49 protein-coding genes and 1 pseudogene (1 of these 50 cut by a window edge) are annotated in these 57671 nt (G+C 38.5%); 44 read left to right on the plus strand and 6 right to left on the minus strand.

The window, feature by feature from the left end:
* Positions 1-150: 150 nt before the first annotated feature.
* The 9 genes from KHA99_RS20935 to KHA99_RS20975 all read left to right on the plus strand — a co-directional run bounded on the left by KHA99_RS20935 (position 151) and on the right by KHA99_RS20975 (position 9587).
* The gene (locus KHA99_RS20935; protein WP_213119418.1) at positions 151-468 is read left to right on the plus strand and encodes an Ada metal-binding domain-containing protein; all 318 of its coding nucleotides are present in this window, start codon (positions 151-153) and stop codon (positions 466-468) included.
* Between the two features lie 12 nt (positions 469-480).
* Positions 481-1440, plus strand: coding sequence for a winged helix-turn-helix domain-containing protein (locus KHA99_RS20940; RefSeq protein ID WP_213119419.1), 960 nt, complete (start codon positions 481-483; stop codon positions 1438-1440).
* A 73-nt stretch (positions 1441-1513) separates the two neighbouring features.
* Positions 1514-2308, plus strand: coding sequence for a hypothetical protein (locus KHA99_RS20945; RefSeq protein ID WP_249366798.1), 795 nt, complete (start codon positions 1514-1516; stop codon positions 2306-2308).
* A 32-nt stretch (positions 2309-2340) separates the two neighbouring features.
* Entirely contained in the window at positions 2341-3087 is a 747-nt protein-coding gene (locus KHA99_RS20950) for an SIR2 family NAD-dependent protein deacylase (protein WP_213119420.1), read from the plus strand.
* Between the two features lie 253 nt (positions 3088-3340).
* Positions 3341-4450: a hypothetical protein gene (locus KHA99_RS20955; RefSeq protein ID WP_213119421.1), complete on the plus strand. Its 1110-nt coding sequence runs from the start codon at positions 3341-3343 to the stop codon at positions 4448-4450.
* Positions 4451-4475: 25 nt separating this feature from the next.
* A complete protein-coding gene (locus tag KHA99_RS20960) occupies positions 4476-6410 on the plus strand; it encodes an McrB family protein (protein ID WP_249366799.1) in 1935 nt (644 codons plus the stop codon).
* The gene (locus tag KHA99_RS20965; RefSeq protein ID WP_213119423.1) at positions 6394-8235 is read left to right on the plus strand and encodes a DUF2357 domain-containing protein; all 1842 of its coding nucleotides are present in this window, start codon (positions 6394-6396) and stop codon (positions 8233-8235) included. Before KHA99_RS20960 ends, KHA99_RS20965 begins: the two co-directional genes overlap by 17 nt.
* Before the next feature lie 223 nt (positions 8236-8458).
* Positions 8459-8782 (plus strand): hypothetical protein, encoded by a 324-nt coding sequence (locus tag KHA99_RS20970; protein ID WP_213119424.1) that lies wholly within the window; start codon positions 8459-8461, stop codon positions 8780-8782.
* Between the two features lie 55 nt (positions 8783-8837).
* On the plus strand, positions 8838-9587 hold the full coding sequence (locus KHA99_RS20975; RefSeq protein ID WP_213119425.1) for a hypothetical protein: 750 nt from the start codon (positions 8838-8840) through the stop codon (positions 9585-9587).
* Positions 9588-10122: 535 nt separating this feature from the next.
* Here KHA99_RS20975 and KHA99_RS20980 read toward each other — a convergent pair.
* Positions 10123-11766, minus strand: a complete 1644-nt coding sequence (locus KHA99_RS20980; RefSeq protein ID WP_213119426.1) for an intermediate filament family protein — start codon at positions 11764-11766, stop codon at positions 10123-10125.
* A gap of 555 nt (positions 11767-12321) precedes the next feature.
* On the opposite strand from KHA99_RS20980, the gene KHA99_RS20985 reads away from it, so the two are divergent.
* From KHA99_RS20985 to KHA99_RS21000, 4 genes are all read left to right on the plus strand, one after another.
* Positions 12322-13398, plus strand: coding sequence for a hypothetical protein (locus KHA99_RS20985; protein ID WP_213119427.1), 1077 nt, complete (start codon positions 12322-12324; stop codon positions 13396-13398).
* 2 nt (positions 13399-13400) lie between these two features.
* Positions 13401-15443 carry an McrB family protein gene (locus tag KHA99_RS20990; RefSeq protein WP_213119428.1) on the plus strand — a complete coding sequence of 681 codons (2043 nt, stop codon included), beginning with the start codon at positions 13401-13403 and terminating at the stop codon, positions 15441-15443.
* Positions 15427-17232 carry a DUF2357 domain-containing protein gene (locus tag KHA99_RS20995; protein ID WP_213119429.1) on the plus strand — a complete coding sequence of 602 codons (1806 nt, stop codon included), beginning with the start codon at positions 15427-15429 and terminating at the stop codon, positions 17230-17232. The genes KHA99_RS20990 and KHA99_RS20995 overlap by 17 nt, the downstream gene beginning before the upstream one ends.
* A 281-nt stretch (positions 17233-17513) precedes the next feature.
* Complete coding sequence (locus tag KHA99_RS21000; RefSeq protein ID WP_213119430.1) at positions 17514-17984, plus strand: hypothetical protein; 471 nt, start codon at positions 17514-17516, stop codon at positions 17982-17984.
* A 327-nt stretch (positions 17985-18311) separates the two neighbouring features.
* Here KHA99_RS21000 and KHA99_RS21005 read toward each other — a convergent pair whose 3' ends face one another.
* Positions 18312-19994 (minus strand): cell division protein ZapB, encoded by a 1683-nt coding sequence (locus KHA99_RS21005; protein ID WP_213119431.1) that lies wholly within the window; start codon positions 19992-19994, stop codon positions 18312-18314.
* A 465-nt stretch (positions 19995-20459) separates the two neighbouring features.
* On the opposite strand from KHA99_RS21005, the gene KHA99_RS21010 reads away from it, so the two are divergent.
* Positions 20460-21656, plus strand: coding sequence for a class I SAM-dependent methyltransferase (locus KHA99_RS21010; protein ID WP_213119432.1), 1197 nt, complete (start codon positions 20460-20462; stop codon positions 21654-21656).
* Between the two features lie 195 nt (positions 21657-21851).
* On the opposite strand, the gene KHA99_RS21015 is transcribed toward KHA99_RS21010, so the two are convergent.
* The gene (locus KHA99_RS21015; protein WP_213119433.1) at positions 21852-22865 is read right to left on the minus strand and encodes a PDDEXK family nuclease; all 1014 of its coding nucleotides are present in this window, start codon (positions 22863-22865) and stop codon (positions 21852-21854) included.
* Positions 22866-25021: 2156 nt separating this feature from the next.
* On the opposite strand from KHA99_RS21015, the gene KHA99_RS21020 reads away from it, so the two are divergent.
* The 10 genes from KHA99_RS21020 to KHA99_RS21060 all read left to right on the plus strand — a co-directional run bounded on the left by KHA99_RS21020 (position 25022) and on the right by KHA99_RS21060 (position 31781).
* Positions 25022-25588, plus strand: coding sequence for a sigma-70 RNA polymerase sigma factor region 4 domain-containing protein (locus KHA99_RS21020; RefSeq protein ID WP_213119434.1), 567 nt, complete (start codon positions 25022-25024; stop codon positions 25586-25588).
* Between the two features lie 84 nt (positions 25589-25672).
* Positions 25673-25804, plus strand: coding sequence for a hypothetical protein (locus KHA99_RS31260; RefSeq protein WP_261363818.1), 132 nt, complete (start codon positions 25673-25675; stop codon positions 25802-25804).
* Between the two features lie 38 nt (positions 25805-25842).
* A complete protein-coding gene (locus KHA99_RS21025; protein ID WP_213119435.1) occupies positions 25843-26472 on the plus strand; it encodes a hypothetical protein in 630 nt (209 codons plus the stop codon).
* Positions 26473-26495: 23 nt separating this feature from the next.
* Positions 26496-26708, plus strand: a complete 213-nt coding sequence (locus tag KHA99_RS21030; RefSeq protein WP_213119436.1) for a hypothetical protein — start codon at positions 26496-26498, stop codon at positions 26706-26708.
* Positions 26709-27271: 563 nt separating this feature from the next.
* Positions 27272-28012, plus strand: coding sequence for a hypothetical protein (locus tag KHA99_RS21035; protein WP_213119437.1), 741 nt, complete (start codon positions 27272-27274; stop codon positions 28010-28012).
* Positions 28013-28045: 33 nt separating this feature from the next.
* Positions 28046-28573 (plus strand): terminase small subunit, encoded by a 528-nt coding sequence (locus KHA99_RS21040; protein ID WP_213119438.1) that lies wholly within the window; start codon positions 28046-28048, stop codon positions 28571-28573.
* Positions 28573-28836, plus strand: coding sequence for a hypothetical protein (locus tag KHA99_RS21045; protein ID WP_213119439.1), 264 nt, complete (start codon positions 28573-28575; stop codon positions 28834-28836). Before KHA99_RS21040 ends, KHA99_RS21045 begins: the two co-directional genes overlap by 1 nt.
* Positions 28836-29030: a hypothetical protein gene (locus tag KHA99_RS21050; protein WP_213119440.1), complete on the plus strand. Its 195-nt coding sequence runs from the start codon at positions 28836-28838 to the stop codon at positions 29028-29030. Before KHA99_RS21045 ends, KHA99_RS21050 begins: the two co-directional genes overlap by 1 nt.
* Before the next feature lie 154 nt (positions 29031-29184).
* Entirely contained in the window at positions 29185-30894 is a 1710-nt protein-coding gene (locus KHA99_RS21055; RefSeq protein ID WP_213119441.1) for a P-loop NTPase fold protein, read from the plus strand.
* Between the two features lie 26 nt (positions 30895-30920).
* Positions 30921-31781, plus strand: coding sequence for a hypothetical protein (locus KHA99_RS21060; RefSeq protein WP_213119442.1), 861 nt, complete (start codon positions 30921-30923; stop codon positions 31779-31781).
* Positions 31782-31840: 59 nt separating this feature from the next.
* Here the strand turns inward: KHA99_RS21060 and KHA99_RS21065 are convergent, their stop codons facing one another.
* Positions 31841-32731: a tyrosine-type recombinase/integrase gene (locus KHA99_RS21065; RefSeq protein WP_213119443.1), complete on the minus strand. Its 891-nt coding sequence runs from the start codon at positions 32729-32731 to the stop codon at positions 31841-31843.
* A 407-nt stretch (positions 32732-33138) separates the two neighbouring features.
* Here KHA99_RS21065 and KHA99_RS30935 point away from each other — a divergent pair, with 407 nt between their 5' ends.
* From KHA99_RS30935 to KHA99_RS21090, 6 genes and pseudogenes are all read left to right on the plus strand, one after another.
* Positions 33139-33279: a hypothetical protein gene (locus tag KHA99_RS30935; RefSeq protein WP_249366800.1), complete on the plus strand. Its 141-nt coding sequence runs from the start codon at positions 33139-33141 to the stop codon at positions 33277-33279.
* Between the two features lie 312 nt (positions 33280-33591).
* Positions 33592-33918, plus strand: a complete 327-nt coding sequence (locus tag KHA99_RS30940) for a conserved phage C-terminal domain-containing protein (protein ID WP_249366801.1) — start codon at positions 33592-33594, stop codon at positions 33916-33918.
* Positions 33911-34261 (plus strand): replicative helicase loader/inhibitor, encoded by a 351-nt coding sequence (locus KHA99_RS21075; protein ID WP_213119444.1) that lies wholly within the window; start codon positions 33911-33913, stop codon positions 34259-34261. The genes KHA99_RS30940 and KHA99_RS21075 overlap by 8 nt, the downstream gene beginning before the upstream one ends.
* On the plus strand, positions 34248-35543 hold the full coding sequence (dnaB, locus tag KHA99_RS21080; RefSeq protein WP_213119445.1) for a replicative DNA helicase: 1296 nt from the start codon (positions 34248-34250) through the stop codon (positions 35541-35543). The genes KHA99_RS21075 and dnaB overlap by 14 nt, the downstream gene beginning before the upstream one ends.
* A 68-nt stretch (positions 35544-35611) precedes the next feature.
* Positions 35612-36040: a hypothetical protein gene (locus tag KHA99_RS21085; protein WP_213119446.1), complete on the plus strand. Its 429-nt coding sequence runs from the start codon at positions 35612-35614 to the stop codon at positions 36038-36040.
* A gap of 205 nt (positions 36041-36245) precedes the next feature.
* A pseudogene (locus KHA99_RS21090) lies at positions 36246-36745 on the plus strand (thermonuclease family protein); the annotation flags it as partial.
* 226 nt (positions 36746-36971) lie between these two features.
* On the opposite strand, the gene KHA99_RS21095 reads toward KHA99_RS21090, so the two are convergent.
* Positions 36972-38414 carry an alpha/beta hydrolase domain-containing protein gene (locus KHA99_RS21095; protein WP_213119447.1) on the minus strand — a complete coding sequence of 481 codons (1443 nt, stop codon included), beginning with the start codon at positions 38412-38414 and terminating at the stop codon, positions 36972-36974.
* Positions 38415-39446: 1032 nt separating this feature from the next.
* Here KHA99_RS21095 and KHA99_RS21100 point away from each other — a divergent pair.
* The 6 genes from KHA99_RS21100 to KHA99_RS21120 all read left to right on the plus strand — a co-directional run bounded on the left by KHA99_RS21100 (position 39447) and on the right by KHA99_RS21120 (position 46895).
* The gene (locus tag KHA99_RS21100) at positions 39447-40301 is read left to right on the plus strand and encodes a malate synthase (RefSeq protein WP_213119448.1); all 855 of its coding nucleotides are present in this window, start codon (positions 39447-39449) and stop codon (positions 40299-40301) included.
* 589 nt (positions 40302-40890) lie between these two features.
* Positions 40891-41466 carry a replication protein gene (locus tag KHA99_RS21105; protein ID WP_249366802.1) on the plus strand — a complete coding sequence of 192 codons (576 nt, stop codon included), beginning with the start codon at positions 40891-40893 and terminating at the stop codon, positions 41464-41466.
* Entirely contained in the window at positions 41466-41669 is a 204-nt protein-coding gene (locus KHA99_RS30945; protein ID WP_307852138.1) for a conserved phage C-terminal domain-containing protein, read from the plus strand. The genes KHA99_RS21105 and KHA99_RS30945 overlap by 1 nt, the downstream gene beginning before the upstream one ends.
* Positions 41662-41787: a replicative helicase loader/inhibitor gene (locus KHA99_RS31265; RefSeq protein WP_213119449.1), complete on the plus strand. Its 126-nt coding sequence runs from the start codon at positions 41662-41664 to the stop codon at positions 41785-41787. Before KHA99_RS30945 ends, KHA99_RS31265 begins: the two co-directional genes overlap by 8 nt.
* Before the next feature lie 226 nt (positions 41788-42013).
* Complete coding sequence (locus KHA99_RS21115; RefSeq protein ID WP_249366803.1) at positions 42014-44413, plus strand: DUF8727 domain-containing protein; 2400 nt, start codon at positions 42014-42016, stop codon at positions 44411-44413.
* Positions 44382-46895 (plus strand): restriction endonuclease-like protein, encoded by a 2514-nt coding sequence (locus KHA99_RS21120; protein ID WP_213119450.1) that lies wholly within the window; start codon positions 44382-44384, stop codon positions 46893-46895. Before KHA99_RS21115 ends, KHA99_RS21120 begins: the two co-directional genes overlap by 32 nt.
* 246 nt (positions 46896-47141) lie before the next feature.
* On the opposite strand, the gene KHA99_RS21125 is transcribed toward KHA99_RS21120, so the two are convergent.
* Complete coding sequence (locus KHA99_RS21125; RefSeq protein ID WP_213119451.1) at positions 47142-47624, minus strand: sigma-70 family RNA polymerase sigma factor; 483 nt, start codon at positions 47622-47624, stop codon at positions 47142-47144.
* Positions 47625-49456: 1832 nt separating this feature from the next.
* Between KHA99_RS21125 and KHA99_RS21130 the strand changes: the two genes are divergently transcribed.
* The 8 genes from KHA99_RS21130 to KHA99_RS21165 form a co-directional block, all read left to right on the plus strand.
* Positions 49457-51376, plus strand: a complete 1920-nt coding sequence (locus KHA99_RS21130) for an ABC transporter permease (protein ID WP_213119452.1) — start codon at positions 49457-49459, stop codon at positions 51374-51376.
* The gene (locus KHA99_RS21135) at positions 51354-52139 is read left to right on the plus strand and encodes an ABC transporter ATP-binding protein (RefSeq protein ID WP_213119453.1); all 786 of its coding nucleotides are present in this window, start codon (positions 51354-51356) and stop codon (positions 52137-52139) included. Before KHA99_RS21130 ends, KHA99_RS21135 begins: the two co-directional genes overlap by 23 nt.
* Complete coding sequence (locus KHA99_RS21140) at positions 52126-52830, plus strand: ABC transporter ATP-binding protein (protein WP_213119454.1); 705 nt, start codon at positions 52126-52128, stop codon at positions 52828-52830. The genes KHA99_RS21135 and KHA99_RS21140 overlap by 14 nt, the downstream gene beginning before the upstream one ends.
* Positions 52831-52961: 131 nt before the next feature.
* Entirely contained in the window at positions 52962-54188 is a 1227-nt protein-coding gene (locus tag KHA99_RS21145) for an ABC transporter substrate-binding protein (RefSeq protein ID WP_213119455.1), read from the plus strand.
* A gap of 107 nt (positions 54189-54295) precedes the next feature.
* A complete protein-coding gene (locus tag KHA99_RS21150) occupies positions 54296-55111 on the plus strand; it encodes an acetoacetate decarboxylase family protein (protein WP_213119456.1) in 816 nt (271 codons plus the stop codon).
* Positions 55112-55271: 160 nt separating this feature from the next.
* Positions 55272-56045, plus strand: coding sequence for an SDR family NAD(P)-dependent oxidoreductase (locus KHA99_RS21155; protein WP_249366804.1), 774 nt, complete (start codon positions 55272-55274; stop codon positions 56043-56045).
* A 198-nt stretch (positions 56046-56243) separates the two neighbouring features.
* The gene (namA, locus tag KHA99_RS21160; protein WP_213119458.1) at positions 56244-57293 is read left to right on the plus strand and encodes an NADPH dehydrogenase NamA; all 1050 of its coding nucleotides are present in this window, start codon (positions 56244-56246) and stop codon (positions 57291-57293) included.
* A 329-nt stretch (positions 57294-57622) separates the two neighbouring features.
* Positions 57623-57671, plus strand: partial view of an EthD domain-containing protein gene (locus KHA99_RS21165; RefSeq protein ID WP_213119459.1) — the beginning only. The gene runs 644 nt beyond the window's last position; the window shows 49 of its 693 coding nt (coding positions 1-49); it begins with the start codon at positions 57623-57625; its stop codon lies off the right edge, out of view.

Here is a 57671-nt window from a genome sequence, read left to right on the forward strand (position 1 = left end):
TGTATATCTAAATTAGGTAAAATAAAAATAAAGTGACAACCCAAATGAATTAAAAAACCATAATTATATTATGTCAACTAAAACGATATTATTGAATCAAATCAAATCAAACTAGAGTTAGATATTTGTAAAGTTAAAGGGGAATCACAAATGCTAGATAACAAAGCGGAACTCCAAAAAAGCGGACAGCAAGACAAAACATATACACTTTTAGGTCCGGATAAGAAACCTTATCAGAGTAAAATTCCAGGTACATACGGCGGCCACAGGAAAACCAAAGTCTATGGACGAATGGATTGCCCGGCGGCATTACGGGCCATTGCCAAAGGGGGATATGTACAGAATCGCGTATTTTTTGCGGACGAGGAGACCGCGATTGCAGCAGGATTCAGGCCATGTGCATCATGCCTTCGAGAAAAATATACGGAATGGAAAGAAAGACAAAAGCTTCAGAACCCTAATCGATAAGGAGATCTTGCCATGAAAGCACAAATGGAGGAATTGTTAGATTTCGAGGATAATTGGCTCGACAGGGAAGGCCTGGACGAAGGTGACGGAAGGAATGTATGGCTGGAGGAAGGAATTCGGTTATACACACGATTTCTGGAACTTGATAGAAAAGAACCGAGGTATTCCATAATGCTCGCCAATCTATACCTTCAATTGGGGCGCGATGAAAAAATGCGCAGGGGCAACTATCGAAGGGCCTATGACATCTTACGAAGGGCAACCATCCATAGCCCTGACAAACCTGATGCCTTTTACCACTTATCCTTTATCTTGGCTGAAGAGGACCGGAAGTGGGAAGCCGTCTTATTTTATGGTAATGAAGCGTTGGAAAAGGGAATAGACGGCAGCAAACGAATTAAACTACTATGTAACCTGGCTCTAGCCTATACAAGAATCGGATACCCTCGAAAAGGTGCGGACCTGATTAGGGAAGCAGTTACCTTGGATGTCAAAAAAGAACAACTTTGGTTCATCGAACTATATATGGATAAGATGAAAAAGAAACATCTGGAACCCATACTTTTAAAGGAAAATGACCAAAAACGCAAGAGAATCACCCATCATGATATGGACCAAACACTCGAAGATGCTATGAACGGAAAATACGTGGTTCTCAATCTGGCAGACTCTGAAAAACTTGTTTATGGCAGCAGCGATACCATAAGGCTGGAGCCAAAGCAGGCGGAACTGCTGGGTTATTTAATCGACAATAAAGGAATCTATTGTGATAAAAGCAGAATTGAAAAGGCAATATGGAATGATCAAGTGTTGAATCCAGCCATTGTCAAACGGTACATTAACGCCATTCGAAGAAAATTAGCACAGTCATTGGGCAGGAACGATATTAAAGAGAGTGTATTAATAACAACCAAAAACGGTGAATATGTCTGGAATGCCGATATCCCGGCAAAAGTCCTCCGCAAGGTATAAAAATACCGGTTACGACCATCGTAACCGGATTTTTATATATTTAGGGTGCAAAAGATAAGGGAGGATGATAAGGATGAACTTACTAAAATTAGAAATGATGACCGCGACAGAACGGATGGCAGAGGCACTAACAATGAGAGGCTTGTTTGTTGAAACGAAAGGTGATTTTATCGTTCTGACAGAGGAAAACACCAGTGCAGATATCATGAAAACAAAAAGATTGCTCAACGACCTTGGAATACCGACGTTTTGGCAAGGGAACCAATTCCAGATATTAGTGAGCCGGTTTCCGATTGCCGCGATGAAGAAGATCATCAACGTACCAGGCAAGGAATTCCCAGTCCATATGGAAGGCTATCATTTCAAATGGAGAGCATTTGCCCAACGGCGATTCGGCATCAAAGTGAATGCCTTGGACCTCGATGCGAACATGGCCATGTTTGTCAAAACACTGAATTTAGCAGGGATTACGGCTCTTGCAGGCTGCAGCGGCCATCACCGTTACCCGCCAAACGTCCAGCTTTCAGGTGTCTATCAGGGAGCATGGTTTAAGGTAATCCAGGAGAAATATTTTAGTGGATTAAATCTCCATTATACATGGGAAGTCCATTTCGATAACGGGTCAGGCTCCTGTATCAGGGCCGTGGAAACAGGGCGCTGGGACATGAGTTTGATTTATCAGGACACGGTGCAAATGGCCGAGGTGCTCCAAAAATACGCTGCAGAGATTCGGGAACTCAAAAAATCTTCTTTTAAACGCAGCAAAGAGATGAAGGAAACAGCCGGCAAACTTCTGAAAGAAGAACATGTTGAAGCATTAGTGGAATGGATGACAGAACAAGCCGAAAAGCAGTTCAGCCTTATCTGATAAAAATTTTGATTGAAAGGATGGACAGAAACATGAAAAGCTCTCAAGATAATTCGGAACACATCGTAACGTTAGCAGAGTGGCTTCAGAAGTCTAAACACACAACAATCCTAACAGGAGCAGGAATGTCCACAGAATCAAACATCCCGGACTTTCGCTCAAAGGAGGGCTGGTGGAACAATATCGATCCCAGAACGGTTGCCACCACCGAGGCTCTCGACAACCATTATGATTTATTTCATGAATTTTATAGTATGAGAATCAATCTGCTTGAAAATTGCCTGCCGCATCGAGGGCATCATATATTGGTGGAATGGGAGCAGCAAGGCCTTATTCAAGCCATTTGTACACAGAACGTCGACGGCTTCCACAGCGCTGCCGGCGGCCAGCATGTATACGAACTTCACGGCTCCATCAACAAGTTCCACTGTGCGGACTGTTCTAAAATCCCAAGCAAGGAGCAATTCCTGAATAAAGATAGATGCAGTCAATGCGGTGGCAAGCTCCGGCCAAATGTTGTCCTTTTTGGAGAAATGCTGCCAGAGGAAAGCTGGAGCACTTCACTCTCCCATATTCGTAAGTCAGACCTTGTGGTTGTGATCGGAACAAGCCTGGAGGTATACCCTGCCAGCCAGCTGCCGCAAATGACAGAAGGAAAAACCGTCTATATTAACACGGAAACGAACGGAAAGAATCAAGACTTTAGTCTCATTATTCAAGATAAGGCAGGAGCTGTCCTTGCAAAAGTTAACGAAATCATAGAAAAAAAAGAAAAATAATTTTCTAAGTATAGTAACTTTTTCCTACGGAACCGTGCTATACTTGTTATGCAATTGTATAAATAAGGAAGAACAACAAAGAAACACGTATAGTCATTTCATTCGTAATCTATGCCAAAATCACATGTATTACTATATTAATATGAAAATACATGTTTCTATTTGACTACTTCCATTCTTTGTTTGGAGTAGTCTTTTTTAAATTCTGTTTTCAGAAATATTAGAACTTTTATACCAATTGGAGGGTTAAAAAATGGAGAAGAAAATATGGAAATGGATATTGGATACTTTCCCGGATGATGGAATTGCCAATATTGCGGATAATTTGATGATCAAAATAAAAGGTTTTCGCCAGTTAAATCCCCAGCAAGCAAATTTCAAAATGGTGAGAAACAGGATCATAAAGGAAGCGCTTAGTCAAAAGAATAGCAAAAAACTATATCATTTCTTTGATTCTATCGTCGAAGACCGTTCCGAAATCGAGTCGTTAAGAGGGAAAAGTATCGAGGAGCTTTTACAGGTGCTAGAAGAGGAAGGGCTGTATCCATCCATCTTACTTGGGGTGCTGCTGTCCAGTGAAGATGAGGAAGATCATGGGAAGGCTCAGGAAATATATATAAAACTCAAAGAGGAAGAAAAACTCGACCTGCTGGAAAAGCAAGTTGATGAAAAGCTTGCGAATGAAAGGGACGCAGATGTGCAGGAAACCTTGGACGAGCTGGAGAAGGGGCTAAAAACAGCGCTTAAGGAAATCGAGAGGCTGGAAAAGAAGCTGAAGAAACTGGAACAAAAAAACGAGGAGCTAAAGACTAAAGAAGCAAGCAGCCAAGCAAGCCTCAAAAATGAAAGGAAAGAATGGAAAACCGAGAAAAAGGCATTCCAGCAGGAAATCCAATCTCTTAAGGCAGAGATGGGCTCTGTGCGTAATGATCGGAAGAGCGCTTCAGCAGAAAAGGAAGAAATACATAAAAAGATGGCCAAGCAAACAGAAACAGTGAAGTTGAAGGATGAAGAGATTAATAGGCTACATGCACGCGTCCTCAAATTAGAAACAGATTTAGAGAATCAGAATAATCAAAACAAATCAGGAAATGACAAGATAAAGGTTACGATGATCGGTGACCCTTATTCAAGCAGATTGCTGAAGTATAACAAATTTGAACTAACCATTTTAAAAGGTTCAGAGTTTCAGGAAGAAAAAGGACAAACGGCATTGGATCATGCCGATCAAGTCTGGCTTTTGACTTACAAAATCCCAAGAAGCGTTCAAAAACGAGTAAAATCCGTCGTGAAAAACAAACAAACGAAGGAATTTACGACATTTGCCGACTTGGAAGACCATATGCTGAAGGGGATGTTTTAACGTGAACAAAACATGGAATACCAACTTGATAGGCGTCCTTGCCAGTGAGGAATCGGTACAATACGCACTGCGTAAAAAAGCCATTTTTAAAAATGTACAAGATGTACTGCAGTTTTATGTAAGGATCATCAGTAAAACGCCAAGTAGTTTCCCGACTATCAAATTGATCACCTTCTTCGGAACGGATTTGGAAAAATGGGGCTTTGAAGGAAATCATCTGGAGGAAACGGAAGGCAGAAGGGCGGTCTATCGCTTCCTCGAGGATAACCTGCTGGTATTCAAACCGCAGCAGAAAATTCGCTACGATGGACAGGAAGTTTTTGACGGAACAGACCTGATCCTCATTCCAAAATCGGAAAGGTATCATGAGGGGGTAAGTTTGACGCCAATGCCGATCTTTTCGGAAGAGGAGCATGGCATGACGCAGGTAGAATTTGAACTGCGCCTGCAAGCGGGTGAATGGTTGGGGAATATTGCTGGCATTTCCCATGAACAAAAAGACACACCGGAATATATCTTGTGGAAAACCAGCGATACAGTTTACACCGTTTATGGAGAGTTTTCCGGTCACCACTACGGGGAAGAAGGATTTTCCTTTACCAGGAACAAGCTTTTGAAATCAGCTCCCTTTGATGAAGAGTGGCTCGATGATTGTTACGAGGTTGATCATACGATGTTCGTACCGCACGAAATCTTTATGTACATCGATGGGACCATTGAAGCGGCGGAGCCTTTGGAGATTCCTTATAGAAAATCTCCCTTGATGGAGAAAACGGAGCAGCGTGTGGCGGCTGCACAAGCACAAACACTCGACCCTGTGGTAACTGTTGACCGGAGCCGTATGTCTGAAGCGGAATTGATGCAGGAATTCATCCGAACCACGATGGAACAGGGACTGCTTTATGACAAAAAGGATCTCTATAATTTTCATACAGCGATGAAATCTTCCAACCTGGTTATCTTGGCCGGGATGAGCGGAACGGGCAAATCGAAGCTGGTCCAAGCCTATGCAAGGGCACTGGGGCTTACGGACGATTATCAGATGACATTGGTACCAGTCCGGCCTGCCTGGACGGATGATGCGGATGTCATTGGATATGCGGATACACTCAATGAACAGTACCGGCCGGGAGACTCCGGTGTCATCAACGCCCTGTTGAGTGCCAAGGACAACAGCAACAAGCTACATATTATCTGTTTTGACGAGATGAACCTGGCAAGGGTGGAGCATTACTTTTCCCAATTCCTTTCGGTGCTGGAGATGGAGGCGGGACCAGGCAGGGGCTTAAGGCTATATAATGACGATTTGAAAAGCCAGCTGAAGAATTCAGCGACATATCCGCCCGTCATCCCGATCGGTGATAACGTCATCTTCGTCGGAACGGTCAACCTGGATGAATCCACCTACCATTTTTCTGACAAGGTCCTGGATCGTGCAAACGTGATTACTCTTAATGTTCTTTCGTTTGATAGTCTTATGATGTTGACGAAAGAGATGAGGGAAACAACAAAGCCTGCTGGAGGGAACGGAACCGTTACCTTGGATCTGTTCGACAGCTACCGTGACAAAACCAAGGATATTCATATGAAGGAAAGTGAATTGACCCTGCTATGGGAAATCCATACCGAACTGCAGAAGATCAATAAAAACCTGGGAGTCGGCCCAAGAATTGTCCGGCAAATCGATCAATACCTCAAGAACCTGCCTGACAGCAGCTGTTTCACGCGGGAAGAGGCATTCGATAAGCAAGTGGTGCAGCGAATCCTGACCAAGGTAAGGGGGCCGGAGGATCTCTTGAAAAGGTTCATCGGGATGTACGATACCGTCACAGAGAACATTGAAGCAAGCATCCTGGGTGACTTATTGGACAAGTATCACGAGGTGTCCGAGTTCTACGACACCCGGAATGTCCTGGTTCAAAAGGCGAAAGAGTTGAAGCACAATGGCTACACCCTCTAATGGATTTGAAGTCATCTTTAACCAAAGATTAGGGAATCTGGACAACCCCATCACAGCAGGACCATTTTTTACGAATGAACATGATTTTTTTGAAAAAAGGGACGAATCCTTCATCGAAATAAAGGAATATTTAGCCGTATCAATCACTTTTCGTTCCAATCGGACGGATGCCCAGTTCTTCCTGGATGGTTTGGAAACCTTACCTGAGCCGAATCTGAAAACCGATTCGCAAGTAGGGGAAGTATACCTTTCACCTTCTGAAAATCCTGTCATCCTGTTCGATCACAATGATGAATATTGCCCGTTGATTCCGGGCTTTTATCGGTTGATGGTGATTTATGATGGGACACGGTATTACAGCTGGGTAAAGGTTGTTCCGAAACAACTCGAGGAATCACAGTGGGAGCTGATGAAGCAGGAAGTGGAGCAGGAATTAAACGGTTTGGCGAGGGAGGTGCTTCTAAAAAAAACAGACCTAGATACCAGGATGGATGGTATCCCACTGGGGCTGCTGGAGCAATTTTTCGTGATCAACAAGCGATTTTCCTCGGTGATGGCGGCGTTGACTGACCTGTATCGAAAGGTCAATTTTCGAATCAATAAAGGCTATACCTTTGTTTCCAAGGAGAGAACTAGATTCATAGACGATAAAACCATTCGTCATGCCGCCTTCCGCCCGAATAATGACCAGACTTTCAAGGCACCAGTCAGTGAGGTTACCTATGACCTGCCGGAAAACCGTCTGGTTAAAAAAATCATCGAGTCCATTTCCAAGACGTTGACCAGCTTTATCGAGGGGGTCGAAAGGACGGCAGGCAGCCTGACGGATCATCATTCTGCGAGTCCCGTCGAAACTTTTCCGCAAAAAGATATTACGTTGCTGGAGCTTGAAAAATTAAGCAGACTTGCTGGAAAGATGCGGGGAGCCATCCAGTGGATCAAGACAGCCCCATGGTATGAAAGTGTCGGTGTCTATCAAGAATCAGGGATCCCGCATGTGATGAACAGCGATCCCAGGTACCGTGCGATTTACCAGCTATATCGAGAACTCCATCAGGAGAAAAGCGAAGTGCGAACCTATCCATCCTATGCTTATCAGTGGAAACGTTCAGACAAGCTCTATGAGATTTGGGGATATATCCAGTTCATTAAGGCCCTCACGGGAGATGAATTAGCGTTTTCTCCAAAGAGCGGATGGATCTTCAATGAGGACTTTGGCACAAACGTTGGGTTTATTCCATCGCTTCCTTCCAATACGGAGGTAGTGATGAGGAAGGACAATCTGGAAATCGTGTTAGTCTATGAAGGACGCCTGCCGACACAGAGCAGGCAGGTAACAGCGAAACAACATTTATATACAAGGGGAACGCACACCACTCCGGATGCCAGGCTGGATGTCTATAAAGAGGATATCTATTTTGGCAGCATTATCGTCGACTTTAAGTACCGGCCAAGAAAAGCGATATGGGACGAAAATCTGATTTTCAACCAAAGGCAGAATGAGGTCATGCGACAGCTGGTCAGCTATAGTGATAATATTCATTCGAACTTCCTGTTTGGACCCGTCGGGAACCCGCTCATCAGCCGGTTCAGCCCGGTTCAGGAAGTATGGGCCGTTTATCCGAACCGTTTTGGTGCATCAAGAAGTCACGAATACGCTGATCATAAAGTGTGCTTAGTAGAACTGACACCAGGTCAAATGAATGACCTCCTTGTTGATAAAATCAAGGTAGGTATTGATAGTCTTTTGGAGACAAGTGAACTGATGATGGCTACTGTACTGAAAGATGATTCAGTTAAAGACTTGGGTTGGCAATTGGTTTAAGGTACTTTGCCGATGCTAACTATGTATTGAAATTTTTTTACACAAAGGGTTCTGAGATGGTACTTTCAGAATCAGATAGAAGAATAATGAACCTATCAAAATAATATTTAAACAAAAGTGATTCGGCTTCGAGGTTTACCGTTTTTGGTAAACCTTTTACTCATAATTGTTCTTAATAACGAAATTTGTTGTATAATAATTAAAGATTGGGAGGAGGAATATGATGGATCAAAGGTATAGATTTCACAACCACGGTAATGAATTAATTGAAAATATTCAAAAGGAATTAGGTTCCAGATTTTGGCCCGAATATCGCTTATCAGGTGTCACTTTTTATGGGAACAAAGGACGAATTCTGAAGATGGTTAATAGCTCTAAATGGCTTTATTTTGAGTTTAATGTTCCTGTTCCCACGGTTGATGGACTGGAAGTTCTAACTGAGAAGGAAGCAAGAGAGAAGCATATGGGTAGTTGCCGATGGGTCTATAAAGGGAATAGCTTAAATTCAGTTCAAGTGTTAATTAAAGAAGCGTTACAAAAATATTAAACCTCTGAAAAACGAAAATAAATTTTAAAAAAAGCGTTGAAAGGGGCAATTACGATTGGTTTTAAAAAGTATAAAAACGGTCTCATTTGATTTTATTCCTCCAGAAGATTTAAAAAGACAATACAAGGTGTTTGGGAATTTTTATAGTCTAGAACAAGAAGGCAGGAGTAATGGATATAGAAATGACTTACACATAATTGCTAAGGACTATTTTGATGTGCATGGTTTAAAACAGCCTATCAAGTTATTAGTAATCATGATGAATCCTGGCGAGTCGGCTCCGCTCTCTAGTAGCAATCGGATTCCTCATTTTACTAGGGAAATGGTAACCATGAGGGAGCATTGTTTAGATCCTATACCAACCAAGCCGGATAGAACTCAATACCAAGTTATGAGAATGATGAATGGGCTAGAAATCGAACATAGCAGAGTAATCAATATATCTGATATTAGAGATACTCAAAGTGGTAGCTTAGCCGTTGACCTAGAATCATTAAATTCGGACCTTCATAGTTTATTTTCGGTGGACCGACAACTGGAACTACAAATCATTTATTCTTCTTTAGCTGATGATGCTTTTATTTTTTTAGCGTGGGGAAGGGACATTATAGATTGTGAACCATTTAAGCAGCTAGCTGAACGATGTTTTTCAAGCTTACCTAAGGACAAAGTGGTTTTAGGTATACCTGGAGAAGATTACTTAAAGTTCAAGCATCCTTTGTCAAGGGGAATTGGTGGTAATCCAAGGGAATGGTTGCGGGAAGCTGAGAATTGTTTTAATGAGTACTTTACAAATCTAAGTTAGGGAGGATTTTTATGTTTTTTTTTTAAGGAAAAGTCCAAAGAAGTATGGATGAACATTGATAAACCAACTAAGAAATGTACAATTCACTCACAATGTTCCTTTCTATCTAATAAGTCAGAAACAAAATATAAAGGATTAGGAGAGTTAAAAAGAGATGGCGGTTGGTTGAAATTTGACTCTACAAGTGAAGCAAGAGAGTATCATCAAGGTAATTATGATTCATATTGCTTGATCGAACATTGTTAGTTTTTATGCAAAATTTAGAGGAGCATTAATGGCTTTCTAGAAACAAGGACTGACCTTTAGAACACGAAAGCTTTTTAGTATTGGGCACCGGATCTTGTGGTCAGTCCCCAGGTCAATTAATGCCTTAACGGACCGGGGGATTGACTTAGAAGAAGTGAATTGTTAAAGTCAAAATCATTAGCTCCGCTATGAAGAACTAAAGGATGGGTAAGTTAAGGATATTTTTTAAATTAAAACCGAATCAGCAGCACCTCTATGGGATGCTGCTGATTCAGTTTATTAAGTGTGTTTAATAACTTGGCCAAGTAAAATCCTTCTTATAATAGGTATTCTTTAATTTGTCCAAGTCATATTCCCATTCACCTATGGCATAACTAAATTTAGTTGGGCCATTTTTTTGTCCTTTTCGTAAACGGACATTGTAAGCAATGGTGTAGGCCACTTTCTTTAAGCCTATCGCAGGGACAGCTTTTTCAAGAATGGCCCAACGCTTGACTCTTGTACGACCTGTAATTTGATATCCAAGTTTTTTTAGTTCACTATTTTCGTTTAAGACCAGTTGATCATGTGAAGAAGAGTCCGGATTGTGGCTGATCTCAGTACTTGGCCACTGAAACGTGTGAATAGTTTGTTCTTCTGGTTTTATTGGAGGTTGTATATGAGTCTCAACAATAAAATTTTCAACTCTGATTATCTTGGGATCGTTTCTTTTATTTATTTCTTCCGCTAATTCTCTCGCAACGAATGCCTGCTTTTTCTTCCTTTTCTTTTTCCCTTCTTGTATATAGACAGTAACAGTAGCATACCCACCACTTGGCAAGTTACGTGTATCATTTGTATAAAAAGGAACCAAAACATCAGTCTTCTTTAATTTTAAATCCGTTATTAATTGATTAAGTTTAGTTGATTCCACCATTTGCAGTGGTTTCGTAATAACAGGAATAGTCGGCGCTGGTGTTTCCACGACTAAATAATCTAATTTTTGACGCACTTTTTGTACAATTCGTTCTGTCTCTTTTTTATCAAAGATTTTATTTTGTTCAAAACCGAGGATTAAATCTTTTTGCTTTTGTTTATTGTTTACCTTTTTAGCATTAATGCAGTCGTACATAAAAGTGTATAACTGAAAGATACTATTCTTTTCATCTAGCCATTTTCTAGATTCTTCTGTTCGATCAACTAGTTCTTGATCGAGGTCAAATAAGAACGAGTACCACAAAAAGAAGCAAAACTCTGCCTTTGAAACGTTAGAATCTAAGAAGCCCCATTCCAGTTTAATTATATGGGCTAAAGCTTCCGCTAATTCAGACTCAAATTGGTAGGCCAATAATAGCTTTAAAAAGCGGATAATCATTTTTGGTTCATTAATATAAAGGACACTTTCAAATAGTTCTGGATAATTCTCCTTCAAAAAATGCGTTAAATAAGCAGTATGATGGGTGCGCAGAATGGATAACAGCTTGATAAAGTTCGCCAAAATTACATCTGTATAATCACCTGCCAGATCCTCCTTAATTACATAATTGAAAATACAGTAGACAATTTTCTTTATCGTTTGGTCATCCTGCATTAGTGGCTTGGGATTCCTGATAAGAATGTCCAAGGTGTAATGCACCTTTTCCAAGTCATCATTTTCAATACTATCCTGAAATTGTTCAAGCAATAATGTTAAATTATCAGAAGTTCCTAATGTCGATTCAACATTATTTGTTTCAATAGGTTTCAGTGGATCATTAATTTTTTCGGTTAATTGTCTATTTCTTAATACAGTGAGTTCTTCCATTAACCCTTTTCTTTCTTCTTGTAAAACTTCTATATCCGCAATTAATTTTTTATTTTCTAATTCTAAGTGTTTAATTTTTTCTATATAAGGGGCTAAAAGCTGCTGCAGTTCATTTTCAAGATTTGAAATGATTTTGCTTATGCTTGACATGTCTCTAAAATCCCTTCAATTAAAATTTCCTACAATAATTATAATAAAAAAAACGTTATAAAAGTTGGAAAATGTATCCTGTTGAACAACAGTACCATCCGGCAATTATCTCGTCATAGTAAATCAAGATATAGTCAAAAATAATAGTATTAAAAAAATGGAAGCATAATGGACATCACATATAGCATTTCGTTTTTGTGTTCAGCGAAATCAAATAAGGATGGCTGTTTGTAAAATTTTCTGGATTTATGGCTCAGTTAATATTAATTGTTGATTTTCGGTTTGGTATGAGAATTAATAAGCGAAGAATTTTCGGCTAATGTATGTAGAGGAAGCTTAAGACGCAGATATAAGCGTAAATATTCGATTAACTGCTCTAAATAAGACAAAATCCAAAGAATTTGATCAGATAAGAGGAAAAACTCCCCTTATTTTTAAGGAAATATCGGTATTTCCCAATTTAAGCGAATTTTCTCCGTTTATTTTTCAAGCACAGTGAAATCGGCATTCAGTGATAACACCTAATTTATAAAAAAGTGAATGGGAGGGGAAAAAGTGGGCAGGGAGGCTTGGAAAAAGGTTTTGGGTTCCATCCCGGATGGAGAATTAGTTGATTTAATTGATATTTGGAAGATCCAAGTAAAGGGTTTCCGGCAAATAACTAAAGATAACATTCAAACAGTCAGGTCTATGGCCATTTTAGAAGCTTTAAAACCAAAAAACCTAAACATGATCAAACATTTTTATGATACATTCCACCATAAAGAAAATCCTGATGGCAAAGATATTAACCTTCGCGAGGAATCAGTAGAAAGCCTTAAACAGCTCTACGGGGAGTGTTCTGTAGACCTCCATATTATTTTGGGTGTCCTTTATTCTAGTGAAGAAAAGCTACACCATCTGAAAGCAAGGAAATTAGAGGATAGCTTACTCGAAGAGCATGGAGCAAACTCAATTTCTGAGTTAAATGTTACCAATAAAAATGCATCTAGTGAGCAGGTCCAGCTTACCTTAGAACCCGATGAGGAATTGGAGTGGGAAAAGAAAAAGAGAAAGTCAGAGGAGAAAAATGAAAAGCTTCAAAAAACCATCGATAAATGGGAGAAACAGTATACGGAATTAAAAAACAAGTATAAAGAAGAGAAACAGCAATGGGCCAAGGAAAGAGCACAGCTCCAACAAGATTTGGGCAGGGAAAAATCGAATGTATCTGGTGTAAATGAAAAACTTGCATTAGCCGAGGGAGAAACAGGACGTTTAAATGAAAAAATCCAAACTTTAAAAGCAGAAATATCCCACTTAAATGCGCTAATGCTTAGCTCTAATACAAAAGTAGATGTGGAGCCAGCAAAAGATCAAGGGGCAAAAAACCCTTCCCATATTGCCTTAGTAGGCGACCCCAAAAATAAATTAACGGTAGAATCTGAGGACCCTATTTTTCATGTATTCGGACCAAAAGACATTAATGAGGCGTTGGAAAAAAACGTCTTTCAAGATTTTGATGAAGTGTGGATTATGTGTTACCTAGTTCCGCCGCAGATGAAAAAGAAAATAAAAAAAATACATAATCAAAAAATTGTAGAATTTATGGATTTTCCATCGATGAAGAGTTACATCAAAAAGGGGAGATAAAAATGAGCACAAAAATCTGGGACAGTGATTTAGTTGGAGTTTTAGATGAACCCGATCAGTTTGACCTGCCCTATAGAGATACCATATTCATCAATAAAAACAATAGTCTTCAATTTACAGTCCGGATTATTTCGCAGCCGGCGGAAAGCTTTCCTAACGTTAAAACGGTCACTTGTTTTTATTCAGATCTTGAAAGATGGGGGTTTGAAGACGATTTTCTGGAAACCGAAGAAATCAGAAAAAATAGACTGCGTGAATGGTTAAGGGATCGCCTGTTTGTTTTTAAAGTAGAGAGGCGTATCAGATATAACCATGAAGAGGTATATAATGCGTTGGATGTCCGTGTCATGCCAAAGCTGCCAAGCTTCCATGAAGGATTACGGTTAATCCCTGCACCGATATTTAGTAAAGAAGTCCATGGTATGAAAAATATGGATGAGTTTGTAATCCGCCTCTCTAATAAAAAATTTGTTGGAAGGATCGATAACATCTCCCATGAGAGTGATGATACACCGTCCTTTGTGGTTTGGCGTGAGTTGGACGAAGAGGAAGAAGAACAATTCTCTATCTTTGGAGAATTTTTAAGGCACCAGTACGCGCATGGTGGTTTCAGTTTCGATGTTAGTGACGAACTTAAAATAATCTCCTTTCAGGATAAATGGCTGGAGGAGTGTTATTTCAGCGATGCGATCGGGAATCTCGTTTTTATACCGATTGAAACGTATCAGGAAATTACCAATGCTCTTGAACATGCATCGCCTATTCCAACCGTTATAGAAAGCGAATTGGAAATAAAAACACCTGCTGCATCGGCAGTAAATACAACACCTAATGTACTAACAGCAAAAGAGGAACAAAAAGTAGCCCAAACACCGCAACCTGATTTGGAATCGGATATGCCTGAAGGAGTTAACGCTGCCGCTACTGTTCCAATGACTGATCAAAAAGAACTAGATTTTTTAAAATTGCTATATACCAATACACAGGATGCGGGCTTGGTGTATCAGAGAGAGGATCTCATTAACTTTCATACGTCGATGAAATCTTCATCTTTAGTTATCCTTTCAGGCATGAGCGGAACAGGGAAAACAAAACTAGTGGAGGTTTACAGTCACTCACTTGGACTTAAGGGAGAACAATTTACCGTTATTCCTGTCAGCCCCTCATGGACATCCGATTCCGACCTGATCGGTTACGCAGATACCATGCACATGGTTTACCGGCCTGGAGATTCAGGACTTATTAACGCATTACGAAAAGCAGAGGATGAACCAAATAAAATATTTGTTATTTGCTTCGATGAGATGAATTTGGCACGTGTGGAACATTACTTCTCGCAATTTTTATCCATTCTCGAGATGGACCCGGGGAAAAGAGTGTTAAGGCTTTATAACGATGACTTGGAAAGCCGGCTCTATAATTCCGCTCAATATCCGCCGACGATCGTGATAAGAGATAACGTGTTTTTCGTAGGAACAGTGAATATGGATGAATCGACTTATCATTTCTCAGATAAGGTACTGGATAGAGCCAACGTCATCACGTTAACGGTGATGCCTTTTGAAAACATGAAAGAAATGCCTGAAAAGAAAAAAGGATTAACAGCACGCAGTGAGGAGCTAGATTTTGAAACGTATAAATCATTTATCCGTGAAAATCGAACGGTTTCACTTTCAGAACAGGAATTGGCACTCCTTTGGGACGTTCATAATGTGATGCAGGAAGCAAATAGACAGGTGGGAGTGGGTCCGCGGATCGTCAAACAAATCGACGTGTTCCTTGAGAATCTTCCGTCACAGGAATATGTGGATCGTGAAAGAGCCTTTGATTTTCAGTTTGTCCAGCGTGTTTTAACCAAGGTCAGGGGATCAGAGGATCAATTAAATGATTTAATTGGAAAATATGAAAGGGATTCTGGAGAAGCTGTCACTGGCAAGTTCATGGATATCTTTAACGAATACCCAATGGTCTCCGATTTCAAAATGAGCAGAGAGGTAATCAAACAAAAAGCGAAAGAGCTGAGGTTTAATGGTTACACCATGTAGGACGGATGATTTTACGGTTTCATTTATTCATGTTTATGGAAATGGTTCACAAGAAGAAAAAACCTTATCCTGCTTTGTTGAAAACCTTGAAGACTGGGATGAAAAGGTACATGGCTACCTGGAAATTCGGGAATTTGTTGAATTAGAATTAAGTTTTAAGTGTGAACACGATGATGCGAGATTGTATATGGATGGATTAGAGGTCCTAACTGGGGAAGCTCTGCCCAGAGATGAAATCACTGGGGAACCTTACATCGATGCTGGCCAAAGGGTTACTTTATATAAGAGTCCCGGTTATTATCCTTATATCCCAGGAATTTATTGTATCAAGGTAGTCTTTTCGAATAAAACCTATCTTTCGCTGGTCAAGGTGATTACGAACCGTTTAACAGATGAGCAGCTTAATGTCATGCGCTTAGAAGTGGAAGGCTTCCTAAAAGGACTTGCACATGACGTCGTCCGCAAGCAGAAGGCTTTTTATCATATCGATGATGATATCCTTGATCCCACTTTGCTTCAGCAATTCAGGGTATTGGACCATCATTTTGCGGAAATATCAGCCATTCTGGCGGATTTATCCCAAAGGATAAGATTCTCGCTAATGAAGGAATATCATCTTCAGCCTGTTGACCGCCCGGCACAAGTAGATGATGTATCCATTAGATACAGATTAAGGCATCCTGAATCAACCAATTACGTGAAATCACCAAAGAAAAGGGTGAACTATGACCTGCCGGAAAACCGTATCCTTAAAACCATTATTGAAAAATGGCTGCGGTTGCTAAGGAATTTCATTGAAGCAGTAGATCGTAATCTTGAACGGTTAACGAGTGGAACAACAAAAGCTATTTCCTCCTATATTCCATATGAAAAAAGAGTTCAATATGTAGAAGAATTAAGAGGGTATCGGGACCGAGCCGCACAAATGAAAGGCGCCTTCACCATTTTAAAGACAAGCAGATGGTATCAGGAACTTTCCGACGGAAGGGTACAAATGATTCCAACTATGATGTACGTGGATGTGCGCTATCGGTTTATCTGGCAAATGGACAGGATTTTGTTTTCCGAACAAACGGACATCACACTGCATCCAGACTGGAGGTATCATTGGAAAAGAACGGACCATCTATATGAAATTTGGTGTTATCTTAAAGTCCTGCAAACATTGGAGTCAAGCCGTTACGGTTTTTCATACTCTTCGGGCTGGCTTTTTGATCATAGAGATTTAGCGGGAGCCGACTATTTTGTGATTCCTACCATTCCTAAAGGGACAACTGTCGAGCTGAAAAAGGATGATTTGCGGTTATCTGTCATTTACGATGCAATCATCCCAGCCAACCAAGCCGATACGAATCAGCTGGATAGCCCAATTTATACAACGGCAGAAAATAATAACCCCGACATCCGAATTGATGTTTATATCAAAGATATTTTTGTCGGGACGATTTTATTGGAATCCAAATACCGGAACAAGAATGCCATATTGGGAAGCGAAGTGATGCGGCAATTAACCAGCTATGCCGATAATGTTCGCTCACCCTATATCTTTAATAAAAAAAGGCGATGGGAAAAATTCCGCCCTGTTCATCAGGTTCTCGTCCTCTACCCAGAAAAATGGGGCGAAACAGATGTGGAAGCGAAAGAGGGGAGAAGTATCAGTCTAATCCCTCTAACACCTGCAACGGACTTAGATGTTTTTAACCAAACCATTGAGAGCCTAATAGAAGATTTGATTTTGGAAGCAGAGGATGAAGGGATTATCACTGAAACAGTGTTGTTAAAACAGTAGGATTGGCGCGCTTTTATAATAGGGGCTAACAAAAACTCGAGTAATAGTTTAACTAAAGCGGACATAGCAAAAATAGGTTTACCATTTTTGGTAGGCCTAATTTTTTTGGCAATGTTATACTTTTAATTGAAAATAGAACTAATACAGCTTTGTTAATAAGGGGATATACTAACAAATTATTAGTCAAAAAGGATGGGTTTTAATGAAACTGGAATTAGACTTACAAAAATTTAATTTACAGGCGTTTCTTGAGGAATCAGAGAAAAACGGTGAAGGAATCAGTGACTCCCACCGTACAAGTAATTGAAAATTTGGATAACTGTTGGTCTGATGATATTGACGTTTATGAATTTGATTATTACTTGGAAAATCTCGTAAATGAACAAAATTATTTGTATGTAAATTTTTCCGAACCGGGTTTGGAGAGAGAGATTGGATGCATAGATGGTGAAACTTATTATCTAATCGATATTGATGATTATGAGATAGAAGCGGAAGACGAGGATAGTGATATACCGGAGGAAGTAAAGCCGGTTAAGGTTTTGTACCTAAATGAAACTTGTTCGCTTGGGTATTTGTTGAAAGTTGATAACGGTACCCTAATTATCCAATCAGCAATTTATTATTTGCATGGGAAACATTTTGTTGGTCCTTGTGGTTTCGGTTCGACTACGGAAATTGAGGTCAAAGAGGATGTAGAGCTTTTTGAACAGCCTATGATTGAATATATAAAGAAGTATAAGAAGGATTAATTTTTGCAAAAAGTCAGTTATTAAAAATAAAGTGGACAACTGACTTTTTTGAATTAAAGGGTCAGTCCAGTCCACTTGGTGCATTAAATTTTAGTGTGCTGGGGGACTGACCCCATTTTTATGTTTAATGCAGCTATTAATAAAAATTAGTAGGTGATTTAAGAAATGGGCTTGTCCAAAAAAAGTAGACGGAGTTGATGAAAAATACAATATCTTTTATAGATTAGATTTTTACCACTTAAGATATTGTATTTGCTTGAAGTCAGGCTCCTTTATGGACAGCCCTATTTATTACCAGTAATCGAGATTGCTGTATTTGATAAAATATTAAACACTTGGCCAGGTAAAATCGTTCTTATAATATAGTTTCTTTAATTTATCCAAGTCATACTCCCATTCGGTAATGGCATTTTTATACTTAACGAAACCATTTTTTTGGCCTTTTCGCAACTTAACCTGATAAGCAATCGTATAGGCTACTTTTTTTAACCCTAATTTTGGAACGGCTTTTTCTAATATTGACCAGCGCTTTGCTCTTGTTTGGCCTGTAATTTGATAACCCAGCACCTTCAGGTCACTACTTTCATTTAATGTTGGTTGCTCGTGCGAATCACTATGTTGACTCTCCTGAATCTCTGTACTTGGCCATGGAAAGGATTCTGTTGATTGCTTAACATCAGAAGGTTTAATGGGAATAATCACTTTGTTGTATTCCTTTGCGCGCAATACTTTTGGCTCGTATTTCTGGTTGACCAAATACTCTGTCTTTGTTGAGATAAAGGCACTATTTTTTCCTTTAAAATACAAAGGTAGCTCGATATATCTACTAATGATGTTAACTCCTTTGCCCCGAAGCAATGGTACTAACATCTTCTTACTTTGTAATTTTTCCATTTCAATTAGTGCCTGTAACTCATCTGGCTTAACTATATACAATTTTCCAGTAAAGTATGGAACGGCTTCAGATTCGTATACTAGATGGAGTAAAGCCCGGTCTACCTTATCTAATATAAGGTGTTTCTCATGGTCATTAAAGATCTCATTTTGGCGGAAGCAATCCAATAGTAGGTTTAATTTTTCCTTACTCTTGATTTTATCGGCATTAATGCAATCGTACATAAAGGTATATAACTCGATAGTACTTTGTTTTTCACTCAACCATTTTAAACTTTCTTCAGCTTTGTCAATTAATGTTTGGTCCATATCTATTAAAAAAGCATACCAAATAAAGATATAAAATTCCTCTTGTGATACATGGTAATCTAGGAATTCCCACTCGGAATGAATTAATTGTTTCATGGTTTTTTTAAATTCAACAAGTAATTCGAATTTGATTAGAAGACGTAAAAACGGAATTATGGACTTTGGTTCATTAGCGTAAAGGAGGAAGTTCCATAATTGCGAGTAATGGTCAAGCAAGTACTGACTTATCTGCTTTTTAAGATGTGTGTGATAAAGCTTTGACATTAGGTCAAATATGCATACAATATTTTTTTCGACTTCTTCATCAAAGTTCTTTTTACCAGTTGCAATTAGTTTATCGAAAATACTCTCTAGCATTTGATTGACTCTAGAATCCATGTGTAGTAATGGATTAGGTTTGTAATTTAATAATTCAAGAATGTACTGAACGCGGTCAAAATGACCGTGTTCGAGCGCTTGAAGACAATATCCAAGGATTAATAATGAGTCATCAAGGGAAGATGATAAAAATAATTCATCTATTAATTCGTGATAGGCATTTGCCTGAAATGACTTATCAAGGATCTCCGAATTCTGTTTGCTTAACTGTGATAATTGCTCCCGAAATTGACGGTTGTCACTTAATAGGGAATCCACTTCGGCAACAAGCCTTCTGTTTTCTTTCTTCAACTCATTCATTTGCGTTTCCTGTGCCTGTATTTTCAATTGTAAATGATGTAGTTTATTTTCATAAGCAGCTGTAAGCTTTTGAAGTTCATTTTCAAGTAGTGATAGGATATTGTTGATAGGAGACATTAATCTCTTCATTCCCCTCTATTTAATTGTCATAATATTATTATAGTAGAATTTTCTTATGTAGAGGTAGGAAATTATTCCTGATGCCATAGGTGTGAAAGGCAGACTGTTTCACTTTTTGGCGGTAGTGAATAGGGTAGAGATCATTGACGGGCAATTAGGTTTTCCACTTTTGGTAAACCTATCTCTATTTTAAGCCAGAATACTTGAATAGAATATCTTTTGAGGATTAACATAAATGAAGTTGGGCCCACCCTTTTTTTAACCGGGGTGGGGAACCAAGGTGTTCCGATAGTTCGGTGGGTATGTATTCTAGTTTAGTGGTGGAAAACTCCATATACAATCTGCAATTTTTCATACGATGGGTTCCTCCATAGTATTCATAAATGGTACAGAAATATTAGAGGAACCAATGAGAACTTATCTGCACTAATTTATTCACTCAAAAAAATGATTGAAGAACCGGGAGGATTAGAAATGGAAGCAAAAATCCAAGCATATTTTGAAAAAGTGAACATGCCGACTCATAAGACTCTGGACGAGTTTGACACTTATTTATACGAAAATCATCCTAAAAGAACAGTTGATCGAATCCTTAGAATGATGGAAAATCGGATGGATGAAGGGGGCGATATTTACGCAAATATTTATCGTAGAAAAAATGAATATCTTAGATTGAGTTTAGATGTATCCAGTTATTCTACCGATCAGTATCGAAAGTTTTTTGAATGGGTGATGACGTTTCAGGAATTGAAACCAAAGCATATCCTTGATATTGGCTGTGACAATGGGTTTGCATCCTGTTTTTATGCAACATTATTTCCTGATTCAGAAGTTATAGCGATCGATGTGAATGATAAAGCGCTGGAATGCGCGAAAGAGTTAGCGACACAGTTGGAGCTGCAAAATATTGAGTTTCGACAGTTGGATTTTGCCGAAGCAGCAAATCATTTTTCGGCAAAAACGTTTGACCTGATTGTATCCCTTTCATCCATACATGAAATTGCGAAACCGTCCCTACTGCCGCGGTCGTGGAGTATAGAAGATGGTGTAAAACTGGCAACAGAAAGCGGCAAAGAGGAAGAAACCTTTACACAGCTGGAATCACTGTTAATTGATAATGGGATGATTTTATCGATGGAACGGTTACCAAATGTTGATTATATTGCTGCAAGAGCGGTCGATCTTGAACGGTCCGGCCTATTTGTTGACTGGGAAAAGTCGAAAAAAATAACCTACGATGAGTCAGGAGAACCACAGACAATGCCTGCTTTCTATATTTCTAAACGACGAACAGATAGAGGAATAGTGGAGGGGGCTTTGAATCTGTATCTAAATAGGGCTATGCTATCAACCTCATTTGGAACCCATCTTTTAGATGTAGAGGCTGAAGTACAGTTCGATGAAATAGAAAATAAGGAATTCGTAACCGGAATGCAAATTATGTTTTTAAACGGATCAGGAACCCTAAGACTAGAGGTTTGGAAGTTAGGAGCAAGGTTGCTTGCTTACCGTTATAGCAATGTGGGATACAGGGACTTGAAGATTGTCCCTAAAGGGTCGGTTTCAACTATTAAGAAGGAATTCAATAAGATGGCGGAAGAGTATGAAGCATTTGCAGAAGTTGCATTTTATAAAAACATTGAGGAACGGGATCAGTTAGAAGTGATTTAGGGGAACAGGTTTACTTGATAAATTTCTAATTTGGGAAAAGAGAGTAATTCTCAGATTTTTGGCTAGAAGTAAATAAAGTAAAACATAGAAGTTATTGATCATTTACTATGAGACACTAAGCGTATACAAAGCAATAAAACCCACATATAGATTGGGTTTTATTGCTCTAATATTCTTAAAGATATTCCGCTGTTCCTATTCGATTGGATCGAAGCCCATTCCATCAAATAAGTGGTACCCTTCTGCACGAATCTCCGACAATGTCTTGTTCTTTTCTTTTACAACCGCATAATCATATCCATTGACCTTACCGCTTGGTGCAAATTGTTTCGCCCAGGCATTTAAAGAAATGATTTTTCCATTAAATTCCACATTATTACCACTTTGAATCTTTCCGAGGGACTCGCTCTCCTTGTTTTTGAAGAAAATCTCATCGCCTTCCGATACAAGCCCCACTTCCAGCATGTGGGTGAGTTTTGGGAAACTTTTTCGTGTCCAGCTGGATTGTCTTAGGGCTGTAGGCCGCTTGTTTTCGTTCGTCAATATTTCTGAGAAATAATCGTCATCAGATCCAAGCGGAAGCAGCTTCTTGATTTCAAGGAGGTACTCATCACCATTTTCCCCTTCAATCAATTGAGGTGTAATTTCAAAGCAAGAAATATCGAGTCCTTTTGTTAATAACCATGCGGAGGCGGATAAGACACTTGGGTCAAAACTCGAGGCGACTAATATGATGCGTTGATCGGCATTAAAGTTATCAAATGCTTCGTGATCATTTAAAAATCCAACGATGTTCTCAATGCCGATTTCAACGGCATCTTCTTCCTTAACGTTTTCATAGTGGACCAAATAATCGGCATACACTTTTTCCACAATTTCTTGGACGCTGGTGATTTTGGCAAAAGAGGCGGCATAGCGAATAGCTTGGGATTCATCCCTCTTGATTTCAATCACGACCACGTTTCCATTACTATCGATTCCGACCAAGTCCGTCCGCTTATTCGCATTGTTGCGAACCTGTTTACCGATAATCATGAGTTCGTAATCTTCCTCTTGGGTTAATACTTCAATATTTTCCTGAAGAAACTCCTCTAAGGCGCTTTCAACAAGTCCCAGACTCTTATATGTAATTTTTGATATCTCGTGGGTGTTTTTCTTCAGTTTCTTTTTGTTGGGCGTATTTCCGTCAATTTGAACCTTGACCAACATCATAACTCCTCCAATCCCAATCATCTATTTAATTATACCTCTTTTTAATTTACAAAAGTCATCCGCGGGGCCGGAATCTTAAGATAGGGTTCTTTGGGATTCAAACGGATCGTTTCAGTTTGACAGTTTACTATAAGGTTAATCAATAAGAATGTAGTGATGCCGGATTGAAGATTTGTTATTGTTTACGGAATCTTAATAAAGCATGAAAGAAATATTTGCTTGTGCTGGGGGACTGACCCTAGGCCATTGATAAGGAATATATTGAGCCGTGTTTGTCTTAACATGACCCCTACATGAACCAAGTCTGCACCATGGGTGGAACCATCCCGAACCAAGCAATACCAGAGATTACTTCACTAAAGTGTCGGTTTTCAACCTCCAACTAATTACAGACAAATCCCTTCACACCAATAGTTTAGCATCATTTTCCCCACTTGTGCAACCTGTTTACACTAGGGGAAAGGGCTTGAAGTATAGTAAAGTTGAAACCCTTCGGTGAACTTAACATTTTAGTATTTTAACTTTGCATTTGTGCAACCAAAAGCCCCCATTTATACCAAGAAAAAATAAAAATCTACCGCCCTCATTCATAGTGAAAAATGTTATTAGGATTAATGCCCGCCTGCCAAAGTTTGCCACATTAAAGCACCCCTACCACTACCTGCCATTTTCACCAACTATTACTAATAATTATAAAATGTTAATAAATGGATTTATCGTTATTAAATGGTATAAGTGTGTATTAAATGCATTGGATAATATTAGTAATAATGTTTATTAATGTTATGGATAATAAAGTAATCAATGGAATTGATGTGTAATAATATCACCGTATGATTGTAAGGATATGGTAATAAGGAGATTTATTAGATGTCTTTCTTACTGGTAGGATATGGTAGTAATACAGTGGATTAATGTATATTATGCAAAAGGGAGGGGGTATATCTATACGGTTAATTGTATATAAATCCACTAGCTGTATAAGCCTTGATATATCAACATTTGGAATAAACTGGTACACAGCAATATTAAGTGTATTGTTAAGTTGGGGGATTGGTAGAATTAGCCATTGGGTTAAACTGGTTATATTACCGTTTCCTAACATTGGTTAATATTCCCTTCACTGGTGTTAATCGGTATGGTTACAGTTGGGTTAATTGGATTGCATTGGGTTAAAAATATTGGAATTAACTGGATTTAATATTGGGCTATACTGGTAAAAACATTGGGGTAAATTACCTTTGACATAAATGGATTTCTATGAATTGATATCTTACCTTAAATTACCATTGACAAATAATATTTTAATTAATTAGGTTCATTTCCACTAATTTACTATTGACATTCTTTTGGCGGAATGATTACTAGGTTGGACTAAATTTGACCCGCTTAATAACCGTAAACCTTGACATAAAGGGATTTCCAACAAATGGTGCGAAAAAGCAGCGGTGTAAAAGGTGGACAAAAAGTGTACAGTTCGGGGCTATCTTATCTTAATCATAATCTTTTATATAAACCTTCTTTACCGTTCTACTCCTTCTTATAAACCTTTCTAATAATATCTTCTTTCACCGTTTCCTTAACCCTTAATCTTTTAATTTATTAATAATTATTTATATATAAATACTAAATAACTAATCCTTCCCCTGACGGTGAAGAATTAATTGATTATTAACTAATAACTAATTGCTGACTGAAAGGAAGCAGTGTTTATTACTTATAACTTGGACTATTAACGGTTTGTCACTTCGGACTAATTACTCCTTTTACTAATACACAAAGGGGGTCATGTTTTTCCTCATTTTTTTAAACTTTTTTAAAATATTTTTCCTCATTTTATGAAAAACCACCTTCCCACTTATTTACCTATTAGGGGTCATATTTTAGAAGTTTTTTCACCGATAGGGATACAGATTCTACTACTCCACTCGTTATATAAGTATAAGAACTTTTTACATGCCTAGGGGTACATATATAGGCACTTGGACTGTTAATAAATTATAGGGGTTTTTATTTAAGACTCTAAATAATTATTTAAACTATTTTGACCGCTAGGGGTACAGATATGGGGGTCTGACGTTATTGATATTATATAGAGTTCTTTTTCTACCCAACTACAAAACTAACAACCAACCAAAGGAGATTAATACATCATGAAAAAACAACGTAACGGATATAAAGAAACTGGTAAAGGAAGTGCAAAGCTAATCAGAATTGATGTAGTTAGCCCTTCTTACCGAGATAGATTATTAAAACAAGCTTATGATTTTAGAACTAATATTACTGAAATGGAAGAACTAATGTTACCTGAATGTATGCACCCTACAGCCGATGGTTACCAAGAATATCCTGCCGAGATTAAAGTGAAAGTAGACAAGCTATTCCAAGCCGATAAATTCAAGAAACAAAAGGAAGCAATGGCACTTTATTTTGAAGCAGGATTAACTTCTACACAGATAGCCAATGAAACTGGACAAGATGCTAGGAATGTTAGACGAAGCATCACAATGGGATTAGAGAAGATTAAGAAGAAAGTAACCAATGCAGAATGGAACACTATCAAATGGTACTACAAAGTTAAATCTAGTGATTCTTTTAAATCCACAGTAGACGGTAGATTCAAAAGTCAAGAAGAATTAAATGCCTACAACAAAGAAGTACAAGCACCAAGCGAAGTTAAAACAGGAAGATTAGTTAACGGTGAAATTATTTGGGATTAAGGGGTTAAATGTGACCCTCTTCCCACTATTAGTGAGGAAACTAAATAATAAAAAACACAAACAAACACAAGGAGGACAACAAAGATGATTAAAGCATTAGGTACAACAATCAAGTATGGAGTTGACAGAGAATTAGATAAGGAAACACGCAAATTCCTTGAAAGCAATAAAGGAGTATTTTTACACAAGACAAAGATAAACAACAACACTAAGTAAATACAAATCTAATTTCAAAATAGGAGGTAGGTGTAACAATGAAACGTCTTGAAAATCAGTCTATTAAAATGCAAAAGCAAACAGCGGAATCAGCTAGAAAGCTAGTAAACAATAATGTAACTAGAACAATCATGGAGATTAGTTTAAGTCGCTTCCCTTCCGTTGAGAAGTCAAAGGTATTAAGTGAATTAAGTATCGAATCATCTTGCTACAATCATAACTATTACATGGAAGATGTTGATGGAACGCTTATTAATATGGGTGATTTAATGATGCCTTCATTGTTAGCACCTAAACCAGTAGTTAAGCAGGTTGTTCCTGAAGAGATTAGCAATAAAATAGACAACTACTTTAAAGAATCAAAAGGCAGACATGCCCGTTATTTCATATTGAAACTTTACTTATCAGGTGGTTTCACAATGGCAGAGATTGCTGATTACTACAATAGGAAAGATGATTCTTCAATAAGCAAGGACATTAAAAAAGCAAAACAAGAAATATTAGATTTACTAAGCGAAGAAGAACTATCCAAGTGTTACTGGTGGTTAAAAGTTCCAAAACCTAAAGTAACGGTGACTACACCAAGTTATCCGTATGCTGAAGATTTAAAACCACTACCAAAACAAAAACACTGGTTAGACCACTTATTTAAAGCACCGTCTAAATAACATTACATGGGGAGTTGATACGAATGGAAAAGACTTGTAAGAAATGCGGAGTAGCGAAACCAATACAAGGTGGTTTCGTATCAGCTACACATGCTAACTGTAAAGAATGCGTAAAAGAAATGAGAATCCAAAAGGACTGGAATAAAACACTTAACGAACATCTTTATATGATTAAAGCTTTTCTTAACCGTAACCGTATAACAGTTAAAACAAGACAGTTAATAGAGTTGAAATAATAACTTGACCTGAATAAGTCGCTAAAAACTGTTCAATTACCTCTCTCTTGATATTTTGCTTTAGGTAGCATCACTTATGGAAACGGTGGTGCTACTAATAAGCATGTGTATCATGCAATGGATTCAATTATCGGTAGCGGAAACTACCAAAAATTTTAAAGCATTCTAGCACATTGCTTTATCACTGGCATATTTCTTTATTCGGTGGGGGTTAGACTTTACCCTAGCCCTTCACCACTCTTTTATTATGGTCAGCGTTACGGAAGAAATACTGGTAACCAATCCAAGAAGAAACAACGTAACAAGACCACCATTTTATTACCTTCGTTACCGTTCGAAGGAATCTTCTATAACTTGTTCGCTTTGGGAGGGTGACAGGTATAACGGTATCTTGAGTTTTGGATGTTGGTTTAGTTGCCTTGAGGAAGCAACTTGTAAAACTACATCTTAGAAAAGACATTTCCCGTTACAACATGATTGTAATGGCTTAGAGGGAATAACTTCGGTTGTTCCTTCTCTAGTTTTTATAATCTATCAAACAACTAAAGGAGATTGATTTAACGATGAATATGAAACAAATTGAAGCACAAATGAAACAAATGCAAAACATGATTAACTCACAGAATGCCTTTCGTAATTCACCAGTAGGGAAGCAAATGGAAAAACTCGCAACCCAACATATTGAAAGTCAAAAGGGAATAATGGCACAGAAGGTTGGAGAGTTAACACGATTAAAGTCAATGGGTAATCCCTCCATTAATATTGCTAGTAATTCAGGTGAAACACGTTTTGTCAAAGTGGATAACATTGTAAGTTTCTACACCGTTAGTCAAGATGGAAAAATATCTGATATTAAGCCAGTTACGGTTAAAACTTATTCAGAATTAGGTGATACAGCAAAGGCTAACTTTGATAATACTTTCAAGGCTGAAGCAATGGCTATCCAATACGGTGCATTTGACCAACAACCATCAATGGACTATTTCAATAAGGTTGTAGTTGCTAACGGTATGGATTCCCAATTATTCGAAATGGAACTTAACCGCCCTAAAGTTGAATTTGAAATGGATTTTCACAAAGTACCTGAAGTCTATAACGCTTATGATTCTTTTGAGGATTATCAAAAAGGACTTACAAAGGAAATGAAAGTCTATCAACAAACACAATCTATTGAGGGAAGACAGGAAAGAAAAGCTAAGATTAGTCAACTAGAAAGTGAGATTAAATCACTGGAAAAAGAAGTGGGAATGTCTTCCTCTTACTTACAAATGAATGAAGGAACTAACGGAGGAAGTGGGGAATAATCCCTGCTTCTTTTTTTATTAGGAGGTTAAACAATGGAAAAGAAATTAAAGAAACATGATACAAGGAACGGGAGAAGTAAACCTGATTATCTATCAGAAACACAGGAAGCCTTTTGTTATGCGTATATTGCCCATGGTCAGAACTTGCAGAAGGCTATAGAAGAAGTTGGAATTAAATCCCGTACAACAGGTTACAAGTATTTAGATAATCCACTGGTACAGGAGAAGATACAACAGATTCAGGAACTACACATTAAACCAATGGTAATTCAAACTACTAAGAAACTGGAACTACTAACCAACATAGCAAAGGGTGAAGATTTCAATTATTATCCTGATTTTAAAACAGGAAAGATTATTAAAACCCCTGTTAACGCTAGTGACAAAATCAAAGCTATGGAACTAATGAGTAAAATTGACGGTGACTTTGTTGTAAGGCATCAGGTTCAGCAGGAAAACACAGTCTTTGTTATTGGCGGTGAAGCCTTAGAAGAAGGAAGACAAAGAAAGATTATTGATATGGATATTTCCTATTTAACTACCAAAAGGGAGGATAAATAATGGAAATTGAAGTTTACACCGTTTTCCCTAATGGGGATTATTCCCTAGCCAAAGTACCAAGAGAAAATATAATAAGTGTTTTTGAGAATCTAAAGGAGAAGCCTTCAATGGTTATAGAAGGGATTCCTTACAAGGTTAGTCATTACACTGGAATAGGCACTAACATCCTTAATAATAATGATTGTATGACCGTTTACCTAGAAGATATGGAAGGCAAGTCATGCGAGTTTCTATTCTTTCCATCAGGGGAGGAAGAAGAATAATGTTTAAAGTAGTTTTCTATTCTCAATATAAACAGTATCTATGTTTCTTTATTGTGAATGATACAAAGGAAGCTTTAACCAAGTTCAAGAAAACAGGATTCTATAAGAACCAAGGAACTTTTGCACAAGGCATTGTCTACCGTCAGGATGATAACGGGGAACATACAATAAAAGAAGGCAGGATGTTAATATAGGGGGTTGTCCATTTTGGGCAATCTCTTTTTTTTGTGCACTATTAGAATGGTATATTGTACAACTAAATTTATGATATTATTTTAGGTGGAATCGTTTTCCATTTTTAGTGGTTTTATTAGTGTATATAGTGACTTTTTATTTTGGAGGCTGTTTATGAAAGCAAATGAAATAGTTACAGTATTAAATCATTTTAAAGATTCAAGTTATCAAAGGGTATTTATAGATGGTACTTGGGGAATTGGGAAGACAAAATATGTTTTAGATTTTAAGAATGCACATTCCGATGCATGTTATATATCCTTATTTGGAAAAAAAGATATAGAAAGCATAATTCAAGAAATATATTTTCAGATTGTTGAAAGTGTACCAAACGGTAAATTTAAAAAATACTCTAGGAAGCTAAGAGAAGTATTTAATAATGTCAACATCGAATTTCATGGATTCACTATTTCAGTTCCTCTTATAGAAAAATTGCATTCAACCTTGTATAAAGAGTTAGGTAAGAAAGGTACATATATAATCATATTTGATGATTTAGAAAGAAAACATCATGACCTTGATATAAAGGAAATATTAGGATTGATTGATAGTCTTGCTAAAATAGAAAATATAAAAACGGTTCTAATTGCAGCTACTGACCAGCTTGAAGAAGATGAAGAAACCTTTAAAAATTATAAGGAAAAAGCTATTGATAGGACTTATACAATAGAGGAATACGCAGATGAAGCACCTTTAGAAATCCTGGGTGAAGAGATATGGAAAGTCATAGGTATTATCGCTGAAGAATTTGAATTTAATAACTTGAGGACGTTTGAAAAAACCAGTCTGTTTATTAAAGAGGTTATAGAAATTCTTGGTGAAGAAATTTATACTGATAAGTTTACAAGAGATGATGTTTACCGAATGTGTTTTGCAACGGTATTCTTTAAAATTGAACATAAAGGCGAGATGAAATTATTAGATACAGAAAAACCTAATAGTGACTTACGGAACGCTTTTTATTTAAACGATGATAGTGGAGTAATTGAATATTTATATAATTACATTCTTAAGAACTCCTTGGATAATGTCATGTGTAAAAGTGTTTTTCATCATATAAGAAAATGGTATGAAACGGGTACGTATTCTAAAGAAATTATAATTAATTTAATTGAATCTATTAATAGCTATGAAGAGAAGCCAAAAAGCTTCTATTCATCAGAACAGGAAATACTTGAAATTATTGAAAATACTAAAGAATACATTAGAAATCTAAACGGGACTGAACCATTGGATAATATTATTTCCAAATTAAACACTACATTTGCTTGGTGTGAAGTGTTATCCGTTGATTTTGGGATTAGTATTGAAGAAATAGTAAAATTGGTAGGTAAAAATATACCTAATAAAATCGATTTAACAAAGAGTAGTTATCAAAATGGAATTGATTTATGGGATTATCATGTTGAAAGTGAAGAAGCAAGAAAAGTAGTCAAGTCTATTAGCGAAGCTTTAAAGGTTGAATATTATAATCTATTGGTAAATCAAATAAGGGATTGTTTTATTCAAAAATCATACAACGAGTATCTATATTTAAGACAACTCCAAGACTCAATAATTTCAATTAAAGATAACTCAATTAGAGATATTGTAGTAAAAAGCATAAGGGATAACCAATTCTTTTTTCCTATCCCTTCAGGGAGAATTACCGAAGAACATTGGTACTGGTGTCGTAGAATTAATGTATTGATTAAAGATATTGAAAAACATTGGGGAATAGAAAATTATTATGACGATTTTAAGTCTTATATTTACGGATTAGAAATTACAAAACAAGACAAAATACTTCAACATAGATTAAGACACCTTTTTGAGAATAATTAAGAATCAGTAGAGAGGTTTTGATGACTTTGGGGAAACGTAATGGTAAATCTAATAACCAAAATATCGAAAAAAGAGAATTACACTTTCATTTATACTTACGTCCTAGTTTAAAAGAAAACTATATTCGCATTTTCGATGTATTAGCAGATAACCATGCCCGTTTATATAAAGCGGTATATGAAAGGTTGAAGACTCATACAAATGAAGTAGCAGACGAATTTAAGGAAGAAGCATTAAGTGGACAAAATACCAATATTCCGCAATACACCGATTACGGTGATTATATGGAAGCAGTTCAAGATTATGTATTTGAACGACTTGATGAACAATTCCTTATGCACTATCAATTTGAACTAATGTCTTTAAGTAACCTATATCAAGTATTTGAACAACAATTAAGGCAGTATCTATTTAAAGAAATGACTCATAATGAAAATCAGTATATGAATCAAGTTAAATTTTACCTTGAAAATGATAAGGGGGAAGATGTCTATAGTGAATTTTACAGTAACTTCGGGAAACTCACTAATTTACTTAGAGAATTAAAGTTAACATTTACGGATTTGTTTGGAGATGAAGAACTTATTGTAGAAACAGACACTTGGAAAACTATTCGGGAATGTAATCTTATATCAAATACATATAAACATGGCAGTGGTCAATCTGCTTCAAATTTATTTGATTTATATCCCCAATACTTTGAAAAAGTAGATAAAACTCGACTTATGGACTTGTACCGTACAACTAACTTAAAACGAGTATTGGATGTTAACAAAATATCCTTTGAAAAATATTGCAATGCTATGAAAGGATTTTGGGAAAACATGAAGGAACATCAATATGGAAAAGTGATGGCGAACGTTGATATTTCTTCGGAAAAAGAATGATTCATGGATAATTAATAAAAACAGAAGCCAAGGAGGATTAACTCCAAGGCTTTTTTTGTCTATTTCCGTATCTTGGATAACGGACTATTCATTCCTTTTTCGATTAGCTTACTGTTTTCAATACCTCTAATATAGGTTTCAGTCGTTTTAATATCAGAATGCCCTAATAACTTGGAAACGGTGTATAAGTCCGTATTTTCCAACATGTTTTGTGCATAAAAGCGTCTAAATTGATGGACTGATGTATTTACATTTATGTCCATACCCTTAAATATCTGATTCTTAACAATGTCTAAAAGTACGTGTCTAGTCATAGGCTTTTTAAACCGATTGATAAAAAGATTATCACTTTCAACCCCGTTTAAATACCGTTCCCTAACCCTCATATATCGCTTAATTTGAAGGTCTAAGGATTCGGTAATAGGAACATACCTAACTTTACTTCCTTTACCCATAATACGAATACTGTTACCTGATAAATCGCTTAGTTTGATGTTACATAATTCACTGTTACGGATACCAGTTTCCACTAAAAGAACAAAGATAGTTTTATTCCTAACGGAGATATAATCCCTTCCTTTGAAACTTTCTAACACTTCCCTGATTAAATCAGCCGAATAAGTCCGTATAACGTTCTTTTCTGTTTTTAGTTTGGTTATTCCTTCCATAGGGTTTTCCTTTAATAAGCCTTGTTCGATAGCATATGAGAACATACTACGAATTAACTTTAACCTATGGTTGATTGTATTAGCTTTAACTTTTGTTTGTTGGTCAATAATGAACTTCTTTAGATGCAGACGGTTAATCTTATTAATTTCAATATCTCCCCCAAATTTAATTAACTGGTTGATACTGGTTTTAGTTGTTTTCACCGTTTCCCTTGAATAGTTCTTAACCTGTAAATCTAATAAAAATTCCTCCAATAAATCACTTAACACAAATCCACTCATTCTAGCATAACCTTCCTTTTTTAAGTATCGAAGGTATTGTCTAGTTGGTGCAAAATTTAACACTTAGCTATATGGTGAAAATCCAGTAATACCAAGGCTTTAACCCTACCGAGAAGAACCAAGCAATACCAGAGAATAACTCATAGATTACTTCAGAGAATACAACAGAGAAAAATATATATTTGTCCCGCAAATACTAAACCGCAAATAAAACCCGCTTATCCGCAAGTAAAAACATCCTGATCCACAAATAAAAATATAACTCACAAAAAAATTATTAAACTACCCTGTCCTTTTTAAGTCCTAATCAATATATAGAAGGTGAAGCGGATGAGCCAATGCATAGGTCAGCCCTTCAAGCAGGACGAACCAGTCTATTGGCGATTGAAAAAGAGGAGGGGAATAGGATGAGTAAATTATTGATCAACGAAAACCCGGTGATGATTATCCCATCACTGGCAGTCAAAATTGGCTTGAACGAAGCCGTCATCCTGCAGCAAATCCATTATTGGGTTCATGGCAGCAGACATGTCATTGAAGGCCGGTAGTGGATATTCAACACGTATAAAGATTGGCAGGAACAGCTTCCGTTCTGGTCTGAAAGCACGATTAAACGGACCATTCACTCGCTGGAAAAACAAGGAATGCTGCTATCCGGGAACTGGAATCGGTCGAAAATGGATAAGACCAAGTGGTATACCATCGATTATCAAAGGCTGGAGGAAATGACAGAAGGCGAGCCAATGAAACCTTCTGAGGAACCTCAGTCGGCCGCTCATTAGACCACCGCAACAGAAACAGATCCAAACCACACCCAAGTCGACTTATATGAGTTGTTGGATGACAACGGTGACGAATACATGCCACAGCCTGCAACACCATCACCAGCAGTAGAGAAAATACCGGTTGCCGAAGTCATCCACTTCTTGAATGAAAAAACAAATGCAGCCTACAAGACAAGCAGTCCGAAAACAAAGGAGCTGATTCGAGCAAGAACAAGAGAAGGGTTTACCCTGGAGGATTTCAAAGCAGTGATTGATTTAAAAGCGGCGGAATGGCTGGAGGACCCGGTGATGTGCAAATATCTCCGGCCGGAAACTTTATTCGGGCCAAAATTTGAGGCCTATCGCAACCAAAAGTCATGGAAAAAAGAGCTAACTGAGGAGGATTTTGATTTAGATGAATAAGCGGGAAACGTTCGCCCTATTAAAAATGATTTCGGTGTTTTACGAACAGTTTAATTTTGATCAAGAGAAAGTCAACCTTTGGCACGATGCAGTGAAAGACCTTACGTTTGTGGACGTGGAGGAGAATTTGTTAAAACATGTGCGGCAATCGCCATTTCCGCCAAAGGTGTCCGAGCTTTACATAAGTTCCAGTGTTCCAAGGATTGTTCCGAATCCCGATGAAACTAAGGTCATCCTTACCCGTCATTATGTGCCGGCAAATAGCGAAGTCGTGCAAAAAGAACTGGCCAATATCAGAAAGCTATTGGGCATCGAAAGGGAGAAGCAGGATGAGACCATTTGAACCTTATAATCAAGAAGCAGAAGAAGCATTTGTCGGGTCCTTTTTCCTCGACAGTGAATTAGTAAAAGAGTGTGCTATTCTCCCGGAACAGCTATACTTTCCAGAGCTTCGACTACTCTATACAGGCATTCGCAGCCTAGTTGAAAAAGGAATGCCAGTAGATTTGGTGACGATACTGAGTGAACTCGGGATCGAGGGGATTAAAAATGCTGGTGGAATGACCTACATCGCCCAATTGATAGGTAGTGTGCCAAGCATTGCCAATTTTCATACCTATGAAAAACTGGTCAAGGAGTACGACAAAAAACGAAAGCTGATCGCAGCAGGCGAAAAAATAATGGGCCAGGCAGCAAGTGAGGATAGTGATACAACAGTAAGGGACGGAATCAATGAGCTGATGCGTATTGAAGAAGATCAGACGGACGACGATACGGGCGAGATTACCTCGTCATTGGTGGAGTTATTCGTAGAATGCGAGCAGGATCAGGGCGAAATGGTGGGAATTCCCTCCGGCTTTCATGATTTGGATAGGCTGACAGGGGGATTCCAAGCCTCGGATTTGGTGATTATCGGGGCACGGCCAAGTATGGGGAAGACGGCATTCGCGCTAAGTTTGGCACTTCAAGCGGCAGAAGAGGATGTAAGTCTGATTTTCTCACTGGAAATGTCTAAGAAACAGCTGATCAAGCGAATGACCGGGTGTACTGGGCGAATCGACAGCCTCAAAATGCGGAATCCCCAACAGTCATTTGGGGACGAGGATTGGGAACAATTCGCCAATGGAATCGGAAAGCTGTCACACTTACAGCTGCATATCTTTGACCGAGCTGGAATGGATGTGGCTTACATCAGGTCGAAGGTCCGCAAAGCGCGCATGGCCTATGGCGAGGAAAGACGGCTGCTCGTGGTAATTGACTATTTGCAGCTGCTTGAGGGCGATCGAAAAAACTATCAAAACCGCCAGGCAGAAATCAGCGAAATCAGCTGGGCACTCAAAACTATGGCGAGGGAACTGAATGTCACCGTCATCGCCCTATCGCAGCTAAGCCGGGGAGTCGAAAATAGACATGACAAACACCCGATTCTCTCGGATCTTCGCGAAAGCGGGCAAATTGAACAGGATGCCGACCTGATCGCGTTTTTGTACCGCGACGATTATTATAATAGCGATTCATCGAAGAAAAACAAGATGGAAATCATCCTGGCAAAACACCGCAATGGACCGACCGGGACCATTGAGCTTGGGTTTAACAAGCAATATGGGGCGTTCGTTAACCTCTAAGCATAAGGAGGAGCGCGCCAAGGATGCCGGAAGCTTTTTAAAAAATAATGAAAAGGGAAGTGTGAAAGATGGGAAATCAAAGAGGAATCAATATGGGAATATGGGACGATCCATTTTTTAAAAAGATGAGTGCAGCAGAGAGGGCCTTTTATCTTTACCTGCTAACGAATGGTCATGCGACTGGTATCGGAATCTATCAAATTGCAAGAACAATAATGGCTCTTGAACTGGGTATTTCGCGGGAGAGTGTACAAGCATTAATAGACCGATTCGCTTTGGAGTACAAGCTGATCCGCTTCAATCCTGAAACAAGCGAGATCGCCATTAAGGACTGGGGGAAATGGATAAAGCTAGAAGGAAGGAAACGGGACAAGATTCCAGAGTTTAGAGGGGTAAAGGAGCACTCGCTGATTCCATATGTTTCAGAATCGATTGCGAATCCGAAAATACGCAACCTATATGAGTCGTTTTGTAAACAAGAGCAAGGACTCTCATGACCAAGGTGGGAGTGATTGTATATTACAGAATACGAGGATGTGAGATCAGGAGGGCAAGGTGATGCGGAAACAAATCGCCGGCACGGCCCTCCTGACAGCTGCCGCCTTGTTCATGGTCGAGCTTCCAGAGTCGGAACCGAATCATTCGAGTGTCAATCTACAGGGAGACAGTCAACCAGAGGTGGTATCCATGCCAGAAGGCCAAGTCACCGTCACCCTCGTGGAAACGATCGATGGCGATACCATTAAGGTGAAATTTTTGGGAAGAATCGAAAATGTGCGCTATTTGTTAGTCGACACTCCAGAGTCGAAAAAGCCTGGTAGGTGTTCCAGCCCTATGCCAAGGAAGCCTTTGTACGGAATTACGAGCTGGTCCAGAGCGGATTACTCACATTGGAAGTGGAGCAGGGAAATTCGAGAGATGTTTACGGGCGGTTGCTTGCCTATGTCTATGTCGACGGGAAATCGGTTCAGGAAACGCTGTTACAAGAGGGGCTCGTACGCCTGGGATATATCATGAATCCTCCATATAAATATCTTAATCTATATAGGGACGATGAACGCCGAGCAAAACGAAACAAACAAAACATTTGGAGCCAGCCTGGGTATGTAACAAAATCAGGGTTTAATGGCTGCGTTTCCCAGGACAAGTTCGGATCACATCAATGTTTTTGGAGAAGATCATTTTGGAAATTGGAACTCTGATTTGTTTAAGAAGGGTTATGAAATCTCAATTAACATTTCTATGATTCTGTTGGTAATATATATGGTCTGTTTAGCTTTTGAACGCAGAAAAATAGGAAAAGAGTAATTCCTTAACAGTTTAAATTAGGAAGGAAACCCAAATAAATAAGGTTTCCTTCCATTTTTTTATGCAAATATCAACATGTAAAGATAACAGAGCCTTGTTTAGAAAACAGGAAAACTAAGCTTATTTACCAATCTTTGATTGAGCGGCTTCCTCGCGGATGGTCTTGGCATCTTCTATCAATAGGAAGCCTTGTTTATTCACATCATTAGCAGCCCGGGTCACAGCCGACACATATGAGCCGTGGTTAGGGTAAAGACTCCTTAATTTTTCCGGACTAAACGGTTCATGGGACCCAAACAGATAGCAGAAGCCACCTCCACTGTTTGCACCGGTATTTGTAGCAGTTGGTACCTCATGCTGAGGCAAACGGATCCCACCAATTGCATTTCCGTTGCTGTCACGTGAAATGACAACAGGAGACGTGGACTCCACTTGGATTCGCTTTCCTTTTGGTGGAGCAATTCCATCTTCAATCCAGCGTACCAAGTGCTCATACGCGGCATTGACAACGTAGCCAGTAGGGACACGGCTCAATGCAGGTTTTTGGCAAACAGATATGTCAGCTACTGGCAGGTCATCACGTATCAGGATATTGGATCGGTAATCCGAGCCGCCACCAACGTGAGAGGCACCTGCCACTTCATAAGTGCGAAGCACATTGGAATCATCCTGTCGTGCAGCCACTTCGCCAAGCACAAGCAAATCATTTTCTGTATTGACCTTTATGACCTTTGTATCAAGGTCAGTTCGCAGCTTATCGCCAATCCCAAGGTACATCAGGTAGCCGTCAAAGAGGTTGGTCTGAGGGTGAATTTTATTATAATATCGCACAAGATAACGCTCTGATTGCGAGGCACCCGCTGCGATCATCAGCTCTGGCTTCAGATTGCCTAATGGATTGACTCCCACTGGATGAAGGATGGCTTGGGCTGCTTGCGAATAAATATCGAAAGCCAACCCGTCATCGATCACCTTGCCGCTATCCGTGACATCAAGTGTTCCATAACGAGCTGGACTCCATGCTTTCAGGCCACTTGCAGGTTCACCCGCTTTATCCCCCTGGTGAACCCCGACACGTTGTGCGGATACCCCGACATAGGCATATCCTTCCCTTAGAAAATGTTCATAGGAAGACATATACATCGCATCTAGATTGTAACCGCTGGTAACATTTAACCATTCCACAATCACTTTGCCATTAAACTTTTCAGGAGAGGCAGGGCGCCGAACCAACATGCGTGATTTGTAAGGATGATTGGTAGAAATCGCTGTAGCGGTTTCAAAGGATTGGGCGGTACTATAGCGTGTGGCTTTCCCTTCGAAAAAGAATTCCTCCTCTATGTACCCATATTTCCCTAAATCGGTGCTTGTCGCCAACTGCGGATAATTGTGGGAAGGATCTCCCAAAGGACTTGATGGGATCGGCCCAGTGACAACAGGATTTGGAACAGTGGTACCTGAATTCTCCTGTTGTGCTGGTTGATCGGCCAATGCTGAAGAATACAATGACAACGATAATGTTAAAGCGGCTAAAACAATAAACGGTTTTTTAATGAACTTCATGCTTAAACTATCCCTCCCGATTAATAGAGTTTACAACAGGGTGGTGCATCGCTCCTTTCTTTAAAAGTGCTAAGCTTTTAAGGTAATACACTATAGAAACACAAGTTGTCTACTAATAGGATAGCAGTTAAAGTCTGAATATTTCTATAATTAACATTAGTGTTTTATTGACATTTCGCTAGGCGAAATGGAGAAAGATTGTCTAACTTTGTTCTTTAATCTGATGTTTGAAAGAGCTTCACGTATGATGCCGAGACGAAATTCGTTATGGGTGTATGTTGACCAACAAAAGTAAAATAAGAGGAGAGTTTCCGGTTAAATGCAGAATAAAGCTCGTTTTTGGGAAAATAAGGGGAGGTTTTCCGGTTATGCAAAGCAAAATCCCTCGTTTTCACGTTTTTCGAGTCGATAAGAGGAATCTCTCCGTCTATGTGAGCCCTTTTTAATAAAAATACCTAATTAGACGAAATTTTTCCGGCTATTATCAGCTCGGGTGCTTAACTTGATCCCCCAACCAATAAGTGTAGACTCTCTTAATTCTAAAGTCAGGAATCAGCAGCTTTTTATCCACCAGTTTATATAGATCAAACTTGAAAAGACGTATGCTAATTCATACGTCATGTGTCATTTAATATTAAAGCAGCCGAAAACAAATCCTTTAGAGTCTGTCCGCCTGCACAGTAAAAATTTTTATTTTGAGAATACACCTTCAATAAAGACTCTCTTAATTGCAATTCCCAAAAAAATTATTACTAAATCAAATATGTAAAATTTTTATTTTACACCAAACGAAAATCTCCTGTCAATGGAAAATTTGTAATAATTTCTAACAAATGGTATGATGATAATACAATTGTTTTTCCAGTCGTATTCCAACCACCTCAGTATTTTTTGCACATAGAATGAGGGATACGTTTTTTTATTCATTTTTTCGGAGGAAATTTAGGGTGTGAGCTTTGAATGGAAGCTGGGAATAAATTCCATTACGATTTTTTAGTAACAGAGATTTTATTCTACAAGGAGGTCCAAATGATGAATCTAATCAATAAGAAAGTGACACACATGCGTTTTGGCACGGGTAGTATCGTTAATCAGAATGATTCTGTTATAGAAATACATTTCGCAACAGAAAATAAAAAGTTTGTTTTCCCTGATGCATTTGGAAAGCACCTAAAACTGCATGAACAAAGTGCAGCTCATTCTCTTGAAAAAATGTTACATGAAAAGGAAATGGAACGAGAGCAGGAAGGACGGAAGAAGGATGAGGCAATAAAACGGTATCGTAAAAATCTGGAACTTCGCTTGGAACATGAAAAATTGATGAAAAATCATAAACTTCATTCCGAATCACAAATGGCTTTTTGGTGTGACTCAGAAGAACAGATTACTGCTTTTACAGAGTGGAAGGTTTTTTCAGGGGTCATAAAAACTGGGAATAACAAAGGTAAGCCAAACAAACCCATTCGCCTGCACCAAAATAGCGTATGTTTATTAACAGCGAGAGATTCCGAAATGCCCGAAAAAGACAGACGGATCTTAGGTGTCTATATGGTGAATAGAAATTTTATCGGTAAGCTTTGTGAAGATGGAATGATTCCTGCTCATTCAGAATACAGACTCCAACTTACAAAAGAGGAATCGGATCAACTGCTTTTCTGGAAATATTTTGCGAATGAAAAATCCCTTGACAAAATGACATGGAATTCAGGTAAATACCGTTATTTTGATAATGTCTGGATGGCTCAAATTTTGTTTGATATTGTTTCTTTAAAAAGTGATCCAAAGGAACGAGAGCTAGCACAACAATTTTTTGAACACTTTTGTAAAATGAATGCGATAAGTAATCAAGAGCTGCCAAAACCTAATGGAGTATTAATGCGTGTTTAGGTGTTGGTGTTTCGGAGGGCAATGACAAGTGTGCTTCTGCCCATAATTAAATGCTGAAGAGTCTTCGGTATAAGTAATTCTAATGAACTAAGTGCCACGCACACCGGTAAATGAGTGTGACTGGCACTTTTTTGCTTTTTAGGAGTTGGTGTAGAGTGGCACTATAAATAACTTTATAATTTTCATCTTGACCTGCTCACACCCCAAATGGAACGGTTGTAAAATGCAGAGTGAGCCATGTGCATCTAAGGATGACCCATATACCTATCCAAACTACACGATGGATGAAACAATCCCGAATCAAGCAATACTAGAGAATAACACATAGCTTACTTCAGAGAATACAACAGAGAAAAATATATATTTGTCCCGTAAATACGAAACCGCAAATAAAACCCGCTTATCCTCAAGTAAAAACATCCTGATCCACAAATTAAAATAAAACTCACAAAAAAATTATTAAACTACCCTGTCTTTTTTAAGTCCTAATCGATATATAGAAGGTGAAGCGGTTGAGCCGATGCATCGGTCAGCCCTTTAAGCACGACTAACCAGTCCATTGGCGATTGAAAAAGAGGAGGGGAATAGGGTGAGTAAATTATTGATCAACGAAAACCCGGTGATGATTATTCCATCACTGGCAGTCAAAATTGGCTTGAACGAAGCTGTAATCCTGCAGCAAATCCATTATTGGGTTCATGGCAGCAGACATGTCATTGAAGGACGGAAGTGGATATTCAACACGTATAAAGATTGGCAGGAACAGCTTCCGTTCTGGTCTGAAAGCACGATTAAACGTACGATTCACTCGTTGGAAAAACAAGGATTGCTGCTATCCGGGAACTGGAATCGGTCGAAAATGGATAAGACCAAGTGGTATACCATCGATTATCAAAGACTGGAGGAACTGACAGAAGGCGAGCCAATGAACCCTTCTGAGGAACCTCAGTCGGCCGATCATGAGACCACCGCAACAGAAACAGATCCAAACCACACCCAAGTCGACTTATATGAGTTGTTAGATGACAACGGTGACGAATACATGCAACAGCCTACAACACCATCACCAGCAGTAGAGAAAATACCGGTTGCCGAAGTCATCTACTACCTGAATGAAAAAACAAATGCAGCCTACAAGCCAAGCAGTCGAAAACAAAGGAGCTGATTCGAGCAAGGGCAAGAGAAGGGTTTACCCTGGAGGATTTCAAAGCAGTGATTTATTTAAAATCGGCGGAATGGCTGGAGGACCCGGTTATGTGCAAATATCTGCGGCCGGAAACGTTATTTGGCTCGAAATTTGAGGCCTATCGCAACCAAAAGTCTTGGAAAAAAGAGCTAACCGAGGAGGACTTTGATTTAGATGAATAAGCGGGAAACGTTCGCCCTATTGAAAATGATTTCGGTGTTTTATGAACAGTTTAATTTCGATCAAGAGAAAGTGAACCTTTGGCACGATGCGCTAAAAGATCTTACGTTTAAGACTTGAGGTGGGGTTTCTTGCTGGTGGTTTTGCTCATTCGCCAAATATAAGAATATTTCCTAGGATTACGGTTTTTAACAAATATAAAATATTGGAATCATGCTTTAGTATTTACTTTGGTATTGGTAAGTCAAAAACCCTAAAATTATGCTATAATTTTACAAATGATATTTTGAAATAAATTAAAATATAAATATCAGCTATATTCATTAACAGTATTTTGAGGTGTACGATGACTACTTTAGATACCATCCTGATAAAAATAGGCCATTCCTATAGGGAAGGCATGACTGCAGAAGAGTTGTACCATGCCACCAGTGTAAGCTGGAAAATCAGTGAAAGCAGGCTGCAGTCTCAAGAATACAAGTATTACTGTGCAGTATATAATAACGAAATTAAAGAAGTGTATGAACTAATTGGATACGAAAAGGATTTTCATCCTGACAATGTTGGAAGATTTATATTGAAAGGAAAAATAGCAGAAGAGGCCCTGCGCATGAAATTATTAGGGTTGGACGTTAGCGATATTCATAAAGGATCAGGAAACCCCATTAAATACGAAAATATGGAACATTTGCTCCAAAAGGGTGATCAGAAATCCGGTAATGATCAACAATTAAATTTAAACCTTGACCAGCAAAATAATCCGCTAAATGAAAATGATGAAATACTCACTCATTTGTTTTATAAATTGGCTGTGTATTATAAAGAAATTAAAACATTGGGCACGAATAAGCCTAACTGGATCACAAAAGTAGATCAAAAAGGTGTATTTGTCGAAACATCGCGTTCTAGGGAAAAACATTCAAAAGGGGAAAGAAAACAACCTTACTATTACATCACATTTGAATTCTTGCTGGATGCTTGGAAAGAATTTTATGCTGTTAAAACAGCTTCAGCAAATGATTTTATAAAGACTCGCGGCAGATCGTCTTTTGTAATGGCATTCTTTAACAAACTTCCTTTCGTGGAAAGTTTTGAAAAAAATAATAGCATCTACATAAAATTAAAGGAATTTACGACGGACCAACTTCCAGAAGCTAGTTTGGAGCAAGCGCTAAGTCTATTAGATGAAATCATCCATGATAAATTAGATCCAAAAACAATCTCTCAGCTTTATAGTGATGATGCGACGAAACGGCTTAAGTTGCGAGCTCGGCAGGGGCTGAAAATTCTAGGATTTCTTACAGATGATTACCAAGTTCAGGAACAGTTTGTTATGGGCTATAGCACAGCTCCTAACAAAGATTTGTTCTTGTCTCAAAAAATAAAAGAAAGTCCATATCTTTCTGTGATATTTAATTTGCTGTCACTTCTAAATGGACAGTCTAGAGCTGACAAACTAACAATTTTATCTGAAATTGGGATGCTTCTGGTTAGGAACTCCTTAGGCAAAAACCAAATGTTAAAATCTGTGGCCGAATATCGGACAAGAAATATCTTAAATTGGTTTAAAAATGTTGGAATGGTCGACGAGGAGTGGAATGAATTGATTCAAGAAGAGATGCTTTACCCGAATAATAACTCCTATGAACCAAAAGTCATCATCTCTCATATAGACAATTACATATCGAGTAAGGGCTTTTATTTTGAGAAACAGGAAATTATCAATTTATATTTATCTTTACGGACCAAGCCGTTCATTATTATCTCAGGAATCTCTGGAACTGGTAAAACGATGATCGTTAAATGGTTTGCGGAAAGTTTTGGGGCTACGAAGGAGAATGGTCAATTCCAGCTAATACCGGTCCGGCCGGATTGGAGCGATGGTTCGGATCTCCTTGGTTACCGTGATATAAAAGGGGAATTTATTGCTGGACCATTGACCAAAGTACTAAAAGCAGCGAACGGAAATCCTGACAAACCTTATTTTGTTTTATTAGATGAAATGAACCTAGCTCGTGTAGAGTATTATTTTAGCGACTTTTTGAGTGTGATGGAAAGTCGTGAATGGAAAGATGGAAAACTTGTTACTCACTCAGTTTTGCAAGAGGATATTCTGGGCGAACATCTTGGCATCCCTGAAAATGTCTTTATATTTGGAACTGTTAACATGGATGAAACGACTTTTCCATTTAGTAAAAAGGTTTTGGATCGTGCCAATACGATTGAGTTTAACCGAGTGGTTCTAAATAACTTTTCATTCCTGGAGGACCATCTGCCAGTCGAATCAATTAGTATTAATAGTTCCAATTTGGTCAGCCGTTTTCTTCATATTAAAGAAGCTTATGAGGAGAATAAGGACATTGTACATAATGTCTCAACAGAATTAATGAAAATTAACGGTATTCTTGAAACTATTGGAGCGCATGTTGGTTACCGGGTCCGGGATGAAGTCTGTTTTTATATGATTTATAACCATTCCGCTGGTTTAATGGATTTTAATGAAGCGTTTGATTATCAGATCTTACAAAAGATTCTCCCGCGGATCGCTGGTAGTGACTATCGTGTTTATCAGGTCATCAAAGAGCTTTATACATATTGTACAGGTATAAAAATTAATGATGATAACCTGCCAGACCTAAATGATGGATTCTCTGAAGCTTCCTATCCTAAAAGTGCGAGGAAAATAGCTGAAATGTTAAGGAGGTATGACGTGGATGGGTTCACTTCCTTCTGGCTCGGCGGTTGAAGATGTTGAACTAGTCGTCATCGAAACCTCAGAATTAAGTTTGTATATAAAAGGGAAACCGTTTCATGAACGGTATGAAAGTTTAAAAGCTTACCGCAAAATGAAAAACGAAGACCGGATGTTTTTTTCTTATAAGGGTATAGGAATTGAAAATGTGCAAGTTTTTGATGTGAAAGAAGGAGAATTGGGGCCTTATCAAAAGGAGAGGCAAAGGCCTATCTTTTTTGAAAATGGTGTCTACCAGTTAGTTGTTACTTCTAAGAAAGGAGTACCTTTGTCCTTCCATCATGAAAATCCCTCCTTAAGAAAAGCAGTCGGAATGGCGGGTTTTGGGGCAAATAAATTACTAATGGGAAACCTGAATTTTCCCAATGAAGTAGGTTTTTCAAGCTTTGAAATCAATGATAGTATGCAGAAGCTGCTGGAGGTTACCATTGAAATTTTTCCTTCCAAGCTGGATTACAAAGAGGACTATAAACGGCTGATCTATGAAGTTAATGAAGAAGTGTACAACTTGGCCTATCACTTTATAAAAAGGACCTACTTAAGCGCTTCGAGCGCTCCAAGTCAAAAGCCATCATGGACAGAGTTTTATAGATTGTTGGATGCTCATTTTTCTGCATTTTTAAAGGCTGTCAGCCGTATTGAATCTCAGCCCTACCCTGAGTTAACTACCATTTATCACAAAGTGAGAGGCGACCAGCTCAGGAGAGTCGATTCTTTTGAACGAAGCTATTTAAGAAAACGGCCTCATTTATTTCATGAGGTAACAAAAGGCATTCCTATTAACGGGAAAATTGTTATGCCTGTACATGGGATGAGAGGAAAAAAAACTATATCTTATGACACATTGGAAAATCGATTTGTCAAATGGATGATGATTCGGCTGATCAATAAGATTGGGGAGTTATCTAAGAAATTAACAATGTCTCGCGGCCCATATGAGGTTCAGATAAATGAATGGCTGATAAACAAAATTACTAGAATGAAAAAGCAATTAGAACTTCATGTCCAAAATCGGTTCTGGAAAGAGATTGGTGAATTGAACCGCTCCGTGATGAGTTTGGTTATCCAAATGGCGCCGGGATATCGAGAGGCCTTTCAGGTATACTTAATTGTTTCCAGAGGACTAATATTGAATGGCCGGTTTTATCAAATGTCAGTTAAGGATGTTGCTGCGTTATATGAATACTGGACTTTCTTAAAGCTTGGACAAATTCTCGCCCGAAAATATACACCCGTTTCCCAGGATATAATTAAAGTGAATCGCGAAGGATTTTACGTAAATCTTGATATATCAAAATCAGCTGAAAGGGTGTTTATACATCCCATTACGGGAGAACGAATTATTCTTCATTATCAGAAACCAGACCGCTCCTTACCGACTGTTTCGCAAAAACCTGATACAGTATTAAGCATCGAGAAGAAGGGTAAAGATTATTCCTATAACTATATATTTGATGCCAAATATCGAATTGATTTCGCCGTGGAAGGTAGCTATTACCATACACAATATAAAGGTCCCGGACCATTAGAAGAAGATATTAACACGATGCATCGATACAGGGATGCTTTGGTTGTTAACCATGGAAAAGAATATGAAAGAGAAGCATTTGGAGCCTATGTCCTGTTCCCAGGGTTTTTTGAAGAGGAATATGTAACCCATCCTTTTTATTCCAGTATTGACAAGGTGAACATTGGGGGTTTGCCTTTTTTGCCGAATACAACCAAACTAGTTGAACAATTTATCGAAAACCTCATTGAGAAAAGCCCGGAGGAAATACAAAAAGAAGGGATATTGCCAAAAGGTACGAAAGAAGAGTGGTTTTCCTCATTGGATAGTAAGGTCATGGTGGCTAACGTTAAAAGTAACTCAGAATATCAGAACTTTTTAAATCAACGTTACTTTACCTTGCCGGTAAAACAATTAAAAAAAGGCTGGCAGGAGGCAGAATATATTGCACTGTATCTTCCAAAAGATGTTTCGAATGAATATAACGGGATATATTATTACAGCAAAATTGACGAGGTGCAAATCGTAAAAGGATCAGAACTTCCTTTTGTTTCAGTCAGAAATGATGGAGAATACGCCTATTTTAAAGTACAACCTTGGAACAAATTGGGACAGGTGATTCGCCCTGTTCAATATGGTATTAGCGCCTATATCATGACAACTTTAAATACTCTAAAATATTCTAATGAACTGCCTGAGCTTTTTATGAAAACCAATGATGAAGTGACTTTATGGAGAATGCTGCGAAGAATCTCTAACCAGATTAAAATTGATTTGGATGAAAAAACGTTAGATTACGCTAGTAATATCACATACCTAAATTTAAGAAATTTAGATATTCAAATTGACCACTCCACAAACATGCTGGAAATAGAAAATTCCTTAAGTAAGAAAAGCTTGGATCTTAAACTTTTAGAACAGCAGCCGTCGAAAGTTTTTAAAGAAATTTTGGGGATGATTGAGGAATAATTTTTTAAGAGCCAGGTAGCTGTATATTTTTAATTGTGCACGGCATTTTTTGCTTAAGTTCAATTTAGTTTTATGATTGTAAGGGGATTTTTTATACACATAAGGACGGTTCTATTGCCTCATTAACTAGTGAATAGGTACCGTCCTCGCTGTTTTATTCAAAATAAAGATATTCTCAAATAGTCTTATTCGCTATGTCTTAGGTATTCCCTGGGACTATCTGGTTGAACGCCAACGTCGTTAAGATTAGTTAATAATTAAATCCTTCAATGTCAACCGCGCTCCTTCCCGCCATTGCTTTACAGCCGATACCGTTACACTTTCCCGTTCGGCAATTTCCTTAACGGATAGGCCAGAATGAAGAGTGCAAAGAAGCCAATTCTGTTGTTTTGGGGTTAGCATCTCCAAACAGGATGACAAGGTTTCTTTTTCTAAAGAGGGGTCTTGCCGGCAGTCAGGTGCCATCTCCCAGAATTCATTCTCCGGACAAAAACTTCTTTCCTGGATTTTTGCCATCTTATTGAGTTCCATAAGCAGCTTGTCTCTAATATATGAATAAGCATAGTTTGTAAAATTCCCTTTTTCCGGATTGAATCGTTGGCTGGCTTCCCATAAGGAAATGAGGCCAATTTGGTAAAATTCCTCCAAGTCTGTGTAAAGATGAAGAGAGTGGATGATCTTGTGAATCATCGGTTGATACTGTTCTGCTAACTGTTCAAAGCTTTCCAACGGTAGTTCCTTTCAGGAAAGCCCGCTTTGCCATTGTATTCCCGGGTACCTTTACCATAGCGGGATTTCCTAATTTCAGCGAATCCACTCATTTCTAATTTGGTACCGAATTCCCCCTTGAAAATGGCAAAATCTACTGTCTTATTTCTAATTTGGAGCAGATTTTAAGAAGTTTCGACCAAAAGTATATAAATTGAAATTAGGGAAGATTATCAAAAGGTATTTTTTGATTCTGAAGCGAATCTCTTGCTAGAGAAGCTATTACAATGAGGTGGTTCAATCGAGAGATTACAAAAATTGTTGAGTTTCATCCATTGGAAACTGAGAGAATTAAATTTCAAATATTAACCCTTGAAAATGCAGAAGAGGTTTTTTAGGTATTTCTCGGATATAAGTGTAACGAAGTATATGGATATAGAAACCTTAAGGATAATATCTTTAGGTTTACTTTTGATATAGCCGAAGAGGATGAAGAAATACTCTTTCGTTGGACAAAGGAAATTTGCGAATACAGGCTTCATTATCATTTTGAACGGATGGGGGATAACTCCGGTAAGGGGAAAATAGGGGAAATCTTCCTAAATGGTTGTACCCGGCAACCCTTTTCATGACTGCAAGTAGTAGCCATGTTTTTTTATTTTTTCAGAAAAATTTTAATCGACATATACTCCTAGAACATTCGGACGGTTCTACTGCATCAATAACTGGTGTAAAAGTACCGTCTTGCTAGTTCATTCAATAATAAAGTTATTCTAAGCTAGTCTTATTCTCCACGTCATATGTATTCGCTAAGACTACTGATTATCTCTAAACGTCCAAAGCCAACTTTCTCATTGTGTGAATTAGGAATTATTGTTCTAATGGGTAGGTTACTTTTTCAGGGAAGCGTTTTTGCCATGTTAGTCTTACCATAAATAGATGCATTTTTGCAAGTAAAGTAAGGGGATGTCTCAAAATCATCAATAATTGTGTATAAATGCAGGGTTAAATAAAATTAGAAAATCCTATCCCTAATACATAAACCTCCGGCAATTTAATTCACATTTGAAACAATTTGCAACAATAAGTTTATATTTTGAAACCTGTTTTAGTAATTACCTTTATTAAATTTGTTATAAAATAGGTGTTTTTAACTATAATAAAGCTGAATTTTTAAAAAATTTATCTAAATTAACTTAGGTAAAAACACTTAAAATATAGGAACCAAATGAAAAAAAGTTACCCATTTTTAAAGGTTTGGAAATGCTCCTGCCTTTTTTTGGCATGATTCTTGCAAGATAAACATGTTGAGGTCGAAACCAATAATTACATTTATTATTTGAGAGGTGACGCTAATTAATATTGCGGACACATTTTTGTAAAGATCTTTATCGATTCAATCCCAGAGTTTCCTGAAAGTTAATTATTCTCAACTAAAGAGCTGCTTTCGCACGCCTCTCCATCTCCAGATCGTGCAACTTGTTAAAAAAGAAAATCCTAATATTTGAATCAGTTGATGATTTCTTGGTGAGAATTCTGTTTTTGATGTTCAATCCGCTATTAAATATCTGAATATTTTTATTATTTTGAATTATTGTTTTTAATTAAGACGATGCTAGTGGTTTAACATCATCGGGGAGATTGTCGATGAGGAGTTGTTCCCAAGCTATCGGTTCCAGTATTCCTGGTCAAGCTTGAGGACAATAAGTAGGTTGTGTTTTGGACTAAGTATATACGGGTGGCTTCTAATTATTGGCCTTCCTCTCATCCAACATAAGCGATCAGTTTGTATTCATGCCTTGACTGTAATTTTTGACTAAATTTTATATTTTTACACAAGGGGGTTGTGAAATATGCTCATGCTTGGGCAGACAATTTTTAATGGAATTGTCATTGGAAGCTTGTATGCACTTGTTGCCTTGGGCTTAGTTATTGTATTTAAGTCCACTAACCGAATAAATTTTGCCTACGGTCAGATGGCTATGTTTTCAACATTCATTGGGTATACCTTATTAGCAAAATTTCATTTACCATTTATGTTAGCCTTTATAGGTGCACTGGTCTTTTCTGCATTGCTTGCCGTTTTGGTTAGAAACATTCTGCGACCTGCAAAAAGTGAGTCCTCAGTCATAGTAGCAACACTAGCATTGTATATGATTTTCACGGCTGTTGCCGGAATTATTTGGGGTTGGGATCCGGTGTCCTTTCCACAGGTGTTTACCGGAGAGCCTTTTTCTGTGTTCGGGATTATCATGAGGCCAAATGATTTATTTAATATTTTATTAACGGTTATCCTTATGCTGATGTTGTTCCTGTTCTTCAAGTTTAATCTAAACGGGATTGCCATGCGTGCTTTGTCCCAAAACCTTGTAACTACCAGCTTAATGGGTGCCAGTGTAAATAAACTATTCACGATTACCTGGGCGATAAGCGGGATACTGGGTGGTGTTGCGGGTATTCTAGTTGCTCCGACTAGCTTTCTTGATACAAATTTGATGGCAGTGTTTCTCTTAAAGGCATTTACAGCTGCGGTGTTAGGTGGATTCACCAGTTACCCCGGTGTCGTAATTGGAGGCTTATCCCTTGGTGTTATGGAAGGCCTAGTCTCTAGCTATATCTCCACTGACCTAATGGATACCTTTGCCTTTGTTTTGCTTATTATCGTTTTGTTGATTCGTCCAGAAGGGATCTTAGGTAAGCGGATACGTATGCTAGGCAAAACGTCGTCGACCGAAGAAAGCGGAGAATTCGATTCAAGCCGCCCAGGGATGTCCATGCGGAAGAAACTCGCATTTTTAATTGTTTCTATAGCTTTGCCTTTTGTCTTTCAAGGCAACACTTATATCCTATATTTTGCAGTTCTAACTGGTATCTACATGATTCTGGCCATTGGACTTGATTTTCTTGTTGGATATACAGGTAAGATTTCTCTTGGGCATGCAGCATTGTTGGCAATTGGTGCTTATTCCTCTGTCATATTAACATCAAAAGTTGGATTTCCTTTCTGGCTAGCACTTCTTTCTGCTGGTATCATTACAGGTCTCGTAGGACTATTGCTAGGATTCGCTGCATTACGACTATCAGGATTATATCTAGCAATTGTCACACTTGGACTCGGGACAGCTGTACCGCAAATTCTTCTAAAATGGGATGAAGTGACCAACGGTTATACTGGTCTGCATGCTGCTATCCCTTCGATTGGTTTTTTCATAATTGACACTGAATTTGAGATGTATTTCTTGGTCTTAGCGATTGTAATTGTAACCATAATTGTTACGAATAACATTTTGCGCTCCAAAATTGGCCGTGCTTTTGTCGCCTTAAGGGACAGTGAGGCCGGAGCAGAAGCTATGGGAGTTCAACTGGCAAAGTACCAAATCCTGGCGTTTGTAATTAGCGCTTTCTTTGCCGGAATTGCAGGAAGTCTCTATGCCCATGTAGTGGGATTTATCAGTCCTGCTGACTTCAGCATATGGAATTCATTACTTTTCATAAGCATGCTTTTTATTGGGGGGGTGGCCAGCATTCCTGGGGCTATGCTTGGAGCAGCATTTATGACAATGGTTCCAATATTCTTTGCAGGGAGCAAGAGTATTTCAGCCATTCTGTTTGGTGGAGCTTTGTTAATTATCATTCTGTTTTTCCCTTCCGGGTTAGCCGGATTTTATAAGGTGGGGTTAAATATAGGAAAAAGGCTGTTTTCTCGCAATAGCATCGGTTTAAAAGGTCCGGCAGAGGAGGAGGGTACCAATGTCGCTACTAGAAATAAATAATATATCAATAAGTTTTGTCGGCTTAAAAGCGATAGACTCTTTAAGTTTCTCAGTGGATGAAGGAAGTACTGTTGGTCTTATTGGGCCTAATGGTGCTGGCAAGACCACTGTGTTTAACTGCATTGCTCGGTATTTCAAACCTGATCAAGGCCAAATTCTGTTTCGTGGAGAAGACTTATTGGCTTTTAAGCCTCATGAAGTGATTGAAAAAGGTATTGCAAGAACCTTTCAGAATATGGAACTTTTCAGAAGCATGACCGTCCAAGACAATCTTCTTGTAGGACAACATAGCAGAGTGAATACCGGATTTTTCATAAATGCGTTTTCTTTGCGCAAAAAAAAGATCAACGAAAGTCAAATAAAAGATAAAGCCGCTGCAGTCATGGATCGATTTGGGTTAACCCCTTATGCAAATTCACGAGTAATTTCACTTCCCTACGGTATACAGAAAAAAGTGGAGTTTGCTCGTGCGCTTGTGTCTGAACCAAAGCTAATTTTGCTAGATGAGCCAGCTGCGGGCATGAACCCTAATGAGACCGAAGAGATAACTGAACTTATTAAGCAATTAAGATCTGTAGACGGTATTACTGTATTGTTGGTTGAACACGATATGAAACTTGTTAGAAGTATTTGCGATGAAATTAATGTCATAGACTTTGGCAGAAAAATCGCTCATGGTACACCCGAGGAAATTAGCCGTAATCCCCAGGTAATTGAAGCATATTTAGGTAGACAGGAGGAGAATGAATATGCTAGAGCTTGATAATATTTATGCTAACTATGGTAGTGTGAAGGCTCTAAAGGGCGTCTCTCTTAACGTCAAACAAAACTCCATCGTAGCGCTGCTCGGAGCCAACGGGGCAGGAAAGTCATCTATTTTAAAAACCATAACAAATTTGCTTCGTCCTCATTCAGGTTCGATTACCTTTTTAGGCGAACGTATAGACAGGCTCAAACCGGAAAAAACCGTGAGAAAAGGGATCGTGATGGTTCCCGAAGGTCGTCAAGTATTTCCAGAGTTGACTGTTTACGAAAATTTATTGATAGGAAGTTACGCGCGAAAAGATAGAGCACAGGTGAAAAAGGACTTTAAATTCGTTTATGAGTTGTTTCCTATATTGCATGAGAAAATGAAAGATCCAGCCGGTACCTTAAGTGGAGGCCAAATGCAGATGCTGGCCATAGGAAGAGGCCTAATGTCAAAGCCGACATTACTTTTGCTGGATGAACCGTCTCTTGGTTTGGCACCTATTATGGTGCAAGAGATCTTTCGAATTATTGAAGAGATTAATAGTCGCGGAACAACCATTTTATTAGTAGAACAAAACGCAAACATGGCACTAAGCATTTCGGATTATGCCTATGTACTTGAGACAGGCATAATTTCAAACGAAGGTTCTGCAGCTGAATTGCAAAACAATGATGAGGTTCGCCAATCTTACCTAGGAGGTTAAGAAAAATGCAATGATAAGGGGGTGAGGTTAGTGTAAAGATATCAAAATATTTTGCATAATCACAAATTTAGAACATCAATGAGAAGGATGAGGTAACGATCCACAAATAAAGGAAGGAGGAGAGTATTAAAATGAAAAGACAAAAGGGGAATTTTATTATTTCAAAAAAGTTGATTTTAATCCTGGTTTTGTTTACATTTTCATTTTTAATGGCGGCCTGTGGAGGTGGCAAGAATGAAGCAAGTACTCAAAATACTGATAAAACAGGGAAATCGACAGTTCCAGGAGTCACGGATAAAAAAATACTTATCGGTGCCAATGCTCCATTAAGTGGGCCGTTAGCCGCAAGTGGTGCTGCAGTCTACCCAGCTATTGAAGCATATTTCAAGAAAATAAATGATGAAGGCGGTATCCATGGCCGAAATCTTGAGTTCGTTTATTACGACGACGAATACAATCCTTCCAAAACAGTTGGGGTAGTCAAAAGGCTTGTTGAAGAAGATAAGGTATTCATGGTAAACATGCTCGGAGCAGGTCCAACTGCAGCGGTAGCAGATTATCTAAAGGAAAAAAATGTTCCCGTGGTTCCTGCAATAACAGGAGTTACCAATCTATTAAAATATAAGAATATATTCGAAATGTATCCTGATTATAAAACAGACGGTCATACGCTTGCGAAGTATGCCATTAAAGAATTAGAAGGTAAGAAGATTGCAGTGTGGTATCAAAATGATGATTACGGTAAGAATGAGTTAGAAGCTATCACGGATGAACTGGAAAAGAGCAACATGACGCTCGTTAAAGCTATTCCATATAATCCAACTGATGTGGATTTTAGTTCTTCAGTTTTGCAACTGAAAGAAGCCAAACCGGATGTGCTTATCATGGCACCTGCCCAGAAACCATTGGCACAATTTCTTAAAGATGCAAAAAAACTGGATTTAAAAACAAAATTTTTGGTGAGTTATGCAGCTGCAGACATCTCGATCGCAAATCTGGCTGGTCCGGCTGCAGAGGGCGTAATCTTTTCATCCTATCAGAAACCGTTTGTTGCGGATTCCTCTGATCCTAAGATGAAGGAACTTCAAAAGTTTTCTAAAGAATATTTGAACGGAAAAGAACCTACTTTTTATGAATATATAGGAATTTTAGTGGCTCAACTAACCGTTGAAGCACTAAATAGAGCAGGAGAAGATCCGACCAGTGAGAAGGTTATTTCGGAAATGGAAAAAATGGAAAACTGGAATGGGTCTTGGATCGTGGACAATGTAACTTATGGTCCTAATCAACACGGGCTAGGTTCTTCATCTATGTATTTCATGAAAATCCAGGATGGCAAGTTTGTCAAAATGCCATGATTCTATAATGCTTCGATGCTAGTTTCCAGCTTGATTTATATTCTCAGAATGTAACTCTATAACTCTATGGATCGAAAATAAAAATCAATTAAGGAGATGTTTGGAAGATGCCAGAATATATATCTGGGAAGTTAAAGCCAGAAAACTTTGGTTTTGTGGGACCGGTCAACAGCCCGCCTATTGATCCTCCACCGTATTATTTTCGCGGTGTAGAAGCATTGAATTTTGTGTACGAGACTGATAGTGAAGCTGCTGCAGCTATTCTCCCTGAAGGGTTGATGCTCCCCGAGAAAACGGCTACAGCGGTGGTTACCTTTAACCTTTTCCATTTTAGTACTGTAGGTTGTTATGGAGAAGCGATTTTTGGAATCAATTGCTTTTGGGAAAACGAACCCGTTGTGTACTATGACACCATTTTAGTCGATAACGAAGTCGGGCTTATCACTGGACGTGAACCGTATGGATTCTCAAAGCTATTTGCCAATATTCAGTTTGAAAGAGAAAACAATTTAATCTCCGCTTATGCGGAACGTCCTACGGGAAAACGGTTGATAACTGGTGTCGTGCGGCCGCGTGATGTTCACGAGCCTACCCCAAGTATTCCGGCTGTAACCTTAAAAGTAATACCAAGTCCGGAAGAAGGGGCTCCACCTGAAGTTTGCGAGTTAGTAATGGTGAGAACTGAGAAATCGGAGGTTATTGGTTCAGATGGGAGAGTCGAAGTATTTACAGGACCAGGCAATATTACCTTTGACTCAAATTCGGTGTTAAATCCCTTCTTTAAATTACCGATACAAAAGATGGTCAGGTCATCGTGGGGTAAGTATAATTATACATTGCCCTATGGCAAGGTGATTAAACGTTATGAACCTAAAACATCCGCTGTTTGTGATCCTAACGGTGTTCCTCAACCAAGGGAATAAATCTTTTCCCATTAAACGAAGGAATTGTTACATTTAATCGGGGCATCGAGCTATTCACGATGCCCCAAAACAAATTCTGACTAACGCACCTTTCGAGTTCATGAGTATATTCTATCAACCTCATAAGCTCGAATCTTATTTCACGAGAGGAGAAGTAGAAATGATTGACTTTTCTGGAAAAGTTGCTCTTATAACTGGCGGAGGTGGTGAAATTGGCAGAGCAGCTGCAATTGCGCTCTCTAAGGCAGGCGCAAAGGTAGCTGTAGTCGATATTTCCCGCGAACTGGGTGAGGAAACTGTTCATGCGATTAAGCAGCAGGACGGCCAGGCGAAATATATCTATGCCGATGTAAGCAAATCAGAAGACGTTAAAAACTATGTTAATAAGACAGTCACTGAGTTTGGGCATATTGACGTGTTTATAAACAACGCTGCTTGGGAAGGTGTCGTCAAACCCATTGTCGAGTATCCCGATGATGTCTTCGACAAGCTGATAGGCATAAACGTTCGTGGTGTGTTTTTGGGTCTTAAGCACGTTTTGCCCATAATGTATGCACAAAACAGCGGATCAATTGTCAATATTTCGTCAATAGCCGGCCATATAGGCTCTCCTGGTCTGGTGGCATACACAGCTAGCAAACATGCAGTGCTGGGGATGACCAAGACCGCAGCACTTGAGGGTGCTAAATTGGGAATCCGCGTAAATGCCGTATGCCCTGGTGCTGTCAATACCCGCATGTTGCACTCTTTAGCAAAAGCCAAAGGACCGGAAGCATATCAGGCTACAATGGATAAATATGAAACTGACTCTCCGGATGGCCGCCTTGCTGAGCCAGAGGAGGTAGCAAATTTAGTGCTCTATCTCTCCTCCGAATTAGCAAGCCACATTTCTGGCCAAAGTATTCGTATTGATGGGGGTCGGGTTATGTCCTAATTTTCTTAAATGGAACGTATCCGGTTAGAATGGGGGGAGTGACCGTGAGTTGTGTGTAGAGCTAACGCATGGTTTTACTATATAACCCATATTAAGTCTGGTAAAAGTAAGAATATTCATTAAACATACTTAATTAATGAAATTTTGTAAATAATCGAGTATTTGGTAGTTTTTTACCTTATTAGGGAGGCTAATGGAATGATACCAAAGCTTTTTACTCCTTACCACGTTAAAGGATTAACCCTTAAAAATCGAGTTGTAATGTCTCCAATGATAATGACCTCTTGTCACGACAATGATGGAAAGGTAACGGATTTTCATCTTGTTCACTATGCGTCCCGAGCAATGGGACAGGTCGGTCTTATTATGGTAGAAACAACTGCCGTTTCACCGGTTGGAAGAATTAATAGCACTGATTTGGGGATATGGAGCGATGAGCATATTGAAGGATACAAGAAACTTACTTCCATCATACGTCAATTCGGTGGTGCTGCCGGTATCCAATTGGTTCATTCAGGTCGAAAAAATGAGTTTGATGAAACAATTTATGCGCCGTCAGCGATTGCCTTTGATAAAGATAGAAAAGTACCGAAGGAAATGACCAAAGAAGACATTCACCTGGTGGTGAATGAATTTAAAGAAGCCGCTGTTCGAGCAAAGGAAGCAGGATTTGATGTGATTGAAATTCACGCTGCGCACGGTTATTTAATAAGTTCTTTCCTTTCGCCGTTAACGAACTTGCGCGATGACGAGTTTGGGGGAGGTGAAGAAGGACGGTACAATTTCTTAAAGGAGGTTATTCGTGCAGTTAAAACGGTTTGGGAAGGCCCACTATTCGTTCGGATATCGGCAACTGATTATGTTGATGGGGGTAATACTCCAGAAACATCCGTAGTATTTTCGAAGAAAATGAAGGAAGATGGCGTTGATTTGATCGATTGCAGTACCGGAGGGGTTGTTTCTGGAAAATTGACTGCGATCAACCCTTATCCAGGCTATCAAGTGCCCTATGCGGAAAAAATTCGTAAGGAAGCCAATATTGCCACAGGTGCAGTAGGATTAATTAAAAAAGGAGAGCAAGCTGAAGAAATTCTTCGAAATGGCCGTGCTGATCTTATATTTATTGGCCGGGAATTGCTCTTTGACCCTTACTGGACGATGAAGGTTGCATATGAGATGAACTACGATATTGAGATCCCAAGGCCGTATTATCGAGATAGACTTGGCGGCAGGGTGAGACGCTATTGAATGACTTTGGAGAGAAAATCAATGTTTTCAACGATGGCTATGAGGATTTAATAGAAATTGATATGGAGTCGTATGGAATAAATAAAGTTTAATTAGTGACTACAGAACAAATGAAATTACCTTAAAAATCGCTTTGTAGCAAGGATTGAGGCTGGTTTTGTAGAATCCATATGCAAAGGAATATGTATGAGTAATGCAGAGCTAAAGGAAGTAGTAAATTTAATGCTTTATCGCGCCTTAGAATTAGCAAACCAAATTACCGGCAAAGTTTTCGCGTTCATGGGTGTTGAATTTTGTTTTGGATTTACCAATCTGGAGGGTGAATTGCCATGATTGTTAGGATGAGTATTTTTCAGAAACGACATAATCTCACAACTC

Origin of the sequence: Neobacillus rhizophilus, from assembly GCF_018343535.1 — a bacterium.
Taxonomy (GTDB): Bacteria; Bacillota; Bacilli; order Bacillales; family Cytobacillaceae; genus Neobacillus; species Neobacillus rhizophilus.

Excerpts from the sequence above, each read along its gene's own strand:
- KHA99_RS21155 (WP_249366804.1), top strand. The coding sequence starts at position 55,272 with ATGATTGACTTTTCTGGAAAAGTTGCTCTTATAACTGGCGGAGGTGGT.
- KHA99_RS21095 (WP_213119447.1), bottom strand. The coding sequence starts at position 38,414 with ATGAAGTTCATTAAAAAACCGTTTATTGTTTTAGCCGCTTTAACATTA.
- KHA99_RS20995 (WP_213119429.1), top strand. The coding sequence starts at position 15,427 with ATGGTTACACCATGTAGGACGGATGATTTTACGGTTTCATTTATTCAT.
- KHA99_RS20955 (WP_213119421.1), top strand. The coding sequence starts at position 3,341 with ATGGAGAAGAAAATATGGAAATGGATATTGGATACTTTCCCGGATGAT.
- KHA99_RS20940 (WP_213119419.1), top strand. The coding sequence starts at position 481 with ATGAAAGCACAAATGGAGGAATTGTTAGATTTCGAGGATAATTGGCTC.
- KHA99_RS20950 (WP_213119420.1), top strand. The coding sequence starts at position 2,341 with ATGAAAAGCTCTCAAGATAATTCGGAACACATCGTAACGTTAGCAGAG.
- KHA99_RS21140 (WP_213119454.1), top strand. The coding sequence starts at position 52,126 with ATGCTAGAGCTTGATAATATTTATGCTAACTATGGTAGTGTGAAGGCT.
- namA (WP_213119458.1), top strand. The coding sequence starts at position 56,244 with ATGATACCAAAGCTTTTTACTCCTTACCACGTTAAAGGATTAACCCTT.
- KHA99_RS21010 (WP_213119432.1), top strand. The coding sequence starts at position 20,460 with ATGGAAGCAAAAATCCAAGCATATTTTGAAAAAGTGAACATGCCGACT.
- KHA99_RS21035 (WP_213119437.1), top strand. The coding sequence starts at position 27,272 with ATGAATATGAAACAAATTGAAGCACAAATGAAACAAATGCAAAACATG.
- KHA99_RS21100 (WP_213119448.1), top strand. The coding sequence starts at position 39,447 with ATGAATCTAATCAATAAGAAAGTGACACACATGCGTTTTGGCACGGGT.
- KHA99_RS21015 (WP_213119433.1), bottom strand. The coding sequence starts at position 22,865 with ATGTTGGTCAAGGTTCAAATTGACGGAAATACGCCCAACAAAAAGAAA.
- KHA99_RS21145 (WP_213119455.1), top strand. The coding sequence starts at position 52,962 with ATGAAAAGACAAAAGGGGAATTTTATTATTTCAAAAAAGTTGATTTTA.
- KHA99_RS20965 (WP_213119423.1), top strand. The coding sequence starts at position 6,394 with ATGGCTACACCCTCTAATGGATTTGAAGTCATCTTTAACCAAAGATTA.
- KHA99_RS21135 (WP_213119453.1), top strand. The coding sequence starts at position 51,354 with ATGTCGCTACTAGAAATAAATAATATATCAATAAGTTTTGTCGGCTTA.
- KHA99_RS21075 (WP_213119444.1), top strand. The coding sequence starts at position 33,911 with ATGAATAAGCGGGAAACGTTCGCCCTATTAAAAATGATTTCGGTGTTT.
- KHA99_RS21120 (WP_213119450.1), top strand. The coding sequence starts at position 44,382 with ATGGGTTCACTTCCTTCTGGCTCGGCGGTTGAAGATGTTGAACTAGTC.
- KHA99_RS20945 (WP_249366798.1), top strand. The coding sequence starts at position 1,514 with ATGAACTTACTAAAATTAGAAATGATGACCGCGACAGAACGGATGGCA.
- KHA99_RS21030 (WP_213119436.1), top strand. The coding sequence starts at position 26,496 with ATGGAAAAGACTTGTAAGAAATGCGGAGTAGCGAAACCAATACAAGGT.
- KHA99_RS21020 (WP_213119434.1), top strand. The coding sequence starts at position 25,022 with ATGAAAAAACAACGTAACGGATATAAAGAAACTGGTAAAGGAAGTGCA.
- KHA99_RS21085 (WP_213119446.1), top strand. The coding sequence starts at position 35,612 with ATGGGAAATCAAAGAGGAATCAATATGGGAATATGGGACGATCCATTT.
- KHA99_RS21045 (WP_213119439.1), top strand. The coding sequence starts at position 28,573 with ATGGAAATTGAAGTTTACACCGTTTTCCCTAATGGGGATTATTCCCTA.
- KHA99_RS21130 (WP_213119452.1), top strand. The coding sequence starts at position 49,457 with ATGCTCATGCTTGGGCAGACAATTTTTAATGGAATTGTCATTGGAAGC.
- KHA99_RS21025 (WP_213119435.1), top strand. The coding sequence starts at position 25,843 with ATGAAACGTCTTGAAAATCAGTCTATTAAAATGCAAAAGCAAACAGCG.
- KHA99_RS20990 (WP_213119428.1), top strand. The coding sequence starts at position 13,401 with ATGAGCACAAAAATCTGGGACAGTGATTTAGTTGGAGTTTTAGATGAA.
- KHA99_RS20980 (WP_213119426.1), bottom strand. The coding sequence starts at position 11,766 with ATGTCAAGCATAAGCAAAATCATTTCAAATCTTGAAAATGAACTGCAG.
- KHA99_RS20970 (WP_213119424.1), top strand. The coding sequence starts at position 8,459 with ATGGATCAAAGGTATAGATTTCACAACCACGGTAATGAATTAATTGAA.
- KHA99_RS20935 (WP_213119418.1), top strand. The coding sequence starts at position 151 with ATGCTAGATAACAAAGCGGAACTCCAAAAAAGCGGACAGCAAGACAAA.
- KHA99_RS21005 (WP_213119431.1), bottom strand. The coding sequence starts at position 19,994 with ATGAAGAGATTAATGTCTCCTATCAACAATATCCTATCACTACTTGAA.
- KHA99_RS31260 (WP_261363818.1), top strand. The coding sequence starts at position 25,673 with ATGATTAAAGCATTAGGTACAACAATCAAGTATGGAGTTGACAGAGAA.
- dnaB (WP_213119445.1), top strand. The coding sequence starts at position 34,248 with ATGAGACCATTTGAACCTTATAATCAAGAAGCAGAAGAAGCATTTGTC.
- KHA99_RS21055 (WP_213119441.1), top strand. The coding sequence starts at position 29,185 with ATGAAAGCAAATGAAATAGTTACAGTATTAAATCATTTTAAAGATTCA.
- KHA99_RS21115 (WP_249366803.1), top strand. The coding sequence starts at position 42,014 with ATGACTACTTTAGATACCATCCTGATAAAAATAGGCCATTCCTATAGG.
- KHA99_RS21050 (WP_213119440.1), top strand. The coding sequence starts at position 28,836 with ATGTTTAAAGTAGTTTTCTATTCTCAATATAAACAGTATCTATGTTTC.
- KHA99_RS21040 (WP_213119438.1), top strand. The coding sequence starts at position 28,046 with ATGGAAAAGAAATTAAAGAAACATGATACAAGGAACGGGAGAAGTAAA.
- KHA99_RS30940 (WP_249366801.1), top strand. The coding sequence starts at position 33,592 with ATGCCACAGCCTGCAACACCATCACCAGCAGTAGAGAAAATACCGGTT.
- KHA99_RS31265 (WP_213119449.1), top strand. The coding sequence starts at position 41,662 with ATGAATAAGCGGGAAACGTTCGCCCTATTGAAAATGATTTCGGTGTTT.
- KHA99_RS21065 (WP_213119443.1), bottom strand. The coding sequence starts at position 32,731 with ATGAGTGGATTTGTGTTAAGTGATTTATTGGAGGAATTTTTATTAGAT.
- KHA99_RS21150 (WP_213119456.1), top strand. The coding sequence starts at position 54,296 with ATGCCAGAATATATATCTGGGAAGTTAAAGCCAGAAAACTTTGGTTTT.
- KHA99_RS30935 (WP_249366800.1), top strand. The coding sequence starts at position 33,139 with ATGAGTAAATTATTGATCAACGAAAACCCGGTGATGATTATCCCATCA.